Below are 46,652 nucleotides of genomic sequence, written 5' to 3'. Positions count from 1 at the left end.
CCGAAGAACCGGCCGCACTCGCTATCAAGCGCCCACACTTATCGGCTGTTAGTTTTTAAAGAGCACATCGCAAGACCGTCTAATTCGCTACCGTCTTGCGTCGCTGCATCAGCAGCAGAGAAACGGGATTATGAAGAACGTTTCGCAGTCTGTCAACAGCAATTTCAAACTTTCTTGCTGCCCCGACCAACTCAACTCTTCATCGACTTAAAGCAAACGGGTCGTGCGGACATCGCACGACCCGTCGACATAAGTCTTGGTGCCGGCTGCAGGACTCGAACCCGCCACCTGATGATTACAAATCAACTGCTCTACCAGATGAGCTAAGCCGGCGAAGCACGGAATTCTACTTCATTTAACGACTTTGAGGTGAGACCTCACAGGCGATTTCGAAGCGTCCTCATCCGCAGCAGTTTGCGGCTCATCTTTCGACGAGGAATCCGCGCGCTCGGCAGCCGGCTCTTCGATTTGCCGTGTCTCACGCTCAGGCGGCCGCGCCCCCACCGGAGCGCTCGTCAAATCCGCACCGGAATGCGACTGCTCGACCGGGAACGCCATGCCCTGCCCGTTTTCGCGGGCATAGATGGCGAGCACGTTCGCGACTTGCACCTCGATCTTGTGTGACTTGCCGGAGAACCGCGCGCTGAACTCGATCCACTCGTTGCCCATCTGCAGTTGGCTCGTCGCCTCGAAACTGATGTTCAACACGATCTCGTCGTTACGGACGAACTGACGCGGTACGCGCGTAGCCGCGTCGACCCGCACGGCGATGTGGGGCGTAAAACCATTGTCCGTGCACCACTCATACAGCGCGCGCAACAGATACGGCTTGGTGGAAATCTCTTGCATCAACTTTCCTCTGTCGGAATGCGGCCGCGCAAAGTTGCGCCGCCGCGTCCCAACGCACTCAAACTATCGACGCATCACCTTTTCGGAAGGCGTCAGCGCTTCAATATAAGCCGGGCGGCTGAAGATCCGCTCGGCGTACTTCATCAACGGTGCTGCGTTCTTCGACAGTTCGATGCCGTAATGGTCCAGACGCCACAGCAGCGGGGCGATCGCGACGTCGAGCATCGAGAACTCCTCGCCCAGCATGTACTTGTTCTTCAGGAAGATCGGCGCGAGTTGCGTCAGGCGATCGCGGATCGCGCTGCGTGCCTTCTCGTGGTTCTTCTCGGCGGCCTTGCCCTTCTCGTTCTCGAGCGTGCCGACATGAACGAACAATTCCTTCTCGAAGTTCAGCAGGAACAGACGCGCGCGGGCGCGCTGCACCGGATCGGCCGGCATGAGTTGCGGATGGGGGAAACGCTCGTCGATATATTCGTTGATGATATTCGACTCGTACAGGATCAGGTCGCGCTCGACGAGGATCGGCACCTGTCCGTAAGGGTTCATCACCGCGATGTCTTCCGGCTTGTTGAACAGGTCGACGTCGCGAATCTCGAAGTCCATGCCCTTTTCGAACAACACCAGCCGGCAGCGCTGGGAGAAGGGGCAAGTAGTGCCGGAATACAGAACCATCATGTTTTTAAAGTTCCTTCAGTAAACTCGAAGGGCCGGCCGCGGCGTTTCCTCGCGGAAAACGCCGTCGCGCCGACCCACGCCTTCGAAGGCGCGCTATTTGATATCTTTCCAGTATGCCGCGTTCAGGCGCCACGCGAGGAAACTCAAGAACGCCAGGAACAGCAAAACCCAGACGCCGAGCCGCTTGCGCGTCTGCTGCGCGGGTTCCGCCATCCACGACATGTACGAAACGAGATCGGCCACAGTTGAATCATAATCCACGGACGACATCGCACCAGGTGTAACCTGAGTGTAACCGACGAATCTTCGTACCTTTTCGCCCGTCTTTTCGTCCGTATCTGTCTCGAATTTCGCGTCCCGGATGCCCTGGAGCGTCCAGAGCACGTGCGGCATGCCGACGTTCTCGTAGACGCGATTATTCCAGCCCGTCGGCCGCGCCGGATCCCGGTAGAAACTCCGCAGATACGTGTAGAGCCAGTCCTTGCCGCGCGCCCGCGCCTCGACCGACAAATCCGGCGGCGACGCGCCGAACCACGCTTTCGCATCTTCCGGGCGCATCGCGATGGACATCGTGTTGCCGACCTTGTCGGTCGTAAAAAGCAGATTCTCCTGAATCTGCTGCGTACTGATCCCGAGATCGGTCAGCCGGTTGTACCGCATCAGCGTCGCGCTATGGCAGTTCAGGCAGTAGTTGACAAAAACCTGGGCGCCGTGCTGCAAAGACGCCAGATTGTCCGAACTGTCAGGCGCCCGGTCGAGCACCGCCTCTTCCTGCGCGAACGCCGGCGTCGCGCCGAACGCGAGCAGCGTCGCACCGATCATCGCTATTGTAGAGAGCCATTTTTTCATCGTATTCGTCTCCGGACGTGAGCTCAGTGAGGTTTGTAGTGCACTCGCTCAGGCGGCTTCTTGAATTTGCCGCGCGGCGTCCAGAAAGGCATGCCGAGGAAAAACGCGAAGTAGATCAGCGCGCAGATCTGCGCGATCAGCGTCGCGGCCGGCGATGGCGGTCGCGTGCCCAGAAAGCCGAGCATCAGGAACGCGAACACGAAGATCGCGTAGAAGACCTTGTGGAAGAGCGGCCGATAGCGGATCGACTTCACCGGGCTGCGATCCAGCCACGGCAGGAAGAACAGCGACACCACCGCCGTGCCCATCACGACCACACCCCAGAACTTCGATTCCGTCAGCGCCATGAAGATCAGCACCAGCACGGCGAGCACCGGCAGACCGAGCTTCCACTTGCCGCGCGCCTTCACCAGCGCGAGCACGCCGAGCAGCGCGATCACGATCATCAGCACGATCTTGAACGGGTCCGTAGTCGCGCGAAGCATCGCGTAGAACGCGGTGAAGTACCACACGGGCGCAATTTCCGGCGGCGTCTGCAGCGGGTTGGCCGGTACAAAGTTGTTGGCTTCGAGGAAATAACCGCCCATTTCCGGGGCGAAGAAGATGATCGCCGCGAAGATCAGCAGGAACACGCACACGCCCATGAAGTCGTGCACCGAGTAGTACGGATGAAACGGAATGCCGTCGAGCGGAATGCCGTTCGCGTCCTTCTTTGCCTTGATCTCGACGCCGTCCGGATTGTTCGATCCCACTTCGTGCAGCGCGACGAGGTGCGCGACCACGAGCCCGATCAGCACGAGCGGAATCGCGATGACGTGAAACGCGAAGAAGCGGTTCAGCGTGACATCCGATACCACGTAGTCGCCGCGAATCCACAACGACAGATCCGGACCGATGAACGGAATCGCCGAGAACAGGTTCACGATCACCTGCGCGCCCCAGAACGACATCTGCCCCCACGGCAGCAGATAGCCGAAGAACGCTTCGGCCATGAGGCACAGGAAGATCGCGCAGCCGAAGATCCACACGAGCTCGCGCGGCTTGCGATACGACCCGTACATCAGCCCGCGGAACATGTGCAGATACACGACGACGAAGAACATCGACGCGCCCGTGGCGTGCATGTACCGGATGAGCCAGCCCCACGGCACCTCGCGCATGATGTACTCGACCGAGGCGAACGCGAGCGTCGCATCGGGCTTGTAGTTCATCGTGAGGAAGATGCCGGTGACGATCTGGTTCACCAGCACCAGCAGTGCAAGCGAGCCGAAGAAGTACCAGAAGTTGAAGTTCTTCGGCGCGTAATACTCGGATACGTGTTTCTTCCAGGTCGAGGTCAGCGGAAACCGGCGGTCGATCCAACCGGTCAAGCCCGTTGTCTCCACTTCCTTGTCTGCGGTCGCCATTTATGCCTCTCCCTTTTCGTCCTTGCCGATCACGAGTTGCGTCGCCGATGTGAACATGAACGGTGGAATGTCCAGGTTCTGCGGCGCGGGCTTGTTCTTGAAGACGCGGCCGGCCATGTCGTAGGTCGAGCCGTGGCACGGGCAAAGGAAGCCACCCGGCCAGTTATCGGGGAGATTTGCCTGGGGACCCTCGGTGAAACGCGGCGTCGGCGTGCAGCCCAGATGCGTGCACACGGCAACCGCCACGAGAATGTTCTTGTGATCGGCGCGCGATCGATACTCGTTGTTGCAGTACTCGGGCAACGGCATCGAGAATTCCATCTTGGACTTCGGGTCGGCCACCTCGTTGTCGGCCTTCTTGACGTCGGCCAGCATTTCGTCGGTACGATTGACGATCCACACCGGCTTGCCTCGCCAGGCGACCGTCATCATTTCGCCCGGCTTCAGTCCGCTGATATCGACCTCGACAGGCGCGCCCGCCGCCTTGGCCTTCTCCGATGGAGCAAACGAACCTACAAAGGGAACCACGGTTGCCACTGCTCCGAAACCACCTGCTGCGGTCGTCGCAATCAGCCAGGTACGGCGGCCGCCATCGACGCGTTTTTCATCCTTGTCTCGCATCACACGCCCCACTTCTGAGTTGGATTTATACCGTCACATCAGTTGTTCCGCCGTTAGTGTGCGCGAATGGAGTTAGCATTTACAAGGGCTGACTAGCAAAAATCACTCGAAGTGATTGATGCTTCAGGGTTTTCCCCACGTTTTTCGCGCAAGCTCGTGAAGCGTTCATTTAAGGCAACTGCAAGCGGAAATAATCGCGCTCACAGCTTAATCGGCCATTAAACCGGATTATCGATATCGATAAAAAGATGCTCGATATCGAATTGCTCCGACAGACGCGAGCCCACGGCCTGCACGCCGTAGCGCTCGGTCGCGTGGTGACCGGCCGCGATGTACGCCACACCCGATTCCGCCGCGATATGCATGGTCTGCTCCGAGACTTCGCCGCTCAAATACACGTCCGCGCCCGCCGCGATGGCGTCTTCGAAATAGCCCTGCGCGCCGCCGGTGCACCATGCCACGCGCCGCAGCTCCTTGTCCGTGTCGCCGAACACGAGCGGCTTTCTGCCGAGCGCGTTTTCCACCATGACGCTGAAGTGTTCGAGCGAAAGCGGCATGCCGAGCGTCGCGATCCAGCCGAGATCCTGATCGGCGAAACGGGCGTCGGCGATCAGCCCGAGGCGCGCGCCGATCTGCGCGTTGTTGCCGAGCTCCGGATGCGAGTCGAGTGGAAGATGGTAGGCGAAGAGATTGATGTCATTGGCGATCAGCGTGCGCAGCCGCTGGTACTTGCGCCCCGTGATCTGCGGCGCCTCTTTGCGCCAGAAGTAGCCGTGATGCACGAGCACGGTGTCCGCGCCCCACTCCAGCGCGGCCTCGAGAAAGGCTTGCGACGCCGTCACGCCCGTCGCGATCTTCTGCACGCGGCGCGCGCCTTCAACCTGCAGACCGTTCGGGCAATAGTCCTTGAAGCGGCCGATTTCCAGCAGATTGTTCAGATACAATTCGAGTTCGATCCGATCCATGAAATCCTCTATCCCTTCAAATGCTTAGACGCTTCTGGCTATTTTTTGCCCAAGCGGTCACCGTGCTTTTGGCCCTGATGTTCATCATCGCGACCTTGAAACCGCAGTGGCTTCAACGTCAGGGTCAATTCGGCAAGCAGCTCGCCGAGCCGATCGTCGCGTTGCAGGAAGTGGCGCCGAGCATCGGCTCGCGCCCCGTTCAGTCGTCCTACTCGGAAGGCGCGCAAAAGGCGATGCCTGCCGTCGTGAACGTGTTCTCCAGCAAGGACGGCAATCTGCCGCCCGACCCGCGCGCGAAAGACCCGCTGTTCCGCTACTTCTTCGGCGACAAGAACAAACGCAAGAGCGACGAGCCGCCGGCGTCGAATCTCGGCTCCGGTGTCATCGTCAGCTCGGAAGGTTACATTCTAACGAACCAGCATGTCGTCGACGGGGCGGACCAAATCGAGGTCGCGCTCGCCGATGGTCGCACGTCGAGCGCGAAAGTGATCGGCGTCGATCCGGAAACCGACCTCGCCGTGCTGAAGATCAACTTGACCAATCTGCCGGCCATCACGCTCGGCCGGATGGATCAGACGCGTGTCGGCGATGTCGTGCTCGCGATCGGCAATCCGTTCGGCGTGGGCCAGACGGTCACGATGGGCATCGTCAGCGCGCTCGGGCGCAATCACCTCGGCATCAACACGTTCGAGAACTTCATCCAGACCGACGCGGCCATCAACCCCGGCAACTCGGGCGGTGCGCTCGTGGACGTGAACGGCAATCTGCTCGGCATCAACACCGCGATCTATTCGCGCAGCGGCGGCTCGCTCGGCATCGGCTTCGCCATTCCCGTGTCGACCGCGCGCAGCGTGCTGGAGAGCATCATCACGACGGGCAGCGTGACGCGCGGCTGGATCGGCGTCGAGCCGCAGGACGTGACGCCGGAAATCGCCGAATCGTTCGGGCTGGATCAGAAGTCCGGCGCGATCGTCGCGGGCGTGCTGCAAGGCGGCCCGGCGGACAAGGCGGGCATCAAGCCGGGCGACATCCTCGTGTCCATCAATGACGACACGATCACCGACACCACGCGCCTGCTCAACGTCGTGGCGCAGATCAAGCCGGGCACGTCCGTGAAGGTTCACCTGATGCGCAAGAACAAGGAACTGGACCTCAACGTGATGATCGGCAAGCGTCCCGCGCCGCCGCGCGCACCGCAAATGCCGGACGACGAAGGCGATCAGGGTGACCAGGGCGACGAATAAAACGCGGCATCCGTGAAAACAAAAAGGCAGCTTCGATCACTCGAAGCTGCCTTTTTCGTATCCGATGAACCGCTCGATGGCGCGACAATACGCCGCACTTATTCCGCCGCGGGTTCCTCGTTTTTGATCTGTTCCTTGCCGACCACGAGCCGCGCCGCGATGATGCCGGCTTCATAAAGAATGATGAGCGGAATCGCGAGAATGAGCTGCGAGAAAACATCGGGCGGCGTGACGACGGCCGAAATGACGAACGCGCCGACGATCACGTAAGGACGAATCTGCTTGAGCTTCTGGATCGACACGACGCCCATGCGCGCGAGCAGCACGACGACGATCGGCACCTCGAACGTCACGCCGAACGCCAGGAACATGGTCAGCACGAAGCTCAGGTAATTGTCGATATCCGTGGTCATCTCCGCGCCGAGCGGCGCGTTGTAGTGCGCCATCACGCGGAAGATGGTCGGAAACACGACGAAATACGCGAACGCCATGCCGCACAGGAAGAGCGAATAGCTGCTGAAAACGAGCGGCCCGACGAGCTTCTTCTCATGCTGATACAAGCCCGGCGCGACGAACGCCCAGACCTGATACAGCACGAACGGCAGCGCGATCACGAAGGCGACGAGCATCGTCACCTTCATCGGCACGAAGAACGAGCCGGTGACGTCGGTGACGATCATTTTGCCGTCGGCGGGCAGGTTCTGCATCAGCGGGCGGGCCAGCAGCTTGAAGATGTCGGGCGCCCAGTACACGAGCGCGATAAACACGACGATGACCGAAGCACCGGCGCGGATGATGCGGTCGCGCAATTCGACCAGATGCGAAATGAACGTCTCTTCGACGGGCTCTTCTTTAGTGTGTTGCGGGTCGCTCACGCCGGCCCTCGGTAGATATCATCGATGAAGGAATCGCGGCTCGCTCAGAAGAACTTCGTCTGCCGGCGCAGGGTGGCGGGCGTATGACGAGCGACGCGCGCCGCGCCCGATTGAACCCGCGTGCGACGCGAGGTCGTGCGCTTGTACCAGTTGGGAATCGCGGCCTGCTTGACGCGCCAGTTCTTGCGTTTGGCCGACGTCGACGGAGACGTGCTGACCCACGGCTTGTCCGACGCGGCGCTGTCCGCCGATTCAGCCCCGCCCGCGATGCTCGGCGCGACCGACGTGCCCTCTTTCCAGGCATCGTTCAACTCGGACTCGTGGCGCTTCAACGTGTCGTGAATCGACGATTCGACATTCGACGCCGCGTTTTCGAACTCGGTGCGCATTTTCTTCAGCTCATCGAGTTCCATCTCGCGCGCGACTTCGGATTTGACGTCGTTGATATAGCGCTGCGCGCGCCCGAAGAGCGCTCCCGCCGTGCGAGCCACGCCGGGCAGGCGCTCCGGCCCGAGGACCACCAGCGCCACGACGCCGATGACCGCCATTTTGGTCAGACCGAGATCGAGCATTGAACGAAAAGTGGAGGGTTACCGTCGGCGGACGGATTAGCGATAGTCGCCCGAGCGCGACTTGTCCTTCGCCTCGACGTCGACGGCGCCGTTACGCGGCAGTTCGCGTTGATCGGCGGGGTTTGCCGGCGTTTCGCCTTCGCGCATGCCTTCCTTGAAACCCTTCACCGCGCCGCCCAGATCGCCGCCGATATTGCGCAGCTTCTTCGTGCCGAAGACGAGCGCCACGATCAGCAGAACGATCAACCAATGCCAAATGCTTAACGAACCCATGAATGAAAACTCTCCGTGATTCCACCCCGATTTGGGTACCAGAGCGGAAGATCGGCCTTGCGGCCGGCAGCCGAGGCACGCCGCCTCAACTTCAACTATCGATTTTGCTCGCCCAATATTTCATTGGAAAGGAGAATGCAAACAAAGATGCCGCATTACCCCATTCGGCGCCACGGGCGCTCGCCGGCCAACAAATGCGCGTGGATGTGATACACCTCTTGCCCGCCGCCCGGCCCGGTATTAATTACCGTGCGAAAGCCGGTGTCGCCTCCCGTGTATGAGACACCGAGATCCTTCGCCAAACGTCCGACGAGACTCACCATTCTACCAAGTAGCGGACTGTCACTTTCTGTGCAGTGGGAAAGTGTTTCAATATGTTTGCGCGGAATCACCAGCACGTGCACGGGCGCGGCGGGATTGATGTCGTTGAAGGCGACGAATTCATCGTCCTCGTAGACTTTCGTGCTTGGCAGCTGCCCAGAAGCGATCTTGCAGAAAATGCAGTTGTCTTGACTCATGGACTTGATGGATTTCGTTGTCGATTGTGATTAAAACCACGCGGTCGGTTCGAGCGTCTTGTTCTCGTAGAGAAAGAGCCAGCCCTTGATGATCCGATACAGCGTCCAGATCCAGGTCGCGCCGATGATGAGAAAGCCGAGGCCGAAGACCCATATCAATGCGAAGCCGACAACGTGCCCGAGCAGCGACCACCAAAACGTGCGAATCTGCCACGTGAAGTGATCTTCGTACGGCGTGCCGGTGGCATCGCTACGCTTGACGTAGTTGAGGATGATGGCGACGAGGCCAGTCAGCCCGCCGGTCAGCCAGTAGACGGCATACAACGCGTACAGGATGTGCGTGAACGTGCGCACGTTGCGCAGACGCTCAGGGTCATTCGAGTTCTGAACGACAGGCGGCGGATAGGGTTCGTACTGCCGGTTCATGCTGGCCCTCCTTCAAAGCGAAACGCTCGTCAGCCGCCGTTCTGCTCGCGCTCACGCGACTTGCGCAGCGCTTTTTCCTCGATCCCCGACAGACCTTCGCGGCGTTCCAGTTCCGCGACCACGTCGGCGGGACTGAGGTCGAAGTGCGACAGCATCACGAGACAATGAAACCACAGATCGGCGACTTCACCGACGAGCGCTTTCGGCGCGCCGCCGTGACGCGCGTCCTTCGCGGCGAGCACGACTTCCGTCGCTTCCTCGCCGATCTTCTTCAGGATCGCGTCGTCGCCCTTGTGAAAGAGTCGTGAGACGTAGGATTGTTCCGGATCGCCGCCCTTGCGGCCGTCGATGACCGAGGCGAGGCGCAGCAGCGTGTCCAGCGTAGTGGCTTGCGTCATTTGTAAATGCTTTCTGGGTCTTTCAGGACCGGCTCGACGGCAACCCACTCGCCGTTCTCCGCCGTGCCCTCGAATTTCTGGAAAAAACAGGAGTGGCGGCCCGTGTGGCACGCGATGCCCGACACCTGCTCGACCTTGAGCAGCACGACGTCTTCGTCGCAATCGAGGCGCACGTCGTGGACGTGCTGCACGTGGCCCGATTCCTCGCCCTTGAACCACAGGCGCTGTCGCGAGCGCGAGAAATACACCGCGCGCTTCAGTTCGATGGTCTTCGCGAGCGCCTCGCGATTCATCCACGCGAACATGAGCACGTCGTTGGTCGATGCTTCCTGCGCGATCACCGGCACGAGGCCGTTCGCGTCCCACTTCACCTTGTCGAGCCAGGTCATTTGATCGCTCACGGCTTCACGTCCTCACCGAAATGCCGTGATCGGCCATGAAGCGCTTCGCCTCGCCGACCGTGTGTTCGCCGTAGTGGAAGATGCTCGCGGCCAGCACCGCGTCCGCATGACCTTCGACGATGCCATCGGCCAGATGCTGCAACGAGCCCACGCCGCCCGACGCGATCACCGGCACCGGCACCGCGTCCGATACGGCGCGCGTCAGTGCCAGGTCGAAGCCGGCCTTGGTGCCGTCGCGGTCCATGCTGGTGAGCAGGATTTCGCCCGCGCCGTACTCGGCCATCTTGCGCGCCCATTCGATCGCGTCGATGCCCGTCGCCTTGCGGCCGCCGTGCGTGAAGACTTCCCAGCGCGGCGTCTCGCCTTCAGCCGACACGCGCTTCGCGTCGATCGCGACGACGATGCATTGCGAGCCGTGCTTGTCCGACGCGTCGCGCACGAGTTGCGGATTCGCCACCGCCGACGAATTCATGCTGATCTTGTCCGCGCCCGCGTTGAGCAGACGCCGCACGTCCTCGACCGCGCGCACGCCGCCGCCGACCGTCAGCGGAATGAACACCTGCGACGCCACCGACTCGATGATCGGCAGGATCAGATCGCGTTGATCGGACGTCGCGGTGATGTCGAGAAACGTGAGTTCGTCGGCGCCCTGATCGTCGTAACGGCGCGCGATTTCGACGGGATCGCCCGCGTCGCGCAGCTCGACGAAATTGACGCCCTTCACGACGCGGCCAGCGGTCACGTCGAGACAGGGAATGATGCGTTTTGCGAGAGCCATGTTCTTGCCACTTACGAAGTAAGGGCGGCGCCGCGGCCGCCCGGAGTGCTGCTCAGTGTGCTCACGCGCGGGCGCTTCAGGCGCCGTCGGGTTCGCGCAGTGCGTCGGCGCGCGTCTGGGCGGCCTTGAAATCGAGATCGCCGGAGTAGATCGCGCGGCCGCAGATCACGCCTTCGATGCCGTCGTCCTCGACCTCACACAGCGATTCGATGTCCGCGATGCTCGACAGCCCGCCGCTCGCGATCACCGGAATCTTCACCGCCTTCGCGAGACGCACGGTCGCTTCGATGTTGATGCCCTGAAGCATGCCGTCGCGGCCGATGTCGGTGTAGATGATCGACTCGCAGCCGTAGTCCTCGAACTTGCGGGCGAGATCGACCACTTCGTGGCCCGTGAGCTTGCTCCAGCCGTCGGTCGCGACCTTGCCGTCCTTCGCGTCCAGCCCGACGATGATGTGTCCCCCGAACGCGCTGCACGCGTCCTGCAGGAAGCCCGGATTCTTGACCGCCGCCGTGCCGATGATGATGTACGACAGGCCGTCGTCGAGATAGCGCTCGATGGTTTCCAGGTCGCGGATGCCGCCGCCCAACTGCACGGGAATCTCGCTGCCTACCTCGTCGAGGATCGCGCGGATGGCGTCGCCGTTGCGCGGCTTGCCGGCGAATGCGCCGTTCAGATCGACCAGATGCAGTCGCCGTGCGCCGCGATCGACCCAGTGTCGGGCCATGGCCGCCGGATCCTCTGAAAAAATGGTCGCCTGGTCCATATCGCCCTGCTTGAGGCGCACGCACTGACCGTCCTTAAGATCGATGGCCGGAATGAGCAGCATAGGTATCGCGTATTTTCGGGGTGAAGTTGATCAAAACGGCGCACGTAGGGTCTTGTATGCCTGTCGCGCGGGCCGTCTCGCTAGTGTAGTACAAGTCTTGCAACGGTCACGCGCCCGTAGTAATAGGCGAAAACGCTAGCGGGCGCGCCATTTCACGGGTTCCAGTGAACGAAGTTGCGATAGACGCGCAATCCGGCGTCCGCGCTCTTTTCCGGGTGAAACTGGGTCGCGAAGATATTGTCCCGCGCAACCGCGGACGTAAATGCGCTGCCGTACACCGTTTCGCCGGACGTGTGCGCCGGATTGTCCGGCACCACGTAGTAGCTGTGGACGAAGTAGAAGAACGCGCCGTCCGCGACGCCGTCCCAGAGCGGATGCGCCTGCGTCTGACGCACGCGGTTCCAGCCCATTTGCGGCACCTTGAAGCGCGAGCCGTCGTCCTGCAGGAGTCCGTCGAGCCGGAAGCGCACGACCTTGCCGGGCAACAGTCCGAGGCCCTTTGTGTCGCCTTCCTCGCTCCAGTCGAAGAGCATCTGCTCGCCGACGCACACGCCGAGCATCGGCTTCTCGCGCGCCGCCTGCATCACGGCTTCCTGCAACCCGGACTCGGCCAGATGCCCCATGCAGTCGCGCATCGCGCCCTGCCCTGGCAGCACGATGCGATCCGCCGCGCGGATGCCTTCCGGCTGATCGACGATCGCCACGTTCGCCTCGGGTGCAGCCTTTTTCAGCGCCTGGTAGACCGAGCGCAGGTTGCCCATTCCGTAATCAACAATCGCAATCGAAGTATTCATTTCAAAGATGGCATCAAGGCCTTCAACCCGTTGACGATGAACTCCACCGCCAATGCGGACAACATCAAACCCATGAGACGCGTGCCGATGTTGATTCCCGTTCGTCCGACCACGCGCGCGATCGGCTCTGCGAGATTCAGCGCGCCGAAGCACAGCCCCGCGATGATCGCGCCCAGCACGACGAGCCCGAAGCGGTCGTACCAATGCTGCGCATTGGCAGCATAGACGATCACGGTGCTGATCGAGCCGGGACCGGTGAGCAGCGGAATCGCGAGCGGCACGACCGCGATGCTGTTGCGCTCCTCGGCTTCCATGCGTTCTTCCGGCGTCGAGCGCGCGTTGCCGACCTGCGCGTTCAACATGCTGATCGCCATGAGCAGCATGATGATGCCGCCGCCCACTTCGAACGACCCGACCGAAATGCCGAAGAACGCGATGATCTGCTGGCCGAGCAGCGCCGTGACCGCGATCACGCAGAACACGGAAATCGATGCGACGCGAATCGTGTTGCGCCTTTCGATGTCCGATTGCTGCGAGGTCAGGCTGAGAAAAAACGGTATCGCGCCGATCGGGTTGATTAGCGCGAGCAACGATATGAACGACTTGAACAGATCCATCGTGGTCTCGACGCACGCGCGCCGAAGCGGCGTGAGTCGATCAGAGACTGCCCTTGGTCGACGGAATCTGCCCCGCCGCGCGTTCGTCCACTTCGACGGCCATGCGCAGCGCGCGGCCGAACGCCTTGAACACGGTTTCGACCTGATGATGCGCGTTGATGCCGCGCAGATTGTCGATATGCAAGGTCACGCCCGCGTGATTCACGAATCCGCGGAAGAATTCGATGGTGAGATCGACGTCGAACGTACCGATGCGCGCGCGCGTGAACGGCACGTGGAACTCCAGACCCGGACGGCCCGAAAAATCGATCACGACACGCGATAGCGCTTCGTCGAGCGGCACGTACGAATGCCCGTAACGGCGAATGCCCTTGCGCTCGCCGATGGCCTTCGCAATGGCCATTCCAAGCGTGATGCCGGTGTCCTCGACGGTATGGTGATCGTCGATATGGAGGTCGCCATGCGCTTCGATGTCGAGATCGATGAGCCCGTGACGGGCGATCTGGTCGAGCATGTGATCGAGGAACGGGACGCCGGTGGCGAGCTTCTGCTTGCCGGTGCCGTCCAGATCGAGCTTCACACGGATCTGCGTTTCGCTGGTGTTGCGAACGACTTCCGCAATGCGCATGGTGATTCCTTGAGACTTAATCGAAAGTGGGGAGCTTCTTGAGCGCGGCGATCATGTGCGCATTCTCTTCGGCGGTGCCGACCGTCAAACGCACGCAATTGGCCAGCAACGGGTGCATTTTACCCACGTTTTTTACCAAAACCCGCGAAGTCAGAAGGGTTTCGAAAGCGACTGCGGCGTCCGGAACGCGCACGAGCAGGAAATTGCCCGCGCTCGGGAAAACGGTCATGCCCGGCAACGCCGCCACGTCGCGCGCGAGTTTCGTGCGCTGCGCGCGCAGTTCGGCCGCCTGGGCGTCGAGCACGTCGAGGTGATCGAGCAGGAAATCGGCGGTCGCCTGCGTCAGCACGTTGATGTTGTACGGCGGGCGCACCTTGTCGAACTGCGTGATCCACGCGGGCCGTCCCGCCATGTAGCCGAGACGGATGCCCGCGAGCCCGAGCTTCGAGACGGTGCGCATCACGACGACGTTGTCGAACTCCGCCGCGCGCGGCATCCAGCTTTTTTCGGCGAACGGCTGATACGCCTCGTCGATCACGACGAGACTCTTCTTCGACGCGGCGATCACGCGTTCGATACCGGCGTCGTCGTACAGCGTGCCGGTCGGGTTGTTCGGATACGCGAGATAGACGAGCGCGGGCGCATGTTCGTCGATGGCGGCGACGAGCGCGTCGGCATCGAGCGTGAAGTCGGCCTTCAGCGGCACGCCGATGAACTCGAGATGCGCGAGCTTCGCCGACATTTCGTACATCACGAAGCCCGGCACCGGCGCCACGACCTTCGCGCCCGGCTTCGAGCACGCGACCGACATCATGCTGATGAGTTCGTCCGAACCGTTGCCGAGCAGTACGTCGCAGGCGTCGGGCACGTGCATCGTGCGCTTGATCTTCGCGAGCAACTGCGCCGGACGCGGCGCGGGATAGCGGTTCAGCGCGACGCCGGCGAGATGCTCGCCCAACGCCTTCGCGAGATCGCCGGGCAAGTTGAAGGGATTTTCCATCGCGTCGAGCTTGATCAGTCCCGTGGCGTCGGGCACGGGATAGCTCGTCATCGCGAGGACGTCGGGGCGGATGATGTCTTGGGATGTGGTCATGTTTTCCCGGCGTCTCTCTCACCGGTCAGGCGGCGGCTCTCAGGCCGCCTCGTTCATTCGGGCCGATTCGATTCAGCCGACTTTTTTCATCCGGTATTCAGCGCTCTTCGCGTGCGCCTGCAGGCCTTCGCCGTATGCCAGCTCCGCCGCGATTTCACCGAGCGTCTGCGCACCGTCCGCGCTCACTTCGATCACGCTCGAACGCTTCATGAAATCGTACACGCCGAGCGGCGACGAGAAGCGCGCCGTGCGCGACGTCGGCAGCACGTGATTCGGACCCGCGCAGTAATCGCCGAGGCTTTCGCTCGTGTAGCGGCCGAGGAACATCGCGCCTGCGTTGTGAATCTGCGCGGCCCACTGATGCGGATCGAGCGCGGAAATCTCCAGATGCTCCGGCGCGATGTCGTTCGCGATCGCGCACGCCTGCTCCATGTCCTTCACCTTGATGAGCGCACCGCGATCTTCGAGCGAACGCTGGATGACGTCGCGCCGCGGCATCGACGGCAGCAGTTCGACGATCGCGTCTTCCACGCGCTGGATGAAGTCGTCGTCCGGGCACAGCAGGATGGATTGCGCGAGCTCGTCGTGCTCGGCTTGCGAGAACAGGTCCATCGCGACCCAGCGCGGATCGGTGGTGGCGTCGCAGATCACGAGAATCTCGGACGGCCCCGCGATCATGTCGATGCCGACAGTGCCGAACACGCGACGCTTCGCCGATGCGACATACGCGTTGCCCGGACCGCAGATCTTGTCGACGGCGGGAACGCTTTGCGTGCCGTACGCGAGCGCGCCGACCGCCTGCGCGCCGCCGATCGTGAACACGCGATCCACGCCGCCGAGCAGCGCCGCCGCGAGCACGAGCGGATTCTTCACGCCGTCGGGCGTCGGCACGACCATCACGATTTCCTTCACGCCCGCGACGCGCGCCGGAATCGCGTTCATCAGCACCGACGACGGATACGCCGCCTTGCCGCCCGGCACGTAAATGCCCGCGCGATCGAGCGGCGTGACTTTCTGGCCGAGCACGGTGCCGTCGGCTTCCGTGTAGTGCCAGCTATGGCTGCCGCATTCGATGCGCTGCTTCTCGTGATAACCGCGCACGCGCGCCGCGGCCGCTTCGAGCGCCGCGCGGCGCTTCGGCTCCAGCCCTTCGAGCGCGGCTTCCATTTCGGACAGCGGCAGTTCGAGCGCGGCGACGCTTTGCGCCTTCAGACGATCGAACTTGTTGGTGTATTCGAGCACGGCTTCGTCGCCGCGCGCTTTCACGTCCGCGAGAATCTGCGCGACCGAGCGCTCGATCGCCTCATCCTCGCTCGCTTCGAACGCGAGGACCGCACGCAGCGCCTTCTGAAAACCATCGGCGCTGGAATCGAGTTTGCGAATCTTGATAGACATGCTGGTTTTCCGTTTTGCTGATGGCGCGCCGCGGCGTGCGGCTCGCCTAATTTCCTTTCGCCAGTGTCGCGCGCTCGAAGGCGTCGAGGTACGGCTTGAGCGCTGCGCGCTTCAGCTTGAGCGCCGCCTGATTCACGACGAGGCGCGATGAAATCTGCATGATCTCTTCGACTTCGACGAGGTTGTTCGCCCGCAGCGTGCCGCCCGAGCTGACCAGGTCGACGATCGCATCCGCGAGACCGACGAGCGGCGCGAGTTCCATCGAGCCGTACAGCTTGATCAGATCGACGTGCACGCCCTTCGCCGCGAAATGCTGCCGCGCGGTTTCCGTGTACTTCGTCGCGACCTTCAGACGCGCGCCCTGACGCACGGCGCTCGCGTAGTCGAAACCGTTCTTCACCGCGACCGACATGCGGCAACGCGCGATATCCAGATCGATCGGCTGATACAGACCGCCGCCGCCGTGTTCGATCAGCACGTCCTTACCCGCGACGCCGAAATCGGCCGCGCCGTATTCGACGTACGTGGGCACATCGGTTGCGCGCACGATGATCACGCGCAGATTCGGGTTCGTCGTCGGAAGAATGAGCTTGCGCGAGCTTTCCGGGTCCTCGGCCACCTGCACGCCGGCGGCGGCGAGCAGCGGCAGCGTTTCCTCGAAGATACGCCCTTTCGAGAGCGCGAGCGTGAGGGGCGCGCTCGGCTCGACCGACGACGACGTCTGCGGCAGCGAGCTCATTGCTCGCTCCCGCTGCCCTTGATGCGACGCACGTTCGCGCCGACGGCCGTCAGCTTCGATTCCATGCGGTCGTAGCCGCGATCCAGATGGTAGATGCGGTCGATGAGCGTCTCGCCGTCCGCGCACATCGCCGCGATTACGAGACTCGCCGACGCGCGCAGATCGGTCGCCATGACCTTCGCGCCCGACAGCTTCTCGACGCCGGCGACGAGCGCCGTATTGCCGTCGATGGTGATGTGCGCGCCCAGACGATTCAGCTCCTGCACGTGCATGAAGCGGTTCTCGAAGATCGTCTCGACGACTTGCGACGTGCCCTTCGCGATCGTGTTCAGCGCCATGAACTGCGCCTGCATGTCGGTCGGGAACGCTGGATATTCCGACGTGCGGATATTCACCGCGTCGGCGCGCTTCGCCATGCGCACGCGCATCCAGTCGTCGCCTTCCTCGATGCTCACGCCCGCTTCGCGCAGCTTGGCCGTCACGGCGTCCAGCAGATGCGTGCTCACGCGACGCAGCGTGACATCGCCGCCCGCGGCCGCGACCGCGCACAGGAACGTGCCCGCTTCGATGCGGTCCGGCACGACGTCGTGCTTCGCGCCATGCAGCTTGTCCACGCCTTGAATCACGAGCCGGTCCGTGCCGATACCGTCGATCTTCGCGCCCATCTTCACGAGCAGATGCGCGAGGTCCGACACTTCCGGCTCGCGCGCCGCGTTCTCGATGACCGTCTCGCCTTCGGCCAGCACCGCCGCCATCAGCAGATTTTCGGTGCCGGTGACCGTGATCATGTCGGTGATGATGCGCGCGCCCTTCAGACGCTTCGCGCGCGCTTCGATGAAGCCGTGCTCGATGTTGATCTCGGCGCCCATCGCCTGCAGGCCCTTGATGTGCTGATCGACCGGACGCGCACCGATCGCGCAGCCGCCGGGCAGCGACACCTTCGCTTCGCCGAAACGCGCGACGAGCGGACCGAGCACGAGAATCGACGCGCGCATGGTCTTGACCATTTCGTACGGCGCGACCAGTTTGTCGACCTTCGATGCGTTCAGGCTCACGCGCCCGTCGCCGGACACTTCGGACTGCACGCCCATCTGCCGCAGCAGCTTGACCATCGTGCGCACGTCCTGAAGATTCGGGACGTTCGACAGATGGACGTCGTCGGCGGTGAGAAGGCTTGCGCAAAGAATCGGCAGAGCCGCGTTCTTCGCACCCGAAACGGTGATTTCGCCGGAGAGCTTCGCGCCTCCCGTGATGACCAGTTTATCCATTGCTTGTCCTTCGACCGAGCTTCCAGCGGTGCCGTTTTCAGCGCCGCGATTGTCTTGAATGAATCGCACTCTTACTGCCTTTGTCTTTCCGGTGATGCCGGTGTTGCTTGGGTTAGTCGTATGACCTGATTGGCTTCGCCGGGTGGACTCAGGCCGGTTTCCACTCGTCGGGGGTGAGGGTCTTCATGCTGAGTGCATGAATCTCCTCGCGCATGCGCTCGCCGAGCGCCGCGTAAACCAGTTGATGACGCGCGATCAGCCGCTTGCCGACGAACGCGTCGCTCACGATGGTCGCAAAAAAATGCTGGCCGTCGCCTTCCACTTCCAGATGCTGGCAAGCGAGGCCTTTGGCGATGTAATCCTTCACCTGCTCCGGAGTGGGCAACATGGTGGAAGTCTCCTTGAGAATTAGTGACGCAGCTTGTAGCCGCTCGCGAGCAGTCGCACGGCGATCAACGCCAGCACGGCCAGAAATCCGCCGACGATGCCGAGGCTCACGAGCGGATCGACGTCGGACAGGCCGAAGAAGCCGTAGCGAAAGCCGTCGATCATGTAGAAGAACGGGTTCAGATGCGACACCGCGCGCCACAGCGGCGGCAGCGTATGTGTCGAGTAGAACACGCCGGAAAGAAACGTGAGCGGCATGATCAGGAAGTTCTGAAACGCGGCCAGTTGGTCGAATTTGTCGGCCCAGATGCCCGCGATCAGACCCAGCGTGCCGAGAATGCCCGAACCGAGAATCGCAAACGCGATGATGTAGAACGGCGCGGCGAACGACATCGGGATGAACCAGATCGTCACGATGAACACGCCAAAGCCGACGCACAATCCGCGCACGACCGACGCCAGCACGTACGCGAAGAACATTTCCCAATGCGCGATGGGCGGCAGCAGCACGAACACGAGATTGCCCGTGATCTTCGACTGGATCAGCGACGACGAACTGTTCGCGAACGCGTTTTGCAGCACGCTCATCATCACGAGGCCGGGCACGAGAAAGCTCGTGTAGCCGACGCCCGGATACACCTGCACATGCCCCGACAGCGCATGGCCGAAGATGGTCAGATACAAAAGCGCCGTCACGACCGGCGCGAGCACCGTCTGAAACGAGACCTTCCAGAAGCGCAGCAGCTCCTTGTAGAACAGCGTCTGGAAACCGCTCATGAAAGTCCCTCGACCACTTCCGGTTCGTTCATCACCTGCACGAACACGTCTTCCAGATCTGCCTTGCGCACTTCGATTTCATCGAACGTGCAGCCGGCCGCGCGGCATTTCGCGAGAATCGGCTCGACGTCGTCGTAGCTCGCGAGGCGAAGCAGATGTTGCGCGCCCGACACCGCGTGCGGATCGACTTCGAGCGCGCGCAAATCCGCTGGCAGTGCGCCGTTCGACAAACGCAAATACAGTTGCATGCCCGAGAAGCGCTGCAGCAGCGTGCTCGTGCGCTCGAGCGCGACGACCTCGCCGCGACGAAGCATCGCGAGCCGGTGGCACAGCGACTCGGCTTCTTCGAGATAGTGCGTGGTCAGCACGATCGTGTGGCCTTCGCGATTCAGGCGCGAAATGAACTTCCACAGCGTCTGGCGCAATTCGACATCGACGCCGGCAGTGGGCTCGTCGAGCACGATCACCGGCGGCCGGTGCACGAGCGCCTGCGCCACGAGCACGCGGCGCTTCATCCCGCCGGAGAGCGCGCGCGTGTTGACGTCGGCTTTCTCGGTGAGATCGAGATTGGCCATGACCTCGTCGATCCAGTCGTCGTTGTTGCGCAAGCCGAAATAGCCCGACTGGATGCGAAGCGACTCGCGCACGGTGAAGAAGGGATCGAACACCAGTTCCTGCGGCACGACGCCGAGCGCGCGGCGCGCAGCCCGGAAGTCGCTGACGACATCATGACCGCGCACGGAGATTGTGCCGCTATCGGCACGCGCAAGGCCGGCCAGAATGCTGATCAACGTGGTTTTGCCCGCGCCGTTGGGACCGAGCAAGCCGAAGAACTCGCCCTCTTCCACCGTGAGGCTCACGCCTTTGAGCGCCTGGAGATCCTTGTAGCGCTTCCTGACGTTTCGGATTTCTATGGCTGACATGGACAGTGCGCGCGCCTCGTGCGGCCGCGCCTCGATTGTGCGGATTTTCGCCTGACGGCCCGTCACTCAGACAAAAAGGGCCGGGTACGGGTCCGAAAAAAACGTTTGATTATAGGGCAAAGCTGCTGGAGCCGACTTCGGAGCGATCCTGTTTGCGGCAGCGAGCGGGCCGCCGCGTGCTGCGCGGAGTCAGGACAGGATCAATGTCGGAACGTGAGGAGCGTGTCGACGCCGTAGGCTCGCGCAAGACTGACGAGCCCGGAAGGAAGGTTGAAAACGCCCAGCGCGGCACCGCGCGCGGACGCGGCGCGCTGCCATGCGAGCAGCACGGCGAGCGCGGAGGAATCGAACTGCGTGAGTGGCGCGCAATCGACTTCGGTCGCGCCTGCCGCGATGCGCGACAGACCCGCGTCGAGCGCGGCCTTCGCGCTCTCGTGGGTCAGCGTCGCGGCCGTCTGGAAACGGCCGCCCGTGGCCGGCGTGCTCACGATGCCTTGCCGCTCGCGAGTTGCTGGTTACGCTGCGTCAGGAATTGCAGCAGACCGCCGACGCCGTTCTGCGAGATCTGCTCGTTGAATTGCTGCTGATACGCCTGGATCAGCCACGCGCCGAGCACGTTGATGTCGTACACGCGCCAGCCTTGCGCCGTCTTGTACAGGCGATAGTCGAGCTCGACCGGCGAGCCGTTGTTCATCACGACCGAGCGGACCACGACGTCGGTATCGTCCGGATTCGCGCGGAACGGCTTGTACTGGACCGTCTGGTTGCGCACCTGCGCGAGCGCGCCCGAATACGTGCGGATCAGCAGCATCTTGAACTGCTCGACGATCTGCTTCTGCTGCTCAGGCGTCGCCGAATTCCAGTTGCGGCCCATCACGAGACGCGTCGTGCGCGTGAAATCCGTGTACGGCAGGATCTTCTGGTTGACGAGTTCGGTGATCTTGTTGATGTCGCCCGACTGAATCTTCGGGTCCGACTTGATTTCGTCGAGAACCTGCTGCGTGACCGTCTTGATCATCACGTCGGGCGCGCTCGAATCGACGCTCTGCGCCGACGCCGTGCCGGCGAACGCCAGCAACATCGCAAAAATGGGGAGAAGCAAAAGTTTTTTCATCACAGACCCTGCAAAAGTAGAGGCTTCGTTTTGAGCGCGCCGCCCGAACCGAGTTCTGGCGGCATCGCATTCAAAGCGTAATAAATGTCGTTAGATATGTTACCGCGCGTTAGCAACAGCCCGCTCAACGCAAGCGGAATGAAGGGAAACCAGCCGGTGCACGCGGCGGAACGTACTCATTGCCCGGCACGGTATTTCTGGCGCCGCTCGCCGGTGTGGGTGCAGCCGCCGTGCCTGAAGCCGGCGTGGCCGTTGCCGATGCGCCTGCGGGAGCCGCCGCGCCCTCGTCGTCGTAAGTTGGCAGCGGCGCTTCACCATAATCCGGCGTGTTGCCGTCGCCGCCGGAGATCAGATATTGACGGCGCTGGAGATACGCATTGCGCACGAACGAGTATTTATCGAGTGCGGCATCGGCAAGCACGTCGGTCGCGCCTAGCAGATTCGCGCGCACGTTGACGAGATTCACGCCATAGAGCGCCCAGCTCACCGAATCCGGATGTACGTAGGTGAGCGGATTGCCCAAATAGTCGACGACGAGGCCTGCGGAATCCCGCACTGTGCTCGGCCCGAGCAAGGGCAGCACGACGAACGGGCCGGACGGCACGCCGTAGTGGCCGAGCGTCAGGCCGAAGTCGCCGGAGTGCTTCGGCAGCTTCGCGATGGTCGCGACGTCGAACAGACCACCGACGCCGAACAGCGTGTTGATCGCGACGCGCATGATGTCCGATACGCCGTCCGCAATCTTCAACTGCGCCAGATTGTTCGCGGCGATGTAGACGTCGCCGATATTCGAGAAGAAGTTGGTCACGCTGTTGCGCACCGGTTCCGGCACGGCCCACACGTAACCCTTCGCCACCGGCTTCAACGCGTATTGATCGACCGTGTCGTTGATCGTGAACATCGTCCGGTTGTAGCTCTCGAAGGGATCCCCTTTCGTCGGCGTCGTCACGGTCGCGCAACCGGTGAGCGCAACCACGCTCGCCATGACGATTGCGCGCCGCATCCCCATCCGCTGCATGTTCTTTCTCCTTATTGCGCCGCGCCGGACGCGCCCACCGCAGCCGATGCGCCCATCGCGCTCGCCGCGCCCGGGAAAGCCGGTGCGGGTGCGGGTGCGGGCGCTGCCGGCGCCGCCGGCGCTTTCGAGGCGCCGGAATCCGCCGCCTTGTTGTACAGGAACTGGCCGATCAGGTTTTCGAGCACCACGGCCGATTGCGTCATCGTGATCGTGTCGCCGCTCTTCAGCATCTGATCGTCGCCGCCCGGCTCGAGACCGATGTATTGCTCGCCGAGCAGGCCGGAGGTCAGGATCTTCGCGGAAGAGTCCTTCGGGAACTGGTACTGCTTGTCGATATCGATCGTCACGACGGCCTGATAGGTATTCGGGTCAAAGCCGATGCTGCCCACGCGCCCGACCGTCACGCCCGCGCTTTTCACGGGCGCGCGCGCCTTCAGCCCGCCGATGTTGTCGAACTTGAGTTTCACCGCGTAGGTTTGCTGGAACGACAGGGAGCTCATGTTGCCCGCCTTCAGCGCGAGAAAGAGCAGCGCCACGAAACCGAGCACCACGAAGAGGCCGACCCAAAAGTCGAGAGCAGTCTTTTTCATCGTCTTTCCAAAGAGAATCTTTCCGCAGATGGCGCGTGACGGTCTGTGCCCTTCACAACGCCCGCGCCTTGTCCGGCGCCTGCGCTTGGTTCGTTAGCTGAACATCAGTGCGGTGAGCAGGAAATCGAGCCCGAGCACGGCGAGAGACGCGTACACGACGGTTTTCGTCGTCGCTCGCGACACGCCTTCGGGCGTCGGTCTCGCCTCGTAGCCCTGGAACAACGCGATGAACGTCACCGCGAAGCCGAACACGATGCTCTTGATGACGCCGTTGCCGACATCGCGCCATACATCCACGCCGCCTTGCATCTGCGACCAGAACGCGCCCGGATCGACGCCGATCAGCATCACGCCGACGACATAGCCGCCGATAATGCCGACCGCGCTGAAAATGGCCGCCAGCACCGGCATGGCGACGATGCCCGCCCACATGCGCGGCGCGACGACCACTCTGAGCGGGTCGACCGCCATCATTTCCATCGCCGTGAGCTGCTCGCCGGCTTTCATCAAACCGATTTCGGCGGTGAGCGACGTCCCCGCACGCCCGGCGAACAGCAGCGCCGTGACGACCGGCCCGAGTTCGCGCACGAGCGACAGCGCGACCAGAAGGCCGAGCGCCTGCTCCGAACCATAGCGGCTCAACGTGTAGTAGCCCTGCAAGCCGAGCACGAAACCGACGAACAAGCCCGACACCGCGATGATGACGAGCGAATAATTGCCGACGAAGTGGATCTGTTTCGTGACGAGGCGCGGGCGGCGCAACAGCGGGAAAAATTCGACCACGAGGCGCAGGAACATGCGCGTTGCGTAGCCTGCGGTGCCGAAACCGTCGAGCACCCAGCGTCCGAGCGCGCTGATCATGCCTGCCCTCCGATGCCGAAATCCGCCGCGAGCGGCGTGCTCGCGTAGTGAAACTTGAAAGGTCCGTCCGGCGTGCCGTCGATGAACTGGCGCACCGTCGGATCCTGCGATGCGCGCAACTCCGCCGGCGTGCCTTCGGCGTGAATTCCGCCGTTCGCGATGAAATACACGTAGTCCGCAATCGCGAAGGACTCCGGCACATCGTGCGTAACGAGAATGGAGGTTGCGCCGAGCGCGTCGTTGATCGTGCGGATGAGCTGCGCCGTGATGCCGAGCGAGATGGGATCGAGACCGGCGAAGGGCTCGTCGTACATCATCAATTGGGGATCGAGCGCGATGGCGCGGGCGAGCGCGACGCGGCGCGCCATGCCGCCCGAAATCTCCGACGGCGCCAGATCGCGCGCGCCGCGCAGCCCGACCGCGTTCAGCTTCATCAGCACGAGGTCGCGGATCAGCGCTTCCGGCAGGTCCGTATGTTCGCGCAGCGGGAACGCCACGTTCTCGAACACGGTCTGGTCCGTGAACAGCGCGCCGAACTGAAACAGCATGCCCATTCTGCGGCGCAGCGCGTACAGGCCTTCGCGTGTCTGTGCGCCGATGTCCTGGTCGCCGAACAGGACCTTGCCGCGGCTCGCCTTCACGAGGCCGCCGATCAGACGCAAAGTCGTGGTCTTGCCGCAGCCTGAGCCACCCATGACCGCGACCACCTGACCACGCGTGAAACGCATGTTCAGGTTCGACAGAATGAGCCGGTCGCCGTAGCCGAAATCGACGTCGCGTAGCTCCAGCAGAGTCTCGGAGGAAGCAGGCACTGGGTAAGAGGATTCCGTTGACGCAAGAGGCCGAATTATAGGGCCTGCGCGCAATCGGTGCTTTGCCTAGGCGTGCTCCTCCTTGCTTTTGGGAATATTCACCGCTGACCGGCAAACATTTTTTGCAGTGACGAGATCGCTGCCGCCGTGTCCGGCGCTTCTGTGACCGCGCGCACGACCGCCGCGCTGCCGACGCCCGTCGCGAGCACATCGGGCATCACTTTCGCGTCGATCCCGCCGATCGCGACGAGCGGCACGCGGCCCGACAGCAGCTGCACGTAGCGCGTCAGCCGCGCGAGGCCCTGCGGCTTGGTCGGCATGACTTTCGTCGTCGTCGGGAAGACGGCGCCCAGCGCAAGATAGCTCGGCCTGAAATGCAGCGCGCGCAACATCTCGTAATAGCCGTGCGTCGAAAGACCGAGCCGCACGCCGGCTTTCGCGATCGCGTTCAGATCGGCGGTCTGCACGTCCTCCTGACCTAAATGCACGCCATACGCGCCCGCCGCGATCGCCTCGCGCCAGTGATCATTGATGAAAAGCTGCGCATCATGCCGGCGGCCCGCTTCGACAGAACGGGCGATTTCGCGCTGCAAGTCCGCGCTGTCGGTCGATTTGCGACGCAGTTGCGTCGTGCGCACGCCCAGCTCGAGAACGCGCTCGACCCAGTCGGCGCTCGGCAACACCGGATAGAGACCGAGCCGATCGGGGCACGCCGGAAAAGCGCGCTCGGGCGCGGCCGGCAAATCGGCGACGCGCGGAAAGGTCGCGAAATCGACGGGCCATGCGTCGTCCTTGTTCTCATCGCCCGCGCGCCAGGCGAGCGCGAGCGTAAGGGCGTCGTGCGGCTCGAAGTTGCAGTCGAGGAAAGCGGCGAGCGCGGCCAGCCAATCGTCCGACAAAACGCCTTCCAGCGCGAAACGCTCATCGCCACGACGCAGCGTGACGCGGTTGCCGTGCGCTTCCAGGATTGCCCCGCCGCCGTTCACGGCCACATCGGGCGCCTCGGTGAATACGACGATGTCATTCGCTTTCGGTGCTTCCGGCGCGGTCAGACAGATGCGCCAGCGCGTCTCAGCCGCCGGCCATTCGCCCAGACGCGCGCGAATGCGCTCGGCGACTTCGACGAGTTCGTCCGCCGGCGGCCAGAAAACTTCGCGATTCAGCAAGCTCACGCGGCACCTCCGTCCTGATGCCAGAACGGCATGCCGACGACCGGCGTGCTCGCCTGCGCGCTGTCTCGCTCGGCCATCGGACCGGCGAGGAACGCGGTGCGCCCGGCTTCGACGCCGAGCGCAAAGGCGCGCGCCATCTGCGGCGGGAAGGTTGCCTGCGAAACCGCCGTGTTGAGCAGCACGCCGTCGAAGCCCCACTCCATCACCTGACACGCATGCGACGGCACGCCCAGACCGGCATCGACGATCAGCGGCACATCCGGCAGGCGCTCCCGCAAGGTGCGCAGCCCGTACGGATTGGTCACGCCACGGCCGGTGCCGATCGGCGCGCCCCACGGCATCAGCGCCTCGCAGCCTGCATCGAGCAGACGCCGGCCGATGACCAGATCCTCCGTGCAGTACGGCAGCACCTTGAAGCCATCGCGGATGAGTTTCCCCGCCGCTTCGACGAGGCCGATCGGATCGGGCTGCAGCGTGTAGTCGTCGCCGATCAACTCCAGCTTGATCCACGGCGTTTCGAAGACTTCGCGCGCCATATGCGCCGTCGTCAGCACTTCATCGACGCTCTGACAGCCCGCCGTGTTCGGCAGGAGCGCAACGCCGTGGCGCTTCAATACGTCGAAAAAGCCGGCCTCGCCGGTCTCCGACTGGCGGCGCAGCGCGACGGTCACCATGCCCGGACGCGCGGCGTCGATGGAGTCGGAAAGCGATTGCAGCGACGGATAACGCGACGTGCCGAGCAGCACGCGGCTCGGAAACGTCTCGCCGTAGAGCGTGAGAACGTCGGCGGTGGAGATGGTCATGGTTCGATCCTTCGGTTCGGAATTCAGCCGCCCGCGACGGGCGACACGACGTCGAGCTTGTCGCCGGCGGCGAGCGTTTTCGTGGCGTGCTCGCCGCGCGCGACGAACTGGCCGTTCAGCGCGACCGCGAACGGCGGTTTCGCGCCGAACGCGGCGAGCGCGTCGGTGACGGTGGTGGCATCGGGCAGGTCGAAAACGCGCTGATTGATGTGGATGTTCATGGCTCGGGTCACTTGCTCAATGAGATAGCGCGGGCGCGGCCGAGAACTCGCCGTGCAGCAGTTCCGGCCAGCGCGCGGCGTCGCGGAAATCGGAGAAGGCGTCGGCATCGGCGATGTCGCCGGACACGAGCGCGTTTGCGAGACGGCACGCGGCATCCGCGACTTCCGGCGCGATCATGAAGCCGTGCCGATACAAACCGTTCACGCGCAAGGTCCGCGCCCCGTCCCAGACGATGGCCGGCCGATGATCCGGCAACGTCGGCCGGCAATGCGCGTTCAGCTCGAGAATGCGCGCCTCGCCGAAGCCCGGATGCACGGCGAACGCTGCGCTCAGCAGCTCGAGCGCGGAACGCACGCTGACCGGCGACATGTCCTCGCCCTCCACTTCCGTCGCGCCGATCACGTACAGATCGTGTTCCTTCGGCGCGATGTAGAGCGGATAGCGCGGATGCAGCAGCCGCACGGGCCGCGTGAGTCCGATGCCCGGCGCATGCACGCGCGCGACCTCGCCGCGGATGCCGCGCAGCGCGGGCCACGCGGGCTTGCCGCCGAGACCGCGGCAATCGACGATCCAGCGCGCGTCGGGCATCGCATCGACGGCGGTGTTCCAGTACGTGCGCACACCGCGCTCGGCGAGCCCGGCTGCGAGCGCGCGCAGCGCCTGACGGTTATCCAGCTGACCTTCGTTCGGCAGCAGCCAGCCCTGCGCGAAGCGCGTGCCGAGCGCCGGTTCGGCGTGCGCGATCTGCGCGCCCGCAAGCTTGACGAAGCCGCCGTCGAGCAGACCCGCGGGCGAATTGGCCTTCAGACGGCGCTCGAAAAGCGGCGCTTCGGCGCGATCGGCGCCATGCCAGACGACGAGCGTGCCGTTGCGCTGGAAGAAGACCGCCTCGGGCAATTGCGCGATGAGGCTCGGCCAGCGTTCGAGCGAAGCCGCCCCGAGCCCGACGACGAGCGGCTCCGCGCTCGCCGCCTCGGCGAGCGGCGCGAGCATGGCGGCGGCGACCCACGCGGCCGATTGCGTGCCTGCAGCGTCGCCGCGCTCGTAGAGCGCGACGTCGTGGCCCGCGCCCGCGAGCTGCCACGCGACGAGCCGTCCGACGAGCCCGCCGCCGACGACGGCGAAATCCGGCCGGCGCGCGGCGCCCTGATCGATTCTGTTCATCAATTCGATGTCTCCATATGCGCGACGCTGCGCTGCACGAAGGAGACGAGACACGCGATCTCGACCGTGCTGGCGCGACGCCACATCACGAGGACGAAATCAGCGGAGAGACCGGCTCGGCGGGGAAATGGACCGCGCCGGGCGCAAAGAAAGGACTGGAAGAGACTGGAGGAATGGCGCGAGGCTCGCGCGTTCTCCGGAAACTTCCCTCGCCGGTATTACCCGGATCGGGTGCAAAGGGTCTCTCTCAGCCTCGCCGCGCTGCCGGCCATTCCGGCCGCCGATGCACGCGAAGCACCCCTGTTTCGTCGAGGATCATTAAAACATGAAAGGCGAATGCGCTGCAAACCGGGATTGCCCGCCTTTTATCGTACGAGGCGGCACTCTGGCACAATGCCGCGAACATGGTTCGCCGAACGATCGCGCGAAATTAAGCGAGCGTTAAGCGAACCCCGGAACAATTTGCGGAGCCCGAAAACACCGCGCGCAGCCCGGCCGCGGACGTGACAATCGGGCGCCACGAGGCGCAACAGCAGGAAGCTCATGACCAACACTCGCACCGAAAGCACACAGCAGAAGGCCGACGAAGTCTCGGCGTGGAGCCTCATCAAGCCCTACTGGGTGTCGGAGGAGCGCGGCATCGCGTGGGGTCTGCTCGTCGCGATCATCGCGATCAACATGACGGTCGTCTGGATCAACGTCCGGCTCAACAGCTGGAACGCCGACTTCTACAACGCGCTGCAGAACAAGAACGTCAGGGACTTTCCGCATCTGCTGCTGATCTTCACCGGCCTCGCGTTCGCGTACATCCTGCTCGCGGTGTACGGGCGGTATCTGCGGCAGATGCTCGCGTTCCGCTGGCGCCAATGGCTCACCAACCGGTTCCTGGAGCAATGGCTCGGCGACAAGGCGTTCTACCGCATCGAGCGCGACCGTCTCGCCGACAACCCCGACCAGCGTATTTCCGACGATCTCCAGTCCTTCGCCACCACCACGCTTTCGCTGTCGCTCGACCTGCTTTCGACGCTCGTCACGCTCGTCACCTTCATCACGATTCTCTGGACCATCGCGGGCGCGCTGACCTTCTCGCTCGGCGGCACGCCGATCACGATTCCGGGCTACATGGTGTGGGCCGCCGCGCTCTACGCGATTCTCGGCTCGCTGATCATCCAGAAGGTCGGGCATCCGCTCGTGTCGATCAATTATCAGCAGCAGAAGGTGGAAGCGGATTTCCGTTTCGGCCTGATCCGCGTGCGCGAGAACGCCGAGCAGATCGCTTTCTACGACGGCATCTCCACCGAAACGGCGAATGCGAAGACCATCTTCCAGCGCATCCGCGACAACTGGTGGCTGATCATGAAGTACACGAAGCGCATGACCTTCGTGCTTTCCTTCTACGGACAGATCGCGATCATCTTTCCGATCATGGTCGCCGCGCCGCGTTACTTCGCGGGCGCGTTTTCGTTCGGCGTGCTGATGCAGATTTCATCGGCGTTCGGCACGGTCAGCGATTCGTTTTCCTGGTTCATCAACAGTTATTCGACGTTGGTCGAATGGCGCGCCACCGTCAATCGTCTGCGCGAATTCAAGCGCGTGATGCGCTCGACGCATATCCGCGAGGAAACGTCGCCGGCGACGGAACATGGCGGCATCAACCTGCATTACACGAGCACGCCGTCGCTCACGACGAACGGACTCGTGCTCGCGCTGCCCAACGGCACGCCGCTTTCGCGTGTGGCGAATGTGTCGATCGAGCCGGGATCGCGGTGGCTGGTCGTCGGTCCTTCGGGGTCGGGCAAGAGCACCTTGATGCGCGCGCTCGCGGGCTTGTGGCCGTTCGGCGACGGCACGATCGATGCGCCCGTCGACGCGAAGATGATGTTCATCCCGCAGATGAGCTATCTGCCGATCGGGACGTTGCGCGCGGCGCTGTCGTATCCGTCGGCGGGCGGCACGTTCGGCGATGAAGAATCGCGCGAAGTGCTGCGTCTGTGCAATCTCGAAGCGTATGCGGACCGGCTGGACGAAAGCGCGCATTGGGCGCGGAGCCTGTCGCCGGGTGAGCAACAGCGGCTCGCCGCCGCGCGCGTGCTGCTGCACAAGCCGGACTTCGTGTTCCTCGACGAAGCCACGAGCGCGCTCGATGCGGAGAACGAGCTGCATATCTACAACACGCTCGTCGAACGGCTGCCGAAGGCGGCGATATTGAGTGTGGCGCATCGCGAGTCGGTGGCGATGTTCCATGATTACAAGATCGAGATCGAGAGGGCGATGGCGGAGGTTTGAGCCGCGCAATCCCAAAGCAAAAAGGCCACGCAATCGCGTGGCCTTCTTACGTGAAGCGTCGAACTCCACTTACCGCGGCAACTCGCTGCTGCCCATCAGATACGCATCCACCGACCTCGCGCACTGACGTCCTTCACGAATCGCCCAGACGACCAGCGACTGACCGCGACGCATATCGCCCGCCGTGAACACCTTGTCCACCGACGTGTAATACGCCTTGTCGCCCTCGGTCGCGGCGCGCACGTTGCCACGCGCATCCTTCTCGACGCCGAACGCATCCAGCACCGGCGAAACCGGCTGCGTGAAGCCCATCGCGAGCAGCACGAGATCGGCCTTCATCTCGAACTCGGAATTCGGCACTTCCTGCATCTTGCCGCCCTTCCACTCGACGCGCACCGCGATCAGCTTCTCGACCTTGCCGTTCTTGCCTTCGAAGCGCTTCGTCGCGACCGACCAGTCGCGCTCGCAGCCTTCCTCATGCGACGACGACGTGCGCAGCTTGATCGGCCAGTACGGCCACACGAGCGGCTTGTTCTCTTCCTCGGGCGGCTGCGCGAGCAGTTCGAACTGCGTCACGCCCTTCGCGCCATGTCGATTCGACGTGCCCACGCAATCCGAACCCGTATCGCCACCGCCGATCACGACGACATGCTTGCCCTTCGCGAGCAGCTGGTCCGTGAGCTTGTCGCCCGCGTTGACCTTGTTCTGCTGCGGCAGGAATTCCATCGCGTAGTAGATGCCTTCGAGCTCGCGCCCCGGCACCGGCAGATCGCGCGGCGTTTCCGAACCGCCCGCGATCACGACCGCGTCGAACTGTTCCTTCAGTTCGTCCGGCGTGATGGTTTCCTTCGCCGTATTCGCGATGTATTCCGGCAGCGCATCGCGGCCGATGAACACGTTCGTGCGGAACGACACGCCTTCCGCTTCCATCTGGCGCATGCGGCGGTCGATCAGCCACTTCTCCAGCTTGAAGTCGGGGATGCCGTAACGCAGCAGACCGCCGATGCGATCGTTCTTCTCGAACACGACGACTTCATGGCCCGCGCGCCCGAGTTGCTGCGCGGCGGCCAGCCCAGCCGGACCCGAACCGACGACGGCCACTTTCTTGCCCGTCTTGTGCTTCGGCGGCTGCGGCACGACCCAGCCTTCCGTGAAAGCCTTGTCGATGATCGCGTGCTCGATCGACTTGATGCCGACCGGATCGTCGTTGATGCCGAGCGTGCACGCCGCTTCGCACGGCGCCGGGCAGATGCGGCCCGTGAACTCCGGAAAGTTGTTGGTCGAATGCAGCACGTTGATCGCGCTCTTCCAGTCTTGCTGGAACACGAGATCGTTGAAGTCCGGGATGACGTTGTTGACCGGGCAGCCGTTGTTGCAGAACGGGATGCCGCAATCCATGCAGCGCGCGCCTTGAACCTTCGCGTCTTCATCGGTCAGTGCAGCGACGAATTCCTTGTAATGCTTGACGCGGGTCAGCGGTGCTTCGTACGCCTCGTGGCGGCGTTCGAACTCGAGAAAACCGGTTGCCTTGCCCATTTCTTTCTCTATGTACAGTGAGGGACCTGCTTCCCGATGCACTCGCATCGGGAAGGCCTTCTATATTTACAAACCGCTTAAGCCGCGACCGCTTCCTTGCCCTTCTTCGCGCCGAGCTCGGTGAGCGCGCGCTTGTACTCGGTCGGGAACACCTTCACGAACTGACGGCGAGCCGAATCCCAGTTTTCGAGCAGCGACTTCGCGCGCGGCGAGCCGGTGAACTGGAAGTGACGTTCGATCAGGCCCTTGAGCAGTGCTTCGTCGGTCTTGCCGGCATGCCACAGCGCGCGGTCCACCGTGCGCTCCTGTTCGGCTTGCTGCAACACAGGATCGAGCGCAACCATCGACTTGTTGCACTTGCCCGCGAACGCGCCTTCCGGGTCGTACACGAACGCGATGCCGCCCGACATGCCCGCCGCGAAGTTGCGGCCCGTCTCGCCGAGCACGACCACCGTGCCGCCCGTCATGTATTCGCAGCCGTGATCGCCCGTGCCTTCGACGACCGCCGTCGCGCCAGAGTTACGCACGCAGAAGCGCTCGCCCGCGACGCCGCGGAAGTACGATTCGCCTTCGATCGCGCCGTACATCACCGTGTTGCCGCAGATGATGTTTTCCTCGGACTTGCCGCGGAAGTCGTTGGTCGGGCGAATGATGATGCGCCCGCCCGACAGGCCCTTGCCGACGTAGTCGTTGCCGTCGCCGACGAGATCCAGCGTCACGCCCTTCGCGAGGAACGCGCCGAAGCTCTGGCCCGCCGTGCCCTTCAACTGGATGTGGATCGAGTCGTCGGGGAGGCCATCATGACCGTGCTTCTTCGCGATGAGGCCGGACAGCATCGCGCCGACCGTGCGGTTCACGTTGCGCACCGGCTGAATGAACGACACATGCTCGCCCTTCTCGATCGCCGCTTTCGACTTCTCGATCAGCACATGATCGAGCGCCTTGTCGAGACCGTGATCCTGCACGTCGACATGCTTGCGCGCGACGTCTTCGCCCACCGGCACCTGATAGAAGATGCGCGAGAAGTCGAGACCCTTCGCCTTCCAGTGCTCGATGCCCTTCTTCATGTCGAGCAGATCGACGCGGCCGATCAGATCATCGAACTTGCGGATGCCGAACTGCGCCATGATTTCGCGCACTTCTTCCGCGACGAAGAAGAAGAAGTTGACGACGTGTTCCGGCTGGCCGGAGAACTTCGCGCGCAGCACCGGATCTTGCGTCGCGACGCCGACCGGGCACGTGTTCAGATGGCACTTGCGCATCATGATGCAGCCTTCGACGACGAGCGGCGCCGTCGCGAAGCCGAATTCGTCCGCACCGAGCAGCGCGCCGATCACGACATCGCGGCCGGTCTTCATCTGACCGTCCGCCTGCACGCGGATACGGCCGCGCAGACGGTTCAGCACCAGCGTCTGCTGCGTTTCGGCGAGGCCGAGTTCCCACGGCGTGCCCGCGTGCTTGAGCGACGACAAGGGCGACGCGCCCGTGCCGCCGTCATGACCCGCGATCACGACGTGATCCGCCTTCGCCTTCGCGACACCCGCCGCGACCGTGCCGACACCGACTTCCGACACCAGCTTCACCGAAATGCTCGACGACGAATTCACGTTCTTCAGATCGTGAATGAGCTGCGCGAGATCTTCGATCGAATAGATGTCGTGGTGCGGCGGCGGCGAAATCAGGCCGACGCCCGGCACCGAATAACGCAGCTTGCCGATGTAATCGGACACCTTGTGGCCCGGCAGCTGACCGCCTTCGCCCGGCTTCGCGCCCTGCGCCATCTTGATCTGGATCTGATCCGCCGACGACAGATATTCCGCCGTCACGCCGAAACGGCCCGACGCGACCTGCTTGATCTTCGAGCGCAGCGAATCGCCGTCCTTCAGCGGGATGTCGGTGACGACTTCCTTGCCGATGATCGATTGCAGCGTGTCGCCGTTCTTGATCGGAATGCCGCGCAATTCGTTGCGATAACGCGTTTCGTCCTCGCCGCCTTCGCCGGTGTTCGACTTGCCGCCGATGCGGTTCATCGCGACGGCGAGCGTGGCGTGCGCTTCCGTGCTGATCGAGCCGAGTGACATTGCGCCGGTGGCGAAGCGCTTGACGATGTCCTTCGCCGATTCGACTTCATCGAGCGCAATGGCCTTCGACGGCGACACCTTGAATTCGAACAGACCGCGGAACGTCATGTGACGCTTCGTCTGGTCGTTGATGATGTGCGCGTATTCCTTGTACGTCTGATACGAATTGCTGCGCGCCGAGTGTTGCAGCTTGGCGATCGCATCCGGCGTCCACATGTGCTCTTCGCCGCGCACGCGGTACGCGTACTCGCCGCCCGCGTCGAGCATGGTCGCAAGAACCGGGTTGTCGCCGAATGCTTCGCGATGCAGGCGAATCGCTTCTTCCGCCACTTCGAAGATGCCGATGCCGCCGACCTTCGTCGCCGTGCCCTTGAAGTACTTCTCGACGAGTTCCGTCGACAGGCCCACGCCTTCGAAAATCTGCGCGCCGGTGTAGGACATGTACGTCGAAATGCCCATCTTCGACATGACCTTCAGCAGCCCCTTGCCGACCGCCTTCGTGAAGTTGTAGATGACCTTGTCCGCCGAGAGATCGCCCTTGAAGCCATCGGCCATGTTGGCGAGCGTTTCCAGCGCGAGGTACGGGTGCACGGCTTCCGCGCCGTAGCCCGCGAGCAGCGCGAAGTGGTGCGTCTCGCGCGCCGAGCCCGTCTCCACGACGAGACCCGTGCTCGTGCGCAGACCGTGCGCGACGAGATGCGAGTGGATCGCCGACGTGGCGAGCAGCGCCGGGATCGCGACGTTATCGCGGTCCATCTTGCGGTCCGACACGATCAGGATGTTGTAACCGGAGCGCACGGCATCCACGGCTTCCGCGCACAGCGACGCGATGCGTGCCTCGATGCCTTCCTTGCCCCACGCCGCCGGATAGCAGATGTTCAGTTCGTACGAGCTGAACTTGCCGCCGGTGTACTTGTCGATCGCGCGGATCTTCGCGATGTCCTTGAAGTCGAGCACGGGCTGCGACACTTCGAGGCGCATCGTCGGGTTGATGTTGGTCGTGTCGAGCAGATTCGGCTTCGGACCGATGAACGAGTTGAGCGACATGACGAGGTTCTCGCGGATCGGGTCGATCGGCGGGTTCGTCACTTGCGCGAACAACTGCTTGAAGTAGTTGTAGAGCGTCTTGTTCTTGTTGGACATGACCGCGAGCGGCGAGTCGTTGCCCATCGAGCCGACGGCCTCTTCGCCCGATTGCGCCATCGGCGCCATCAGGAACTTGAGGTCTTCCTGCGTGTAGCCGAACGCCTGCTGGCGGTCCAGCAGCGCGGCGGCTTCGCGGCGCTGCGTCTCGACGTCGTCCGCCTTCGGCTCGATTTCATCGAGCTTGATGCGCACGGCGTCGATCCAGCTCTTGTACGGCTTCGCGTTGGACAGGTTGTCCTTCAGCTCCTTGTCCTCGATGATGCGGCCCTGCTCCATGTCGATCAGGAACATCTTGCCCGGCTGCAGACGCCACTTCTTGACGATCTTCGACTCGGGAATCGGCAGCACGCCGGATTCCGACGCGAGGATCACGAGATCGTCGTCGGTGACGAGATAGCGCGCCGGACGCAGACCGTTACGGTCGAGCGTCGCGCCGATCTGGCGGCCGTCCGTGAACGCGATCGCGGCGGGGCCGTCCCACGGCTCCATCATCGCGGCGTGGTACTCGTAGAACGCGCGGCGGTTGTCGTCCATCAGCGTGTGCTGTTCCCAGGCTTCCGGGATCATCATCATCATCGCGTGGACGAGCGGATAACCGGCCATGACGAGCAGTTCGAGACAGTTGTCGAACGACGCCGTGTCCGACTGGCCCGGATAGATCAGCGGCCAGAGCTTCGGCAGATCGTCGCCGAGCACGTACGAAGCGATCGCGCCGGTGCGCGCGTTCAGCCAGTTGACGTTGCCCTTCACGGTGTTGATTTCACCGTTATGCGCGATCATGCGATACGGGTGCGCGAGTTCCCACGCCGGGAACGTGTTCGTCGAGAAGCGCTGGTGTACGAGCGCGAGCGCCGACACGACGCGCTCGTCCTGCAGGTCGCGGTAATACACGCCGACCTGACCGGCGAGCAGCAGACCCTTGTAGACGACCGTGCGCGACGACATCGACGGCACGAAATATTCCTTGCCGTGCTTGAGCTTGAGCGCCTGGATGCGATGGCTCGCCGTCTTGCGGATGATGTACAGCTTGCGCTCGAGCGCGTCCGTCACGACGATGTCCTTGCCGCGGCCGATGAAAATCTGGCGGATCAGCGGCTCGCTCGCCTTCACGGTCGGCGAAATGGGCATGGCGGAATCCACCGGCACGTCGCGCCAGCCGAGCACGACCTGACCTTCGGCCTTGACCGTGCGCTCCAGCTCCTGCTCGCACGCGAGACGCGAAGCGTGCTCTTTCGGCAGGAAGATCATGCCGACGCCGTACTCGCCAGCCGGCGGCAACGTCACGCCCTGCTTGGCCATTTCCTCGCGATAGAAGCCGTCCGGCACCTGGATCAGGATGCCGGCGCCGTCGCCCATCAGCGGATCGGCGCCCACCGCGCCGCGGTGGTCCAGATTCTCAAGAATCTTGAGACCCTGCTGAATGATCTCGTGGCTCTTTTTTCCCTTGATATGGGCGACGAAGCCGACGCCGCACGCGTCGTGTTCGTTCGCAGGGTCGTACATGCCCTGCGCGGCGGGAAGCGAACCGGCTGCCGGCTGCTGATGATCGTTCATGGGGACACCGTCTCTACTGTGAGGGGCCGATTCGACTCGGCCGTTGAACCATTTTCTTGTCGCTTGCGACGACTTTTTTCAACTTCATGTGTCACGAAGCACGGTCGTGCGCGGCACGCTGCACCGCGGCATTCGCCGGAAATCGAAATATACGCGACGAATCAAAGCGGTGGCAAATAAAACTTGATGATATGACACCAATTATCGATATGGTGCAAACACGCCCCAATATATTGGGGCCGCATCAATAGCGGTGAAAAAGAAACGGCGTACCCCGAAAATTTCGAGACGCCGTTTCATTTCACGCTTCAGGAACGCTTTGGCACGCCGTTATTGAGGCTGTGGAGTTTCGCGAATCTTTCGCGGACGGCCGCGCGGCAGCGGCGACACCCGGCGGTTGGCCGCATGAGATGCCCATTCGCGATAGGCATCGCTGCCCAGCACCCAGCCTTTGAGTGTCGCTTGCAAGAGACGATTGGCCTCGCGCTCGTCGAGTGGTTGTTCGCACAGTTCCTTGTACGCGTGCTGGCGTTCAAAAGGCGTGTTGCCGAGCGACCAGAAAAGCGGATGGTCGGTGATGAGGCCGTCGAGCGCAAGTCCGATGTGATGACGAAAGCTCGACCACTTGTAGTCTTGCGGAGCCGCGACGAGTTGTGCACGCACGGGCGCCATTTCGACGACGCGCGTGGCGAGCAAAAAGTAACGTTCGCCCTCGATCACGGTGGCACGATAGCGGCCTTCCCAGAGCGTGCCGCGTCGCGTGTAACGCCGATTGAAGTGCGCTACGTAACGACGTCCTACGGCTTGCATCGCTTTGGGCAAGCTGGCTTCGTCGCGCGGCGTGACGAGCAGATGCACCGCTTGCGGCATCAGCGCATAGGCGTGAATGGAGAGGTGGTGATCACGTGAAGCAGTCCTCAAGCAGTCGATGAAGAGCTCGTAGTCCTGGTCGTCGACGAAGGCAGGTTGCTGGTCGAGACCACGCAGGATGACATGCTGCGGCTGTTCGGGAACGTAGAGTCGTGCAAGCCGTGCCATTCTGGATATTCCGTTGGTCGCGTTTGTGTTACCCCGTTCGGGGGCCTTTCGGAGCCGTTGCGGCAGCGTGGACAAAACACATGCAATTGCCGTGCAACGAGGCCCCAAAGCCGCTCTTTGCCCTAGGGAGAATGCTCTACGGCACCGCTATGGTTAATGTGAAATGTTGTGTTCATAATGAGCGTGCTTTTTCGGAGGAGCACAAATTGAAAATAAAACAAGTCATCACGGGGATCGCGGCATTAGCGTGTATGTCCACTGCGGCACATGCGCAATCGGCCGGATCCATCTATGTCACTGGAGGCTGGTTTCACTTCGCCCCGCAAGACAGCAGCGGTCCGCTCAAAGAAACAAGTGTAGGCGGATCTCCGGTCAATATCGATGTTCCCGGCACGGGCGCAGGCATCTCGAGCGCTGACACCGCCGGTTTCACAGTAGGCTACTTCGCCACCGATCATATTGCCGCCGAACTCGAAATGGGCATTCCCCCCACGTTCGATCTCGAAGGCACCGGCACCTTCTCCCAATACGGCAAGCTCGGCAGCGCGAAGCAATGGAGCCCGACGCTGCTCTTCAAATACTTCTTCAATGCGCCTACGGCGAAGTTCCGTCCGTTCGTGGGCCTGGGCGTGACGCGCACCTGGTTCACCGATGCACAGATCACGAACCAGCAATTCGAAGGCTCGGTCCTGCATGGTCCGACCACGGTCGACACGGATAGTTCGTGGGCGCCCGTGTTTAATGTCGGCGCGACTTACAATTTCACAGAGCATTGGTTCGCGGGTTTCTCTGTCTCGTTCATTCCGTTGAAGGCCACGGCGAAGTTGAACACGCAAGCTCAAACGCCGGTCGGCACGCTCAATGTTCAATCGCAGGCAAAAATCACGCTGAATCCGATCGTCACATATCTGCGCGTAGGCTATCGCTTCTGAAGTCGAACTGCTCATAAGCATGTAACTACGATTTAAGCGTGATCGCAGAAAGAAAGATAACGCCGGCATGATTTGATGCCGGCGTTATCTTTTGCATCGCGCTTGTAAATGTGACCTCTGCGAGACGAAACTGCTTGCACTTCTTACGCGTCACCGCGTGCATTAAATGTGGCGCGGTTACGCTTCCCGAGACATTGCGCAAAGTCGCAGCACCGGCATCGAATTTGCTGCATGATAAGTTTCCCCGCTATCGATGCGGGCCATCCACGACTCATCCATCGACGGAGCGATCTATGAACGCATTGCCTAATACGCGAGACGCCATCGGAGATTCCTGGAGCACGACGAGCCGCCGCGCGCGCCGCATGGCACGGCATGGTCGTGAAGCGGCCGAGGATATCGGCTCCGAACTCCGCACTCTTCTGAGCGAACTCGAAAGCACGCTGGCCGAAGGCACATCAGCCGATGCAGCCGCGCTGCGCGCGCAGATCAGCGAGCGCCTCGACAACGCCCGCGCGCGTCTGAACGATACCCACGCCGTGCTGCGCCAACGCGCGGGCGCCGCGCTCGAAGACGCCGACGCTTACCTCCACGAAAAGCCCTGGCAGACGATTGCGCTCGTCGGCGGGCTGGCGCTCGTTGCGGGCGTGCTGCTCGCTCGCGCGCGCTGACGCTTCAACGCTGACGTTTCAATCCGGCGACACCGCCAGAAAATCCGCGCCAATGATGTCGATGCGATCCGTACAGATCGCATCGACGCCCCATTGCGCAAGCAAGCGCGCGCGGTCCGGATCGTTCACCGTGTAGGCGAGGATGCGCAAGCCCGCCTCCTTGATTTGCGTGACGAGCGGCTGATTGAGCGCGCGATGGCTCGCGTGCAGCGAAACGCACGACAGCGCCGCAGTCTGCTCGCGCCAGTTCGCAGGCACGCGCTCGTACAGCATGCCTCGCGGAAGATCCGGCGCGACATCACGCGCGGCTTCCAGCGCCGCATAGGAAAACGATGACAACAGCGGCGCGACCTCAGCATCCGCCCACAAATGCGCCGCCTCGCGCGCGACAAGCACGCCTGTTTCCACGTCGCGGCCCTGACTCGGCTTGATCTCGATGTTCGCCGCGAGTTCATGTTTCATGCATCGCTGATGCACTTGCGCGAGTGTCGGCATGTGCGCGTTCGCGAACTCCGCGCTGAACCAACTGCCCGCATCGAGCGAACGCAGCTGCGCGTAGGTCATGGCTTTCGCCGCGCCGCGCCCGTTCGACGTTCGATCCACCGCGTCGTCGTGCAGCAGGAATACGATGTCGTCGGCGGAAAGCTTCGCGTCGAACTCGATCATCTTGTGGCCGAAACGCGCGCCTGTGTCGATGGCTTCGAGCGTGTTCTCCGGCGCGAGCTTGCCGCCGCCACGATGCGCAACGATCGCGGGATAAGGCCAGGTTCTCATCGCAACGCCTCCATTAGTTCGCGCGCAGTCCCGTTGCCGGATCGAAAAAATGCAGATGCCGCGCCGGCAACGATACGTCGAGCCGCTCGCCACGCTGCGGACGATGCTCATGCGGCAACCGCGCCGCCACGTCATGCTTGCCCCACTTGCCATGCGCGAGATTGTCCGCGCCCAGCAGTTCAGCCGAATCGACTTCGAGCGTCGCGCTCGGCGCGTTCTCGTTGCCGGGCGTCAAATGCTCCGGACGAATGCCAATGATCCATTCGCGCCCGTGCATGGCGCTCGTCACACCGCTCGCGCCCGCGACCGGCAGGTTCGGGCCGCCGCCCGCTACTTCGAAGGTCGATCCGTCTTCGGACAGACGGCCTTCGAGCAGATTCATGGCCGGCGAACCGATAAAGCTCGCCACGAACACGGTGGCCGGACGCTCGTACACTTCGGTCGGCGCGCCGATCTGCTCGGCGTGGCCCTTGTTCATCACGATGACGCGCTGCGCCAGTGTCATGGCTTCGATCTGATCGTGCGTGACGTACAGGCTCGTGGTGGCGAGACGCGCATGCAGACGCTGAATTTCAAGGCGCATTTGCACGCGAAGCTTCGCATCCAGATTCGACAACGGTTCGTCGAACAAAAACACCGCAGGTTCGCGCACGATGGCACGGCCCATTGCAACACGTTGCCGCTGACCGCCCGACAACTCGCGCGGCTTGCGTGCAAGAAGATGCTCGAGTTCGAGAATACGCGCGGCATTCGCCACGCGCGACTCGATGGTCTTCTTGTCCGCGCCGCCAATCTTCAGCGCATACGCCATATTCTGCGCGACGCTCATGTGCGGATAAAGTGCGTAGTTCTGAAAAACCATCGCAATATCGCGATCCTTCGGCTCCAGCTTGTTCACGACCTTGCCGCCGATTTCGATCGCGCCTTCGGACACGCTTTCGAGTCCCGCGACCATGCGCAGCAGCGTCGACTTCCCGCAGCCTGAAGGTCCGACCATCACGACGAATTCGCCGTCCTCGATCGCCACATCGATGCCGTGCAGCACGTAGTTCGAACCGTCGTATGTTTTCTTGACGCTTTTGAGATTCAATGCGGCCATCGATCAACCTTATTTTTCAGAGTCCACGAGTCCGCGCACGAACCAGCGCTGCATCGTCAGCACGACCGCGAGCGGCGGCAGCATCGCGAGCAGCGTCGCCGTCATCACGAGATGCCATTCGGTCGCGGTATCGCCCGACGCGATCATGCTCTTGATGCCGACCACCGCCGTCTGAAGCGACACTTCGTTGGTGATGAGGATCGGCCAGAGATACTGATTCCAGCCGTAGATGAACGTGATGACGAAAAGCGCCGCGATGTTCGTCTTCGAAAGCGGCAGCACGACGTCCCAGAAAAAACGCAGCGGTCCCGCGCCGTCGATGCGCGCCGCTTCCATCAGCTCGTTGGGCAGCGTCATGAAGAACTGGCGGAAGAGAAACGTCGCCGTCGCGGATGCGATCAGCGGCAGCGTCAGCCCGGCATACGTGTTCGACAGATGCATCGACGAGACGACCTGAACCGTCGGAAAAATGCGCACTTCGACGGGCAGCATCAACGTGATGAAGATGAGCCAGAACGCGAGGTTCTTCAGCGGAAAACGGAAGAACACGATCGCGTAGGCGGAGACGATCGACACCGCGATCTTGCCGATCGAAATCACGAGCGCCATCACGAGGCTGTTCATCAGCATGAGGCCGAACGGCGCGGCCGCGTTGCCGCTGCCGTACGTCCAGATATGCGCGATGTTCTCGAAGAGATGCGTGCTCGGCACGAGCGAGAGCGGCACGCTGAACACTTCCTTCGAGTTCATCGTGGCCGCGCAGAACGCGACATACACCGGAAACACGATCAGCGCGACGCCCGCGAGCAGCACCGCGTGACAGAAGATATCGAAGCCGCGACGGTTTTCGATCATGAGTATTGCACCCTGCGTTCGACGAAGCGGAACTGGATCACCGTCAACACGATGACGATCACCATCAGCACGACCGACTGCGCGCCCGAGCTGCCGATGTCGAGTCCCTGGAAACCTTCCGCGAAGATCTTGTAGATGAGCGTCTTGGTCGATTGCGCGGGACCGCCGCCGGTCGCGGCATCGATGACGGGGAACGTATCGAAGAACGCGTAGACGAGATTCACGACGAGCAGAAAGAACGACGTCGGCGACAGGAGCGGCAACGCAATGCCGAAGAAGCGGCGCACGGGTCCGGCGCCATCGATGGCGGCGGCTTCGATCAGCGATTGCGGAATCGCCTGCAGGCCCGCATAGAAGAACAGGAAGTTGTAGCTGACCTGCTTCCACACCGACGCGAGCACGACGAGGAACATTGCCTGCGTGCCGTTCAACGCGTGATTCCAGACGATGCCCTGCTTGCCCAGCGCATACGTGACGAGCCCGATGCTCGGATTGAACAGAAACGACCACAGCACGGCGGCGATCGCGGGCGCGACCGCATACGGCCAGATGAGCAGCGTCTGATACGCCTTCGCACCGCGCGTCACGCGATCGGCGCATGCGGCGAGCAACAGCGAGATCACGAGGCCCGACACGGTGACGAGCGCGCAGAAGATCATCGTCGTGTTGAACGACGACAGATAGAGCGGATCGGCGAACAACTGTTTGAAGTTCGCCAGGCCGACAAATTCGCTCGACGTGCCGAACGCATCCTGACTTTGCGTGGCCTGCCAGAGCGCCTCGCCCGCGGGCCAAAGAAAGAAGAGCGCGGTGATCGCGAGCTGCGGCGCGACGAGCAGATACGGCAAGACGCTCGTATCGAAACGAGAGCGTTTTTCCATGCTTTGATTTCCCGATGCGCCCGCGCTTTGACACGCGGGCGCGTGAGCTTAGTTGCCGGCCTTCTCGAAGCGGCGCAGCAGTTCGTCGCCGCGTTGCACCGATGCGTCGAGCGCCTGTTGCGGCGTCTTCTTCTCGGCCCAGACCTGCTCGAGTTCTTCGTCGACGATCGTGCGGATCTGCGGCATGTTGCCGAGGCGCAAGCCCTTCGTGTACGGCAGCGGCGGCTTGTTCAGCATCTGCCTGATCGCGATGTCGGCGCCGGGGTTCTTGTCGTAGAAGCCCTGCTTTCGCGTGAGTTCGTACGCGGCCTGCGTGACCGGCAGATAGCCCGTGTCCTGATGCCACTTCGCCGCGACTTCCGGCGTCGACAGATACGCGAGAAACTTCGCGACGCCCTTGTAGACGGCCGGATCCTTGCCCGACAACACCCACAGACTCGCGCCGCCGATGATCGCGTTCTGCGGCGCGCCCTTCACGCTCGCGTCGTACGGCATCATGCCGACGCCGTAATCGAACTTCGCGAATTTGGCGATGGTCGCGCGCGAGCCCGACGAGTTCGTGATGATCCCGCAATCGCCGCTATAGAACTTCGACACCGGCTCGTCCTTGCGGCCGACATACGTGAACGTGCCTTCCTTCGCCATGTTCTGCAGGAACTGGATATGCGCGACCTGCAACGGTTTGTTGAATTCGAGCTGGGCATCGAGGCCGTCGAAGCCGTTGTTCTTCGTCGCGAACGGCGCGGCATGCCACGCGCTGTAGTTCTCGAGCTGAATCCAGCTCTGCCAGCCCGACGAATAGCCGCACGAGTAGCCCGCGGCCTTCAGCTTCTTGGCGTCGGCTTCGACATCGGCCCAGGTTTTCGGCGGCTGGTTCGGATCGAGGCCGGCCTTCTTGAACGCGTCCTTGTTGTAGTAGAGGACGGGCGTCGAGCTGTTGAACGGCATCGAGATCAGATGGCCGGTCTTTGCGTCGCTGTAGTAGCCGGCGATGGTCGGCACGAACGCCTTTTCGTCGAGCGGCACGCCGGCTTGCTTGAACACGTCGGAGACCGGGATGACGGCCTTCTTCGCCTGCATCATCGTCGCGGTGCCGACTTCGTAGACCTGCAGGATCGCGGGCGCATTGCCGCTGCGATACGCCGCGATGCCCGCCGCGAGCGCCTGGTCATACGTGCCCTTGAACACGGGGACGATCTTGTAATCGCTCTGCGACTTGTTGAAATCGTTGGCGATGTCGTTCACGCGCTCGCCGAGCGCGGCCTCCATCGCATGCCAGAACTGGATTTCCGTCGCGGCGTGCGCGGCGGTGCTGATGCCGAAGGCCAGAACAGCCGCGGCCGAGATCGTGCGGAACAAAGGCTTACAGCTCATCGATGAGTCTCCTTCATGGAATTCGCGCTTGGAAACGCGCGATATTAGTTGTTGTCGATGACAAACAGTCGTTGATACTCCTTCAGTGCATAACGGTCCGTCATGCCCGCGATGTAATGCGCGATAAGCCGCGCCTGCGAACTGTCGTGGCTCGACGAAGGCGCGTCGTTCGCCGATTCCTCCGCCACCGGTCCGCGCGCCTGATAGGCGGGCGGCAGAAGACGCGGATCGTCTGTGAAGGCTTCGAAAAGCCCCGTCACGACGCGCTTCGCCTTGTTGGCCATGCGCATCACGCGATAGTGCCGGTAGAGGTTCTTGAACAGAAAGCGCTTGAGCTGCGCGGCCTGCGCCGCGACTTCATCGCTGTGGGCGACGAGCGCCGGCGCGTTGCGCACGTCGTCGACCGACTGCGGCGCGAGACGTTCGAGATTGCGGTTCGTCGCTTCGATCAGATCGACGATCAGCGTATTGATGATGCGGCGGATGGTTTCGTGAATGAGCCTGCGCCCTTCGATGTCCGGATATTCCGCGCGCGCCGCGTCGAAATGCGTGTGCCAGAGGCTTACTTCGGAAAGCTGTTCGAGCGTGATGAGGCCGGAACGCAGGCCGTCGTCGACGTCGTGGTTGTTGTACGCGATTTCATCGGCGACATTGGCGATCTGCGCTTCCAGCGACGGCTGCTTGCCCGTGAGAAAGCGCTCGCCGAGATCGCCGAGCTTGCGCGCGTTCTCGCGCGAGCAGTGCTTGAGAATGCCCTCGCGCGTCTCGAAGCACAGATTCAGGCCGTTGAATGCGCCGTAGTGCTCTTCGAGCTGATCGACCACCGCGAGACTTTGCAGATTGTGCTCGAAGCCGCCGTGGTCGCGCATGCAATCGTGCAGCGCGTCCTGCCCGGCATGCCCGAACGGCGTATGGCCGAGATCGTGCGCCAGCGAAATGGCTTCGACGAGATCCTCGTTCAGCCGCAGATTGCGCGCGACGGAACGCGCGATCTGCGCGACTTCGAGGCTATGCGTGAGACGCGTGCGAAACAGGTCGCCTTCGTGATTGACGAAGACCTGCGTCTTGTATTCGAGGCGGCGAAACGCGGTCGAATGCACGATGCGGTCGCGATCGCGCTGGAACTCGGTGCGCGCCGCGGGCGGCGTTTCGGCGAAGCGCCGTCCGCGCGATTGCGACGCGTGCGCCGCATACGGCGCGAGATGCGCTTCGAGGTCGAGCGCCGATGGCGCGCCCGGCGGAAGTTGCTGTTCTTTTTCGCTCACCGGCTGCTCCGAATCGTATTGGTTCTGGCCGCCGCTCGCGGATCAGACGCTGGCTGCGAGCGTTGCGCGCACGGCCTGATCGGGCGCACCCGTGATCTCGGTCGCGCCGAAGCGGGTCAGCAGAATGAATTTGATCTCGCCGGCTTCGGCTTTTTTGTCGACTTTCATCAGATCGACATAGCGGTCGTCGCCGAGTCTGGGCGCCGTGACCGGCAGTTTCGCCGCCTCGATCACGCGCACGAGCCGCTGGCGCGCGGCTTCGTCGAGCCTGCCGAGCCGCACGGAGAGATCCGCCGCCATCACCATGCCGCAACCGACTGCCTCGCCGTGCAGCCATTCGCCGTAGCCGAGCCCGGCTTCGATCGCATGTCCGAACGTGTGGCCGAAATTGAGGATCGCGCGCTGGCCGCCTTCGCGTTCGTCCGACGCAACCACCGATGCCTTGATCTCGCACGAACGCTTGACCGCGTGCGCCAGGGCTTCGTCGTCGCGGCGATTCAGCGCGTCGATATGGCTTTCGATCCAGTCGAAGAACTCGGCGTCCTTGATCGCGGCCGTCTTGATGACTTCCGCGATGCCCGCCGCGAGTTCGCGTTCCGGCAGCGTATGCAGCGCGCCGATGTCCGCGATCACCGCCTGCGGCTGATAGAACGCGCCGATCATGTTCTTGCCGAGCGGATGGTTGATGCCCGTCTTGCCGCCCACCGACGAATCGACTTGCGACAGCAGCGTGGTCGGCACCTGGATGAACGGCACGCCGCGCATGTAGCACGCGGCGGCAAAGCCCGTCATGTCGCCAACGACACCGCCGCCGAGCGCGATCAGCGTGGTCTTGCGATCGGCGCGTCCGGTGAGGAGCGCGTCGAAGATCGTGTTGAGCGTTTCCCAGTTCTTGTGCGCCTCGCCGTCGGGCAGGACAACGGTCGTCACCTGCTTGCCGAGCGGCTCGAGCGCGGCGCGCAACGGGTCGCCGTAGAGCGGATCGACGGTCGAGTTCGTGACGATCGCCACGGACGCGCCCTTGATATGCGGCGCAAAAAGCTCCGTGCGGCCGATCAGGCCCGCACCGATATGAATGGGATAGGCGCGCTCGCCCAGTTCGAC

Annotated in this window: 49 protein-coding genes, 1 tRNA gene and 1 riboswitch (1 of these 51 only partly in view); of the genes, 4 read left to right on the top strand and 46 right to left on the bottom strand. The window is 62.7% G+C overall.

What is annotated here, in order from left to right:
* Positions 1 to 257: 257 nt before the first annotated feature.
* From AWB76_RS29430 to AWB76_RS29400, 7 genes are all read right to left on the bottom strand, one after another.
* A tRNA-Thr gene (locus tag AWB76_RS29430) sits at positions 258 to 333 on the bottom strand.
* Between the two features lie 18 nt (positions 334 to 351).
* Complete coding sequence (locus AWB76_RS29425; protein ID WP_061163627.1) at positions 352 to 849, bottom strand: ClpXP protease specificity-enhancing factor; 498 nt, start codon at positions 847 to 849, stop codon at positions 352 to 354.
* Between the two features lie 63 nt (positions 850 to 912).
* Positions 913 to 1,524, bottom strand: coding sequence for a glutathione S-transferase N-terminal domain-containing protein (locus tag AWB76_RS29420; RefSeq protein ID WP_008344155.1), 612 nt, complete (start codon positions 1,522 to 1,524; stop codon positions 913 to 915).
* A gap of 93 nt (positions 1,525 to 1,617) precedes the next feature.
* Positions 1,618 to 2,373: a cytochrome c1 gene (locus AWB76_RS29415; protein WP_061163626.1), complete on the bottom strand. Its 756-nt coding sequence runs from the start codon at positions 2,371 to 2,373 to the stop codon at positions 1,618 to 1,620.
* Positions 2,374 to 2,396: 23 nt separating this feature from the next.
* Complete coding sequence (locus AWB76_RS29410) at positions 2,397 to 3,779, bottom strand: cytochrome b (protein WP_061163625.1); 1,383 nt, start codon at positions 3,777 to 3,779, stop codon at positions 2,397 to 2,399.
* Complete coding sequence (gene petA, locus AWB76_RS29405) at positions 3,780 to 4,400, bottom strand: ubiquinol-cytochrome c reductase iron-sulfur subunit (RefSeq protein ID WP_061163624.1); 621 nt, start codon at positions 4,398 to 4,400, stop codon at positions 3,780 to 3,782. It abuts the gene before it with no gap.
* A 218-nt stretch (positions 4,401 to 4,618) separates the two neighbouring features.
* On the bottom strand, positions 4,619 to 5,365 hold the full coding sequence (locus AWB76_RS29400; protein ID WP_061163623.1) for a Nif3-like dinuclear metal center hexameric protein: 747 nt from the start codon (positions 5,363 to 5,365) through the stop codon (positions 4,619 to 4,621).
* Positions 5,366 to 5,385: 20 nt separating this feature from the next.
* On the opposite strand from AWB76_RS29400, the gene AWB76_RS29395 reads away from it, so the two are divergent.
* Positions 5,386 to 6,609 (top strand): S1C family serine protease, encoded by a 1,224-nt coding sequence (locus AWB76_RS29395; protein WP_061163622.1) that lies wholly within the window; start codon positions 5,386 to 5,388, stop codon positions 6,607 to 6,609.
* Between the two features lie 98 nt (positions 6,610 to 6,707).
* Here the strand turns inward: AWB76_RS29395 and tatC are convergent, their stop codons facing one another.
* From tatC to AWB76_RS29250, 29 genes are all read right to left on the bottom strand, one after another.
* Positions 6,708 to 7,484, bottom strand: coding sequence for a twin-arginine translocase subunit TatC (tatC, locus tag AWB76_RS29390; RefSeq protein ID WP_061163621.1), 777 nt, complete (start codon positions 7,482 to 7,484; stop codon positions 6,708 to 6,710).
* A 44-nt stretch (positions 7,485 to 7,528) separates the two neighbouring features.
* Complete coding sequence (tatB, locus tag AWB76_RS29385) at positions 7,529 to 8,056, bottom strand: Sec-independent protein translocase protein TatB (protein ID WP_061163620.1); 528 nt, start codon at positions 8,054 to 8,056, stop codon at positions 7,529 to 7,531.
* A gap of 36 nt (positions 8,057 to 8,092) precedes the next feature.
* Positions 8,093 to 8,329 (bottom strand): Sec-independent protein translocase subunit TatA, encoded by a 237-nt coding sequence (tatA, locus tag AWB76_RS29380; RefSeq protein ID WP_061163619.1) that lies wholly within the window; start codon positions 8,327 to 8,329, stop codon positions 8,093 to 8,095.
* A 155-nt stretch (positions 8,330 to 8,484) separates the two neighbouring features.
* Complete coding sequence (locus tag AWB76_RS29375) at positions 8,485 to 8,847, bottom strand: histidine triad nucleotide-binding protein (protein WP_008344145.1); 363 nt, start codon at positions 8,845 to 8,847, stop codon at positions 8,485 to 8,487.
* Positions 8,848 to 8,877: 30 nt separating this feature from the next.
* Positions 8,878 to 9,273 (bottom strand): DUF4870 family protein, encoded by a 396-nt coding sequence (locus AWB76_RS29370; RefSeq protein WP_061163618.1) that lies wholly within the window; start codon positions 9,271 to 9,273, stop codon positions 8,878 to 8,880.
* A gap of 29 nt (positions 9,274 to 9,302) precedes the next feature.
* The gene (locus tag AWB76_RS29365) at positions 9,303 to 9,671 is read right to left on the bottom strand and encodes a phosphoribosyl-ATP diphosphatase (protein ID WP_061163617.1); all 369 of its coding nucleotides are present in this window, start codon (positions 9,669 to 9,671) and stop codon (positions 9,303 to 9,305) included.
* Positions 9,668 to 10,060: a phosphoribosyl-AMP cyclohydrolase gene (gene hisI / locus AWB76_RS29360; protein ID WP_208606626.1), complete on the bottom strand. Its 393-nt coding sequence runs from the start codon at positions 10,058 to 10,060 to the stop codon at positions 9,668 to 9,670. Before hisI ends, AWB76_RS29365 begins: the two co-directional genes overlap by 4 nt.
* Before the next feature lie 16 nt (positions 10,061 to 10,076).
* The gene (gene hisF, locus AWB76_RS29355; RefSeq protein WP_061163615.1) at positions 10,077 to 10,850 is read right to left on the bottom strand and encodes an imidazole glycerol phosphate synthase subunit HisF; all 774 of its coding nucleotides are present in this window, start codon (positions 10,848 to 10,850) and stop codon (positions 10,077 to 10,079) included.
* 76 nt (positions 10,851 to 10,926) lie between these two features.
* Complete coding sequence (gene hisA, locus AWB76_RS29350) at positions 10,927 to 11,679, bottom strand: 1-(5-phosphoribosyl)-5-[(5-phosphoribosylamino)methylideneamino]imidazole-4-carboxamide isomerase (protein ID WP_061163614.1); 753 nt, start codon at positions 11,677 to 11,679, stop codon at positions 10,927 to 10,929.
* Between the two features lie 152 nt (positions 11,680 to 11,831).
* Positions 11,832 to 12,473: an imidazole glycerol phosphate synthase subunit HisH gene (gene hisH / locus AWB76_RS29345; RefSeq protein ID WP_061163613.1), complete on the bottom strand. Its 642-nt coding sequence runs from the start codon at positions 12,471 to 12,473 to the stop codon at positions 11,832 to 11,834.
* Positions 12,470 to 13,090: a YchE family NAAT transporter gene (locus AWB76_RS29340; protein ID WP_061163612.1), complete on the bottom strand. Its 621-nt coding sequence runs from the start codon at positions 13,088 to 13,090 to the stop codon at positions 12,470 to 12,472. The genes hisH and AWB76_RS29340 overlap by 4 nt, the downstream gene beginning before the upstream one ends.
* A 40-nt stretch (positions 13,091 to 13,130) precedes the next feature.
* Entirely contained in the window at positions 13,131 to 13,718 is a 588-nt protein-coding gene (gene hisB / locus AWB76_RS29335) for an imidazoleglycerol-phosphate dehydratase HisB (RefSeq protein WP_061163611.1), read from the bottom strand.
* Between the two features lie 16 nt (positions 13,719 to 13,734).
* Positions 13,735 to 14,811: a histidinol-phosphate transaminase gene (gene hisC / locus AWB76_RS29330; protein ID WP_061163610.1), complete on the bottom strand. Its 1,077-nt coding sequence runs from the start codon at positions 14,809 to 14,811 to the stop codon at positions 13,735 to 13,737.
* Between the two features lie 72 nt (positions 14,812 to 14,883).
* Positions 14,884 to 16,206, bottom strand: a complete 1,323-nt coding sequence (gene hisD, locus AWB76_RS29325; protein WP_061163609.1) for a histidinol dehydrogenase — start codon at positions 16,204 to 16,206, stop codon at positions 14,884 to 14,886.
* Positions 16,207 to 16,252: 46 nt separating this feature from the next.
* Positions 16,253 to 16,945, bottom strand: a complete 693-nt coding sequence (gene hisG / locus AWB76_RS29320) for an ATP phosphoribosyltransferase (protein ID WP_061163608.1) — start codon at positions 16,943 to 16,945, stop codon at positions 16,253 to 16,255.
* Entirely contained in the window at positions 16,942 to 18,213 is a 1,272-nt protein-coding gene (gene murA, locus AWB76_RS29315) for a UDP-N-acetylglucosamine 1-carboxyvinyltransferase (protein WP_061163632.1), read from the bottom strand. The genes hisG and murA overlap by 4 nt, the downstream gene beginning before the upstream one ends.
* 148 nt (positions 18,214 to 18,361) lie before the next feature.
* The gene (locus AWB76_RS29310; RefSeq protein ID WP_061149493.1) at positions 18,362 to 18,601 is read right to left on the bottom strand and encodes a BolA family protein; all 240 of its coding nucleotides are present in this window, start codon (positions 18,599 to 18,601) and stop codon (positions 18,362 to 18,364) included.
* A gap of 20 nt (positions 18,602 to 18,621) precedes the next feature.
* Complete coding sequence (locus AWB76_RS29305; RefSeq protein ID WP_061163607.1) at positions 18,622 to 19,377, bottom strand: ABC transporter permease; 756 nt, start codon at positions 19,375 to 19,377, stop codon at positions 18,622 to 18,624.
* A complete protein-coding gene (locus AWB76_RS29300) occupies positions 19,374 to 20,300 on the bottom strand; it encodes an ABC transporter ATP-binding protein (protein ID WP_061163631.1) in 927 nt (308 codons plus the stop codon). Before AWB76_RS29300 ends, AWB76_RS29305 begins: the two co-directional genes overlap by 4 nt.
* Positions 20,301 to 20,500: 200 nt before the next feature.
* Positions 20,501 to 20,788, bottom strand: a complete 288-nt coding sequence (locus AWB76_RS29295) for an STAS domain-containing protein (RefSeq protein ID WP_082864557.1) — start codon at positions 20,786 to 20,788, stop codon at positions 20,501 to 20,503.
* Entirely contained in the window at positions 20,785 to 21,414 is a 630-nt protein-coding gene (locus tag AWB76_RS29290) for an MlaC/ttg2D family ABC transporter substrate-binding protein (protein WP_061163605.1), read from the bottom strand. The genes AWB76_RS29295 and AWB76_RS29290 overlap by 4 nt, the downstream gene beginning before the upstream one ends.
* A 124-nt stretch (positions 21,415 to 21,538) precedes the next feature.
* Positions 21,539 to 22,432 (bottom strand): MlaA family lipoprotein, encoded by an 894-nt coding sequence (locus tag AWB76_RS29285; RefSeq protein ID WP_061163604.1) that lies wholly within the window; start codon positions 22,430 to 22,432, stop codon positions 21,539 to 21,541.
* An 11-nt stretch (positions 22,433 to 22,443) separates the two neighbouring features.
* A complete protein-coding gene (mlaD, locus tag AWB76_RS29280; RefSeq protein WP_061163603.1) occupies positions 22,444 to 23,022 on the bottom strand; it encodes an outer membrane lipid asymmetry maintenance protein MlaD in 579 nt (192 codons plus the stop codon).
* A 93-nt stretch (positions 23,023 to 23,115) separates the two neighbouring features.
* Positions 23,116 to 23,883: a lipid asymmetry maintenance ABC transporter permease subunit MlaE gene (gene mlaE, locus AWB76_RS29275; protein WP_061163602.1), complete on the bottom strand. Its 768-nt coding sequence runs from the start codon at positions 23,881 to 23,883 to the stop codon at positions 23,116 to 23,118.
* The gene (locus tag AWB76_RS29270) at positions 23,880 to 24,695 is read right to left on the bottom strand and encodes an ABC transporter ATP-binding protein (RefSeq protein ID WP_061163601.1); all 816 of its coding nucleotides are present in this window, start codon (positions 24,693 to 24,695) and stop codon (positions 23,880 to 23,882) included. Before AWB76_RS29270 ends, mlaE begins: the two co-directional genes overlap by 4 nt.
* Before the next feature lie 98 nt (positions 24,696 to 24,793).
* On the bottom strand, positions 24,794 to 25,867 hold the full coding sequence (gene thiE, locus AWB76_RS39495) for a thiamine phosphate synthase (RefSeq protein ID WP_074171431.1): 1,074 nt from the start codon (positions 25,865 to 25,867) through the stop codon (positions 24,794 to 24,796).
* On the bottom strand, positions 25,864 to 26,670 hold the full coding sequence (locus AWB76_RS29260; protein ID WP_061163600.1) for a thiazole synthase: 807 nt from the start codon (positions 26,668 to 26,670) through the stop codon (positions 25,864 to 25,866). Before AWB76_RS29260 ends, thiE begins: the two co-directional genes overlap by 4 nt.
* Positions 26,671 to 26,693: 23 nt before the next feature.
* Complete coding sequence (gene thiS, locus AWB76_RS29255; RefSeq protein WP_008344107.1) at positions 26,694 to 26,891, bottom strand: sulfur carrier protein ThiS; 198 nt, start codon at positions 26,889 to 26,891, stop codon at positions 26,694 to 26,696.
* Positions 26,892 to 26,907: 16 nt separating this feature from the next.
* On the bottom strand, positions 26,908 to 28,056 hold the full coding sequence (locus AWB76_RS29250; RefSeq protein WP_061163599.1) for an FAD-dependent oxidoreductase: 1,149 nt from the start codon (positions 28,054 to 28,056) through the stop codon (positions 26,908 to 26,910).
* A 187-nt stretch (positions 28,057 to 28,243) separates the two neighbouring features.
* Positions 28,244 to 28,368: riboswitch (TPP riboswitch) on the bottom strand.
* Positions 28,369 to 28,599: 231 nt separating this feature from the next.
* Here AWB76_RS29250 and AWB76_RS29245 point away from each other — a divergent pair.
* Positions 28,600 to 30,342, top strand: coding sequence for an ABC transporter ATP-binding protein/permease (locus AWB76_RS29245; protein WP_061163598.1), 1,743 nt, complete (start codon positions 28,600 to 28,602; stop codon positions 30,340 to 30,342).
* Between the two features lie 69 nt (positions 30,343 to 30,411).
* Here AWB76_RS29245 and AWB76_RS29240 read toward each other — a convergent pair whose 3' ends face one another.
* The 3 genes from AWB76_RS29240 to AWB76_RS29230 all read right to left on the bottom strand — a co-directional run bounded on the left by AWB76_RS29240 (position 30,412) and on the right by AWB76_RS29230 (position 37,697).
* Positions 30,412 to 31,878 carry a glutamate synthase subunit beta gene (locus AWB76_RS29240; RefSeq protein ID WP_061163597.1) on the bottom strand — a complete coding sequence of 489 codons (1,467 nt, stop codon included), beginning with the start codon at positions 31,876 to 31,878 and terminating at the stop codon, positions 30,412 to 30,414.
* A 77-nt stretch (positions 31,879 to 31,955) separates the two neighbouring features.
* A complete protein-coding gene (locus AWB76_RS29235; RefSeq protein WP_061163596.1) occupies positions 31,956 to 36,659 on the bottom strand; it encodes a glutamate synthase-related protein in 4,704 nt (1,567 codons plus the stop codon).
* Between the two features lie 330 nt (positions 36,660 to 36,989).
* The gene (locus AWB76_RS29230; protein ID WP_061163595.1) at positions 36,990 to 37,697 is read right to left on the bottom strand and encodes a transposase; all 708 of its coding nucleotides are present in this window, start codon (positions 37,695 to 37,697) and stop codon (positions 36,990 to 36,992) included.
* Positions 37,698 to 37,903: 206 nt separating this feature from the next.
* Between AWB76_RS29230 and AWB76_RS29225 the strand changes: the two genes are divergently transcribed.
* Together AWB76_RS29225 and AWB76_RS29220 are read left to right on the top strand one after the other, a co-directional pair.
* The gene (locus AWB76_RS29225) at positions 37,904 to 38,629 is read left to right on the top strand and encodes an OmpW/AlkL family protein (protein WP_061163594.1); all 726 of its coding nucleotides are present in this window, start codon (positions 37,904 to 37,906) and stop codon (positions 38,627 to 38,629) included.
* A 293-nt stretch (positions 38,630 to 38,922) separates the two neighbouring features.
* The gene (locus tag AWB76_RS29220) at positions 38,923 to 39,300 is read left to right on the top strand and encodes an ElaB/YgaM/YqjD family protein (RefSeq protein ID WP_061163593.1); all 378 of its coding nucleotides are present in this window, start codon (positions 38,923 to 38,925) and stop codon (positions 39,298 to 39,300) included.
* Between the two features lie 18 nt (positions 39,301 to 39,318).
* Here the strand turns inward: AWB76_RS29220 and ugpQ are convergent, their stop codons facing one another.
* The 7 genes in view from ugpQ to aroB are tightly spaced (at most 48 nt apart) and all read right to left on the bottom strand, a layout consistent with a single transcriptional unit that may run on beyond the window.
* On the bottom strand, positions 39,319 to 40,074 hold the full coding sequence (gene ugpQ, locus AWB76_RS29215) for a glycerophosphodiester phosphodiesterase (RefSeq protein ID WP_061163592.1): 756 nt from the start codon (positions 40,072 to 40,074) through the stop codon (positions 39,319 to 39,321).
* A 13-nt stretch (positions 40,075 to 40,087) separates the two neighbouring features.
* Positions 40,088 to 41,173, bottom strand: coding sequence for a sn-glycerol-3-phosphate import ATP-binding protein UgpC (locus tag AWB76_RS29210; RefSeq protein WP_061163591.1), 1,086 nt, complete (start codon positions 41,171 to 41,173; stop codon positions 40,088 to 40,090).
* 9 nt (positions 41,174 to 41,182) lie between these two features.
* Positions 41,183 to 42,028 carry a sn-glycerol-3-phosphate ABC transporter permease UgpE gene (gene ugpE, locus AWB76_RS29205; RefSeq protein ID WP_061163590.1) on the bottom strand — a complete coding sequence of 282 codons (846 nt, stop codon included), beginning with the start codon at positions 42,026 to 42,028 and terminating at the stop codon, positions 41,183 to 41,185.
* Positions 42,025 to 42,909: a sn-glycerol-3-phosphate ABC transporter permease UgpA gene (gene ugpA / locus AWB76_RS29200; protein ID WP_061163589.1), complete on the bottom strand. Its 885-nt coding sequence runs from the start codon at positions 42,907 to 42,909 to the stop codon at positions 42,025 to 42,027. The genes ugpE and ugpA overlap by 4 nt, the downstream gene beginning before the upstream one ends.
* A gap of 48 nt (positions 42,910 to 42,957) precedes the next feature.
* Positions 42,958 to 44,283: a sn-glycerol-3-phosphate ABC transporter substrate-binding protein UgpB gene (gene ugpB, locus AWB76_RS29195; RefSeq protein WP_061163588.1), complete on the bottom strand. Its 1,326-nt coding sequence runs from the start codon at positions 44,281 to 44,283 to the stop codon at positions 42,958 to 42,960.
* Positions 44,284 to 44,327: 44 nt separating this feature from the next.
* Positions 44,328 to 45,548 (bottom strand): deoxyguanosinetriphosphate triphosphohydrolase, encoded by a 1,221-nt coding sequence (locus tag AWB76_RS29190; protein ID WP_061163587.1) that lies wholly within the window; start codon positions 45,546 to 45,548, stop codon positions 44,328 to 44,330.
* Between the two features lie 42 nt (positions 45,549 to 45,590).
* Positions 45,591 to 46,652: the 3' portion of a 3-dehydroquinate synthase gene (aroB, locus tag AWB76_RS29185; protein ID WP_061163586.1), read on the bottom strand. 15 nt of this gene lie beyond the right edge of the window; only the last 1,062 of its 1,077 coding nucleotides appear in the window; its start codon lies off the right edge, out of view — the gene reads right to left on this strand; its stop codon occupies positions 45,591 to 45,593.

The sequence above is a fragment of the Caballeronia temeraria genome (genome assembly GCF_001544795.2).
Taxonomy (GTDB): domain Bacteria; phylum Pseudomonadota; class Gammaproteobacteria; order Burkholderiales; family Burkholderiaceae; genus Caballeronia; species Caballeronia temeraria.
This window is presented reverse-complemented; position numbering and strand designations above follow the sequence as displayed.

What these genes read in the sequence shown, in the direction of transcription:
- AWB76_RS29425 (WP_061163627.1), bottom strand. Translation starts at nt 849, where the DNA reads ATGCAAGAGATTTCCACCAAGCCGTATCTGTTGCGCGCGCTGTATGAG.
- AWB76_RS29420 (WP_008344155.1), bottom strand. Translation starts at nt 1,524, where the DNA reads ATGATGGTTCTGTATTCCGGCACTACTTGCCCCTTCTCCCAGCGCTGC.
- AWB76_RS29415 (WP_061163626.1), bottom strand. Translation starts at nt 2,373, where the DNA reads ATGAAAAAATGGCTCTCTACAATAGCGATGATCGGTGCGACGCTGCTC.
- AWB76_RS29410 (WP_061163625.1), bottom strand. Translation starts at nt 3,779, where the DNA reads ATGGCGACCGCAGACAAGGAAGTGGAGACAACGGGCTTGACCGGTTGG.
- petA (WP_061163624.1), bottom strand. Translation starts at nt 4,400, where the DNA reads ATGCGAGACAAGGATGAAAAACGCGTCGATGGCGGCCGCCGTACCTGG.
- AWB76_RS29400 (WP_061163623.1), bottom strand. Translation starts at nt 5,365, where the DNA reads ATGGATCGGATCGAACTCGAATTGTATCTGAACAATCTGCTGGAAATC.
- AWB76_RS29395 (WP_061163622.1), top strand. Translation starts at nt 5,386, where the DNA reads ATGCTTAGACGCTTCTGGCTATTTTTTGCCCAAGCGGTCACCGTGCTT.
- tatB (WP_061163620.1), bottom strand. Translation starts at nt 8,056, where the DNA reads ATGCTCGATCTCGGTCTGACCAAAATGGCGGTCATCGGCGTCGTGGCG.
- tatA (WP_061163619.1), bottom strand. Translation starts at nt 8,329, where the DNA reads ATGGGTTCGTTAAGCATTTGGCATTGGTTGATCGTTCTGCTGATCGTG.
- AWB76_RS29375 (WP_008344145.1), bottom strand. Translation starts at nt 8,847, where the DNA reads ATGAGTCAAGACAACTGCATTTTCTGCAAGATCGCTTCTGGGCAGCTG.
- AWB76_RS29370 (WP_061163618.1), bottom strand. Translation starts at nt 9,273, where the DNA reads ATGAACCGGCAGTACGAACCCTATCCGCCGCCTGTCGTTCAGAACTCG.
- AWB76_RS29365 (WP_061163617.1), bottom strand. Translation starts at nt 9,671, where the DNA reads ATGACGCAAGCCACTACGCTGGACACGCTGCTGCGCCTCGCCTCGGTC.
- hisI (WP_208606626.1), bottom strand. Translation starts at nt 10,060, where the DNA reads ATGACCTGGCTCGACAAGGTGAAGTGGGACGCGAACGGCCTCGTGCCG.
- hisF (WP_061163615.1), bottom strand. Translation starts at nt 10,850, where the DNA reads ATGGCTCTCGCAAAACGCATCATTCCCTGTCTCGACGTGACCGCTGGC.
- hisA (WP_061163614.1), bottom strand. Translation starts at nt 11,679, where the DNA reads ATGCTGCTCATTCCGGCCATCGATCTTAAGGACGGTCAGTGCGTGCGC.
- hisH (WP_061163613.1), bottom strand. Translation starts at nt 12,473, where the DNA reads ATGAATACTTCGATTGCGATTGTTGATTACGGAATGGGCAACCTGCGC.
- AWB76_RS29340 (WP_061163612.1), bottom strand. Translation starts at nt 13,090, where the DNA reads ATGGATCTGTTCAAGTCGTTCATATCGTTGCTCGCGCTAATCAACCCG.
- hisB (WP_061163611.1), bottom strand. Translation starts at nt 13,718, where the DNA reads ATGCGCATTGCGGAAGTCGTTCGCAACACCAGCGAAACGCAGATCCGT.
- hisC (WP_061163610.1), bottom strand. Translation starts at nt 14,811, where the DNA reads ATGACCACATCCCAAGACATCATCCGCCCCGACGTCCTCGCGATGACG.
- hisD (WP_061163609.1), bottom strand. Translation starts at nt 16,206, where the DNA reads ATGTCTATCAAGATTCGCAAACTCGATTCCAGCGCCGATGGTTTTCAG.
- hisG (WP_061163608.1), bottom strand. Translation starts at nt 16,945, where the DNA reads ATGAGCTCGCTGCCGCAGACGTCGTCGTCGGTCGAGCCGAGCGCGCCC.
- murA (WP_061163632.1), bottom strand. Translation starts at nt 18,213, where the DNA reads ATGGATAAACTGGTCATCACGGGAGGCGCGAAGCTCTCCGGCGAAATC.
- AWB76_RS29310 (WP_061149493.1), bottom strand. Translation starts at nt 18,601, where the DNA reads ATGTTGCCCACTCCGGAGCAGGTGAAGGATTACATCGCCAAAGGCCTC.
- AWB76_RS29305 (WP_061163607.1), bottom strand. Translation starts at nt 19,377, where the DNA reads ATGAGCGGTTTCCAGACGCTGTTCTACAAGGAGCTGCTGCGCTTCTGG.
- AWB76_RS29300 (WP_061163631.1), bottom strand. Translation starts at nt 20,300, where the DNA reads ATGTCAGCCATAGAAATCCGAAACGTCAGGAAGCGCTACAAGGATCTC.
- AWB76_RS29290 (WP_061163605.1), bottom strand. Translation starts at nt 21,414, where the DNA reads ATGAAAAAACTTTTGCTTCTCCCCATTTTTGCGATGTTGCTGGCGTTC.
- AWB76_RS29285 (WP_061163604.1), bottom strand. Translation starts at nt 22,432, where the DNA reads ATGCAGCGGATGGGGATGCGGCGCGCAATCGTCATGGCGAGCGTGGTT.
- mlaD (WP_061163603.1), bottom strand. Translation starts at nt 23,022, where the DNA reads ATGAAAAAGACTGCTCTCGACTTTTGGGTCGGCCTCTTCGTGGTGCTC.
- mlaE (WP_061163602.1), bottom strand. Translation starts at nt 23,883, where the DNA reads ATGATCAGCGCGCTCGGACGCTGGGTGCTCGACGGTTTCGGCACCGCA.
- AWB76_RS29260 (WP_061163600.1), bottom strand. Translation starts at nt 26,670, where the DNA reads ATGACCATCTCCACCGCCGACGTTCTCACGCTCTACGGCGAGACGTTT.
- thiS (WP_008344107.1), bottom strand. Translation starts at nt 26,891, where the DNA reads ATGAACATCCACATCAATCAGCGCGTTTTCGACCTGCCCGATGCCACC.
- AWB76_RS29250 (WP_061163599.1), bottom strand. Translation starts at nt 28,056, where the DNA reads ATGAACAGAATCGATCAGGGCGCCGCGCGCCGGCCGGATTTCGCCGTC.
- AWB76_RS29245 (WP_061163598.1), top strand. Translation starts at nt 28,600, where the DNA reads ATGACCAACACTCGCACCGAAAGCACACAGCAGAAGGCCGACGAAGTC.
- AWB76_RS29240 (WP_061163597.1), bottom strand. Translation starts at nt 31,878, where the DNA reads ATGGGCAAGGCAACCGGTTTTCTCGAGTTCGAACGCCGCCACGAGGCG.
- AWB76_RS29235 (WP_061163596.1), bottom strand. Translation starts at nt 36,659, where the DNA reads ATGAACGATCATCAGCAGCCGGCAGCCGGTTCGCTTCCCGCCGCGCAG.
- AWB76_RS29230 (WP_061163595.1), bottom strand. Translation starts at nt 37,697, where the DNA reads ATGGCACGGCTTGCACGACTCTACGTTCCCGAACAGCCGCAGCATGTC.
- AWB76_RS29220 (WP_061163593.1), top strand. Translation starts at nt 38,923, where the DNA reads ATGAACGCATTGCCTAATACGCGAGACGCCATCGGAGATTCCTGGAGC.
- ugpQ (WP_061163592.1), bottom strand. Translation starts at nt 40,074, where the DNA reads ATGAGAACCTGGCCTTATCCCGCGATCGTTGCGCATCGTGGCGGCGGC.
- AWB76_RS29210 (WP_061163591.1), bottom strand. Translation starts at nt 41,173, where the DNA reads ATGGCCGCATTGAATCTCAAAAGCGTCAAGAAAACATACGACGGTTCG.
- ugpE (WP_061163590.1), bottom strand. Translation starts at nt 42,028, where the DNA reads ATGATCGAAAACCGTCGCGGCTTCGATATCTTCTGTCACGCGGTGCTG.
- ugpA (WP_061163589.1), bottom strand. Translation starts at nt 42,909, where the DNA reads ATGGAAAAACGCTCTCGTTTCGATACGAGCGTCTTGCCGTATCTGCTC.
- ugpB (WP_061163588.1), bottom strand. Translation starts at nt 44,283, where the DNA reads ATGAGCTGTAAGCCTTTGTTCCGCACGATCTCGGCCGCGGCTGTTCTG.